Genomic DNA, 57,671 nt, shown 5'->3' with positions numbered 1-57,671 from the left:
AGGAAATAGTTCGCGCGGCCGACGAGCAGCGTCGCGTTCGTGCCGCCTTCGCTGTTTTCCCGGCGTTGCAGGTAGCGGACGCCCTGAAGGTCGAGCGCGAGGTAGGGCGTCGCGTAGTATGTGCCGCCGGCGAACACGATATCGGCCTGCAGGTGCTCGGCCGCCGCGAGGTTGCGGCGGATCCACCCGGCGCCCAGTTTCGCGGGGCCGATCTTCACGTAGCCGGCGACGATGTCGCGTGTGTCGGTGTACGCCGGATTGTTCAGCGGCGCGAGCGCACCACCGCCGCCGCGCATCACGTCGTGCGACGCGGCGAGCCCGAAATTGCTCGCGTCATAGGCGAGCATCGCCGTGTATTGGCGGCAAGCGACGATGTCGCCGGGCACCTGTCCGGCGCAGCCCGTCGCCGACGGCCCGGCCGGTCCGGCCGCGTCGCGGCCGAAGCTGTAGGTGGCGCCGAGCGTCACCCCGTGGAACGTGCCCTTGTAGCCGATCGCATTGTCGCTGCGCGCGTTCGGCAGATAGGAATCGAAATCCGCCATCGAGTGAATCGACGGGCCGATCACGTCCGCATTGGTCAGCACGATCATCGACATGTTCATCTGGCGGCCGAGGGTCAGCGCGCCGAACGGACTGTTCACGCCTACGTTCGCCTGTCGCCCGAACAGGCGCCCGCCGTAGTTCAGTGCGCCCGTGCCGGGCTGGAAGCCGTTCTCGAGCACGAAGAAAGCCTGGTAGCCGCCGCCGAGATCCTCCGTGCCCCTCAACCCCCAGCGTGACGGCACTTCGCCGGTCAGTGTCGGCATACCCGTGAACGATCCGCCATGTGCGGCGTTGTTGTAGTAGGACACGCCGGTATCGACGATCCCGTACAGCGTGATGCTGCTTTGTGCGCAGGCCGGTCCGGCCAGCGCCAGCGTCAGTGCCATCGCCGTCGCGAGTGCGGCGCCCAGTTTCGTTTTCATGGCTGTCTCCAAACAGTATGTAGATATGCTTATCGATATTTTTATGACCCGAGCCGATCCGGGGTGCCGACGGGTATCGGCAAGGCTGCGGGCGTCGTGCGTTACGACGTCGCCGGGTCGCGTTGCCTGCGCGGTGCCGCGGCGCGCGTACCCGCCACGGCGACGGCGATCGCCGCGCCGGCCATCGGCACGAGGAACGCGAGATACAGATGGGACACGGACCAGCCGTCGTCCAGCAGCGCACCGACCGTCATCGGCGACAGGATCGCGCCGAGGCGGCCGATGCCGACCGCGAGGCCGATGCCGGTCGTACGGATTTCGGCGGGATACGGCGTCGGCGACAACGCATACATGCCGGCCACGCACGCATTGATCACGGCGCCGAGGAATACCCCGACCGTCATCCCGATCCCGAGCGAGCCGGTGTTCGCGCCGAACACGGCCATCAATACGCCGCCGAGCAGCAGCGTCGCGCCGAGCAGGTTACGGAGGCCGAACCGTGTCGACAGCAGGCTGAAGAGCGATGCGCCGGCAATGCCGCCGAGATTGAGCAGCACGCCCCCGGTGACCCCCTGCGATGCCGACAACCCGGCCTGAACCAGCAGCTTCGGTGTCCAGCTCACGACGAAGTAGAAGCTGCCCATCACGAGAAAGAATGCGATCCACAGCGCGATCGTGCGGCGCGTCAGCGGCGCGCGCAGCACGGCCGTCCAGCTCGACGCGGCGTTCGCCGAGTCGATGGAGGCAGTCGCCGCCGGCAGCATGTCGATCGGCGCGCGCTTCATTCTCGCGAGGATGCGGTTGATTTTCTGCAGCGCGTTGTCCGGACGCCTTGCCAGCAGGAAGTCGAGCGATTCCGGCAGCAATACGAGCACCATCGGGATCGACAGCAAGGTCAGGATGCCGCCGAACGCGAACACGCTGCGCCATCCCCACGTCGACAGCAGGTAGCCGGCGATGACGCCGCCGCCGGTCGCGCCGATCGCGTAGCCGGTCGACTGCATGCCGATCGCGGCGCTGCGCCATTTGTTCGATGCGTATTCGCCGCTGATGACGGTCAGGCTCGCCAGCATGCCGCCGATGCCGAGCCCCGTGTACGCACGCGTGACGGCGAGTTGAAGCGTGCTGTGCGTGGCCGCGCAGGCCAGCATCCCGGTCGAGATCACCGCGAGGCAGAGCAGGATGATGCGGCGGCGGCCGACGCGGTCGGCGAGCGGCGCGATCAGCACCGAGCCGATGCCCATGCCCGCCAGCCCGGCGCTCAGCAGCAGGCCGATTTCCTTGCCGCTTAGTTTCCACTCGGCCGCCAGATGCGGCGCGGCGAACGCGATGGCCAGCACGTCGAAGCCGTCGAGCATGTTCAGCACGACGCAGGCGGTGACCGCCATCGTCTGGAACGTGCTCATCGGGGATTCATCGATCGTATTGCGGATGTTTGCACTCACGTCAAAGATCCTTATAAATAGTATGACTAATTAAATGGGATGAAATCGAAGCCGGTGATGGCGAATGGGACGAAAGCGATTGAACGGGCCGACGGGGCATCCCGCGGAGCGCCCGTCGCGACCGTCGGGTGTTGTCGGCGGGGCGGCGCGATGCTTAAGCGGGTTCGAGCAGCAGCCGCTCGATCACGCGCCGCGCGCGATTGGGGCCCGCGTCGACGTGAATGTCGATCTGGCGGCCGCCCGGAAACCGCAGCTGGTTCCGGTACTGCGCTTCGATCACGGTCTTGTCCTCGTCGAACGTCGCCGCGGATTGCTCGATGACCGTCTGCGCGACGCGCTCGACGTCGTGTTGCGGATTGGTCGCGACGGTCCAGAAGTAGTGCGTCGTCGTATCCGTCTCGGGCGTGATGCCGTGGAAGCCGCGCATGTGAAAGCCGCCGCGTGCCGGATCGTGCAGATCGCCGGTGCCGGCGTCCATCGCGCCCGTCCAGATCCGGATGTGCGACACGTGGAATTCGATTTCCTGCCAGCGATCGACGCGGCCCGCGAACGGCCACGCGGCGGTATAGGTTGGCGGCGGGTCGGAATCCGGCATTCGGCGAACCAGCGTCACGATATCGCCGTCGCTGCTGACGCGCGTTTCCGCACCCATGTGCAGCGCCGCGTTGCCGCCGATCGTTTTCAGATGGACATAGCCGAGGTGGCTCAGGTCCATCAGGTTGTCGTGAATCAGTTGATACGGTGCGTCGTAGTGGTAGTGGCCGCCGCCGAACCGGTATTGCGGATCGGCATGGAACGCATAGTGTGGCGGCGCGTTTGTCGGTTGAGCGTGCGCGTCGGCGCCGATCCAGATCCACACGATGGCGTCCTGTTCCCGTACCGGATACGACGACACGCGCGCCTTCGCCGGAATCCGGTCCTGGCCGGGAATCTCCACGCACGTGCCGTCTCGGTCGAACAACAGGCCGTGATAGCCGCAGCGCAGGCCGCGCGATTCGAGCGAGCCGCACGACAACGGCAGCGACTTGTGGCAGCAGCGATCCTCCAGCGCGCCGACTTCCCCGGACGGCAACCGGAACAGGACGACCGGGCGGCCGAGGAGCGTGCGGGCGACGGGTTTGTCCGTCAGTTCGGATGACAGCGCGGCGACCCACCATCGGTCGACCGGGAACTGAGTAGTATTGATCGGTGCCCGGGCATGTTGCTCCATTGATCGTCTCCAGTATTGTGGTTGGCCGCCGCGAGTCGGGCGGTCCGTCTACCGATTTGCAGACCTACAGATCGAGGACCAGCAGGTCGCTTCGCGATCGCGAGCAGCACGGCATGAACTGGTCGCCGGCTGCCTGTTCCGCTTCAGTCAGATACGAGTCGCGATGATCGGGCTCGCCTTCGAGCACACGCGTCGCGCAGGTGCCGCATACGCCTTGCTCGCACGACGTCAGCACGTCGACGCCGTTCGCCGCCAGCGCCGCGATGACCGTGCATTCGGCCGGCACGTCGATCACCATGCCGCTGCTCGCGATCCGAACCTGGAACGCACGGTCCGCGCCGGACGACGCAACCGCGCCGCCGAAGAACTCGTAGTGCAGCCGCGCTTCGGCCCAGTTGCGCTCGCGCGCGGCGTTCAGCACTGCGTCCATGAAGCCGCGCGGGCCGCATACGTACAGGTGCGTGCCTGCGGGCGCGGCGGCGAGCACGGCGGCGAGGTCGAAGCGTTGCCCGGGATCGCCGTCGTCGACGTGGAGGCGGGCGCGATCGTGAAATCCGGCCGCGTTGATCCGCTCGACGAAGGCCATGCGATCGGTCGAGCGTGCGCAGTAGTGCATGTCGAACGGCATGCCGGACGAGAACAGCCGTTCCGCCATGCTGAGGATCGGCGTGACGCCGATCCCGCCCGCGAGCAGTAGGTGGTGCGGGGCGTCGGGGGCGAGCTGAAACTGGTTGCGCGGCATGCCGATCCGCAGGGTATCGCCCTGCCGGACTTCGTCGTGGATCGCGCGCGACCCGCCGCGGCCATCGGCATCGCGCAGCACGGCGATCTGATAACGATCGGCGTGTTCCGGGTGATTGCATAGCGAGTACTGGCGCACGAGCCCGCCCGGCAAATGCACGTCGATATGGGCGCCGGCTTCAAAGCCCGGCAACGGCGAACCGTCGTCGCTGACGAATTCGAAACCGCAGATGTCGCGCGCTTCCTGCCACTTGCGGGCCACCCGGACCGTCAATGTCGCGGCGCTCATGACGCCTCCTTGATTTGCGCGACCGGAATCACGGGCCGCTGCGGGCTCGCCGCGTTTTCTTCGGCGAGCAGCCGTTCGATCACCTTGCGCGACAGCACGCCGCCGGCGTCGATGTTGAGTTTGAGCAGCTTGCGGTCCGGCCACTGCTCGAGGTTGAGCTGCTGGCGTTCGAGCATCTCGAGATCCTCGGCGAAGATCTTGCCCTGGCCTTCGCGGATTTCGGCGGTCAGCGCGTGATCGTCGGGCCGGAAGTTGCGCGCCATGCCCCAGAAATACCAGATCGAGGTGTCCGTCTCGGGCGTGATGAAGTCGACCACGATCGACGACGCCTTCAACTCGGCCGGCGCGTCGTAGCCGCCGTGGCCCGCATGGGCGACGCCCACTTCGATCATCACGTGGCTCGGCGGCGTGAAGCGGCAGATCTGCCAGCGGTCGACCGGCACGTCGTCGGCGAGCCCGTTGCCGCGCAGCGCCATTCGCCAGAACGGCGGCGGCATCACGTTCTCCATGAAGCGGCTCGTGACGACTTCGTCGCCGCGGCTGACCGTCTTCGGCGGCGCTTCGTCGATTTCCTTCTGGCCGATGCTCGACGCATGCACGTAGGTTTCGTGCGTGAGGTCCATCAGGTTGTCGATCATCAGCCGGTAATCGCAACGGATGTGATAGAGGCCGCCACCGTGCGCCCAGGCCGGGTCTTCGGCCCAGGCCAGCGCGGGCAGTTTGGCGGGATCGGCTTCCGACGCATTGCCCGGCCAGACCCAGACGAATCCGTACCGCTCGATCACCGGGAAGCTGCGAATCGGCGGGAAGCCGCCGACGCGCTGGCCCGGCATGCCGGACGCCTTGCCGTCGCAGCCCATTTCCAGCCCGTGATAACCGCACACGAGCACGCCGTCGCGCACGAATCCCAACGACAGCGGCGCGCCGCGGTGCGGGCAGAAGTCCTCGAGCGCGGCGACCCGGCCGTCCGCCGCGCGGTAAAACACCATCGACTCGTTGCAGATCTTGCGGCCCAGCGGCTTGCCGTCGATTTCATCGGGCGTGCATGCCACATACCAAGCGTTCTTGAGAAACACGTTCGTCGTCTCCTTCGGGGCGGTGCCGCTGATATGCGGCAGTTCTTCATTCCGTGTACTGAATGAGATTCAGTGTACGCATTGAGATTGGCCGGGGCAAGGCGAGCGGTATACTGGTTTTCCCGGGAAATGGCGCGAGGCAGCGCCATGCCGTCGGCGTGCGCAACCGGCGCGCGCCACCTATGTCATCGACTCATTCATGGAAAAAACGAATCCCGCCGACGCGCCGGCTTTCCCGCTCGACCTGTACGACGAGCCGGGGCACCTGATCCGGCGCGCGCACCAGATTGCCGTCGCGATGTTCTACGAGAAGCTGGGCCGGGACGTGACGCCGGTGCAGTACGCCGTCCTGCGGATGCTCTACGAGTGTCCGGGGCTCGATCAGGTGACGCTGGCGCAGCGGGTGGCGCTCGACACGTCGACCACGGCGGACCTCGCGGTCCGGCTCGAAGCGAAAGGATTGATCGTTCGCGAAGTGCTGCCGCGGCGTCAGCGGCGCCTGCTGCTGACACCGACGGGCGTCGAACTGCTCACGCGCCTGATTCCGTCAGTGCAGGAGCTGCGTGCCGGCCTGTTCGACGGGATGGGCGAGGAAGATTCGCAGGAACTCGTACGCCTGTTGCGCAAGTTCGTTCATTTGAACAACGAGCAGAGCCGCGCGCCGCTGCGCGTCGGCGAGGATTCGTAGCGGTCGGTTACGCGCGGCGCACGATACGACGTACGCCGGGCCGCGCCCTTGCGTCACGGGCGTGACGCTTCCCCTTCCAGCCGGCGCACGGCTTCCGCCACTTCATTCCTGAACCGCACGAGCGCCGCCTGTTCCGGCGCCGGCGGCTGCACGGCGGCCCACAGCATGTCGACGAGCTGCGTGGCCGTCGTTTCCGTGTCGAGCTTGCGGTGCCCGAGGATCGCATCCCACAGCACGTGCTCGATCGGCCCGAACACCATCGAGCGCAGCAGGCTCAGCGGCAGGTCGGTACGTACCTGCCCGGCTGCCTGGCCGCGCGCGAGCACGTCCATCAGCGGCGCGGTGTAGCGGCGCTGCAGCGCGGTGAGTTCGTCGCTCAGCGCATGCTGCTTCGCGCGGCCCTCCGACAGCACCAGTGCGCACAGGCCCGTGCCGTTCACCAGCATCAGCCGCAGGTGGGTGCGAACGATGAACGCGAACTGCTGCCGCACCGACGCATCCCGCGGCATCCCCTGCTCGAACGCGGCGATGTTTTCGTCGTACCAATCCGCGATGACGCGCGCGCACAGCTCGCGCTTGCCGCGGAAGTAGCTGAACACCGTCGCCTCCGATACGCCCACGCGCTGCGCGATCTCGGCGGCCGTCGCATGCTCGTAACCCTTTTCGGCGAACACTTCCCGGCCGGCGCGCAGAATGTCCTGCACGCGTTGCTGGGATTTGCGCCCGGCGGGCGCGCGCGACGTGTCGGCGCGATCGGCTTTGACGGTGGCGGTCATGGTGTCGGCGGTAGCGGCTGTCATCTCGGCATGATATCTGAGTGTCACTCAAAAAACTATTGACGCCGAACCCGACGAGGCGCGAAACTGTGCAAAATTTACGCTGTATTGGTCAATGAATCAGTGCATTCATTCGATTTGAGCGAAACTCAGAAATCAGTGGATGCCACACACTTTCTGGAGACGGAGGAGACATGATCAACCTGCCCGGTGTGCAATTCATGCTCGGTGAAGACATCGAGATGCTGCGCGACGCCGTCGCGACGTTCGCGGCGAAGGAAATCACGCCGCGCGCGGCGGAGGTCGACCGCACCGACCAGTTTCCGATGGATCTGTGGAAGAAGTTCGGCGATCTCGGCGTGCTGGGCATGACGGTGGCCGAGGAATACGGCGGCGCGAACATGGGCTACACCGCGCACATGGTTGCGATGGAGGAGATCTCGCGCGCCTCGGCGTCGATCGGCCTGTCGTACGGCGCGCACTCGAACCTGTGCGTGAACCAGATCCACCGCAACGGCACCGAGGCTCAAAAGCAGAAATACCTGCCGAAGCTCGTGTCGGGCGAACACATCGGCGCGCTCGCGATGAGCGAGCCGAATGCCGGCTCGGACGTCGTCAGCATGAAGCTGCGCGCCGACAAGCGCGGCGATCGCTACGTGCTGAACGGCACGAAGATGTGGATTACCAACGGGCCCGATTGCGACACGCTGGTCGTCTACGCGAAGACCGACCTCGAAGCCGGCCCGCGCGGCATTACCGCGTTCATCGTCGAGAAGGGGATGAAGGGCTTCTCGGTCGCGCAGAAGCTCGACAAGCTCGGCATGCGCGGCTCGCACACGGGCGAGCTGGTGTTCCAGGACGTCGAAGTGCCGGAGGAAAACATCCTCGGCCAGCTCAACGGCGGCGTGAAGGTGCTGATGAGCGGCCTCGACTACGAGCGCGCCGTGCTGTCGGGCGGCCCGACGGGCATCATGGCCGCGTGTCTCGACGCGGTGGTGCCGTACATCCACGACCGCAAGCAGTTCGGCCAGGCGATCGGCGAATTCCAGCTGATCCAGGGCAAGGTCGCCGACATGTACACCACGTTCCAGGCGTGCCGCGCATATCTGTACGCGGTCGGCCGCCACCTCGATTCGGCCGGCAGCGACCACATCCGCCAGGTGCGCAAGGACTGCGCGGGCGTGATCCTCTATACGGCCGAGAAGGCGACGTGGATGGCCGGCGAGGCGATCCAGATCCTCGGCGGCAACGGCTACATCAACGAATACCCGGTCGGGCGCCTGTGGCGCGATGCGAAGCTGTACGAGATCGGCGCCGGCACGAGCGAGATCCGCCGGATGCTGATCGGCCGCGAGCTGTTCGCGGAAACGATGTAACGCCCCACGTCACGCGAACGGAGCCCCGTCGATGCCGATCATCGAATCGAAACTGAACCCGCGCTCGGAAGACTTCCGCGCGAATGCCGCCGCGCTCGAGGCGGTCGTCGCCGATCTGCGCGCGAAGATCGAACAGCTCGCGCAGGGCGGCGGCCAGGCCGCGCGCGACAAGCACCTGGCGCGCGGCAAGCTGCTGCCGCGCGACCGCATCGCGCAACTGCTCGATCCGGGTGCGCCGTTCCTCGAGTTCTCGCAGCTCGCGGCGAACGGCATGTACAACGACGACGCGCCGGGCGCGGGCGTCATCACCGGGATCGGCCGGATCGCCGGCCGCGAGTGCGTGATCGTGTGCAACGACGCGACGGTCAAGGGCGGCACCTATTACCCGGTCACCGTGAAGAAGCACGTGCGCGCGCAGGAGATCGCCGCGGAAAACCGGCTGCCGTGCGTGTACCTCGTCGATTCGGGCGGTGCGAACCTGCCGAACCAGGACGACGTGTTTCCCGACCGCGACCACTTCGGCCGCATCTTCTTCAACCAGGCGACGATGTCGGCCGCGGGAATCGCGCAGATCGCCGTCGTGATGGGCTCGTGCACGGCGGGCGGCGCGTACGTGCCTGCGATGAGCGACGAGTCGATCATCGTGAAGGAGCAGGGCACGATTTTCCTGGGCGGCCCGCCGCTCGTGAAGGCCGCGACCGGCGAGGAAGTGAGCGCCGAGGATCTCGGCGGCGGCGATGTGCATACGCGCCTGTCGGGCGTGGCCGACCATCTCGCGCAGAACGACGCGCATGCGCTGTCGATCGCGCGCAACATCGTCGATCATCTCGCGCCGAAGATCGCGTCGCCGGTCGCGCTGCGCGAGCCGAAGCCGCCGCGCTACGACGCGAAGAGCCTGTACGGCGTGATCCCGGTCGATACGCGCAAGCCGTTCGACGTGCGCGAGGTGATCGCGCGCATCGTCGACGATTCGGAGTTCGACGAATTCAAGGCGCGCTACGGCACGACGCTCGTTACCGGTTTCGCGCACATCTGGGGCCACCCGGTCGGGATCGTCGCGAACAACGGCATCCTGTTCTCCGAATCGGCCGTGAAGGGCGCGCATTTCATCGAGCTGTGCTGCCAGCGCAAGATTCCGCTCGTGTTCCTGCAGAACATCACGGGCTTCATGGTCGGCCGCAAGTACGAGAACGAAGGCATCGCGCGGCACGGCGCGAAGATGGTGACCGCCGTGTCGAACGCGAAGGTGCCGAAGTTCACGGTGATCATCGGCGGCTCGTTCGGCGCCGGCAACTACGGGATGTGCGGCCGCGCGTTCGGCCCGCGCTTCCTGTGGATGTGGCCGAACGCGCGGATCTCGGTGATGGGCGGCGAGCAGGCCGCTTCGGTGCTCGCGACGGTGCGCCGCGACGGCATCGAGGCGAAGGGCGGTTCGTGGTCCGCCGAGGAAGAGGACGCGTTCAAGCAGCCGATCCGTGATCAGTACGAGCGCCAGGGCCATCCGTATTACGCGAGCGCGCGGCTGTGGGACGACGGCGTGATCGACCCGGCGCAGACGCGCGACGTGCTCGGGCTCGGCCTGGCCGCATCGATGAACGCGCCGATCGAAGACACGCGCTTCGGCGTGTTCCGCATGTAACGGCCGGGAGGGCTGACCGATGCGATACGAAACGATCAAGGTAAGCGAAGCCGGCCGCGTGGCGACCGTCACGCTCGCGCGCCCCGACGTGCGCAACGCGTTCAACGAGACGACGATCGCCGAGCTGACCACCGCGTTCGAATGGCTCGACGCGCATGAAGGCGTGCGCGCGATCGTGCTCGCCGCCGAAGGCGCCGCGTTCTGCGCGGGAGCGGACCTGAACTGGATGAAGAAGATGGCCAGTTACTCGGACGACGAGAACCGCGCCGATGCGCGCAAGCTCGCGCGCATGCTCGAGGCGATCCATCGCTGCGGCAAGCCGGTGATCGCCCGCGTGCACGGCGATGCCTACGCGGGCGGGGTGGGTCTGGTGGCCGCGGCCGATATCGCGATTGCCGCCGACGGCGTGAAGTTCTGCCTGTCGGAAGCGCGTCTCGGGCTGATCCCCGCGACGATCGCGCCGTACGTGGTGCGCGCGATGGGCGAGCGCGCGGCGCGCCGTTACTTCACGACGGCCGAGGTGTTCGACAGCGCGCGCGCGGCGTCGCTCGGCTTCATTCACGAAGCCGTGCCGGCCGATGCGCTCGACGAAACCGTTGCGAAGCTGGCCGCGACGCTCGTCGCGAACGGGCCCGACGCGGTGCGCGCGTGCAAGCGGCTCGTCGCCGACGTGGCCGGCCGCGCGCTCGACGCGACGCTGATCGAGCAGACCGCCGACTGGATCGCGCGAACCCGAGCCGGCGCGGAAGCGCGCGAAGGGATTGCGTCCTTTCTCGAGAAACGCACGCCTTCGTGGCGTGAATGACGGCGTGCCCCTAACTTTCCGGACGACACCGAAGCCATGTTCGACAAGATTCTGATCGCCAACCGCGGCGAAATCGCGTGCCGCGTCGCCGCGACGTGCAAACGTCTCGGGATCGCGAGCGTCGCCGTCTATTCCGACGCGGACGCGAACGCGAAACACGTGGCCGCGTGCGACGAAGCCGTGCACATCGGCGGCTCGGCCGCCGCGGACAGCTACTTGCGCATCGAGCGCATCATCGAAGCCGCGCGTGCAACCGGCGCGCAGGCGATCCATCCCGGCTACGGATTCCTGTCGGAGAACGAAGATTTCGCGCATGCGTGCGAAGCGGCCGGCATCGTCTTCATCGGGCCGCCGGTCGACGCGATCGCGGCAATGGGCTCGAAGGCGGCCGCGAAGGCGCTGATGCACGCGGCCGCCGTGCCGCTCGTGCCGGGCTATCACGGCGACGACCAGGACGCGGCCAACCTGCATCGCGAAGCCGACGCGATCGGCTACCCGGTGCTGCTGAAGGCGAGCGCGGGCGGCGGCGGCAAGGGGATGCGCGTGGTCGAGCGCTCCGACGATTTCCCCGCGGCGCTCGCGTCGTGCCAGCGCGAAGCCGCGAGCAGCTTCGGCAACGACCGCGTGCTGATCGAGAAATACCTGACGCGCCCGCGTCACGTCGAGGTGCAGGTGTTCGGCGACACGCACGGCAATACCGTATACCTGTTCGACCGCGACTGCTCGGTGCAGCGCCGTCACCAGAAGGTGCTCGAGGAAGCGCCGGCGCCGGGTCTGCACGACGACGTGCGCCGTGCGATGGGCGAAGCGGCCGTCGCGGCCGCGCGCGCGGTCGGTTATGTCGGCGCGGGTACCGTCGAATTCATCATGACGGGCGACGCGTTCTACTTCATGGAAATGAACACGCGCCTGCAGGTCGAGCATCCGGTCACCGAGATGGTCACCGGGCTCGATCTCGTCGAATGGCAACTGCGTGTCGCATCCGGCGAGCCGCTGCCGCGTCAGCAGGACGAACTGCGCGTGCAGGGTCACGCGCTCGAGGCGCGCCTTTATGCGGAGAACCCGGCGCGCGGCTTCCTGCCGTCCACGGGCACGCTGAAGCACCTGCGGCTGCCGGCAGGCGTCGAGTTCGCGATCGGCGCATCGGTGCGCGTCGACAGCGGCGTGCGCGAAGGCGATGCGATCACGCCGTTCTACGATCCGATGATCGCGAAGCTGATCGTCCACGGCGCGGACCGTGCGGAAGCGCTGGGCCTGATGCTGCGCGCGCTGCGTGCATGCGAAGTGGTCGGCCTGCACACGAATGCCGCGTTCCTGCAGCGGATCGTCGCGTGCGAGCCGTTCGCGACGGCCGATCTCGACACGGGCCTGATCGAGCGCAATCACGATGCGCTGTTCGCGCCGCAAGAGCCGCCGCGCGCGATGCTCGCGCTCGCGTGCGCGGCGCTGCTCGCGCGCGAACGCGGCGCGGCCGCGCAGGGTTCGTCGCCGTGGGGCGCGCTGCCGGACTGGCGACTGAACGGCGGCTATCGCCGCACGCTCGACTGGCATGCGGCCGAGCGCGAAGCGGACGTGACGGTCACGTACGAGGACGACGGCGCTGTCGCGCGCCTCGCGACCGGCGGTGCGGCCGCGCAACCGTTCGCGTGGACGCGTGGCGCCACGCCGCTCGATTTCGACGTGACGCTCGGCGGCGTGCGCAGCAGCGGCCGCGTGTATGCGGACGGCGACACCTTCCACGTGTTCTCGCAAGGCGCGGCCGAGACGTTCGAATGGCGCAACCTGCTCGCGCATGCGGGTGATGCGGAGCAGGGCGGCGGCCGCCTGACCGCGCCGATGCCCGGCAAGGTGATCGCGGTGCTGGTCGAGCCGGGCCAGAAGGTCGAAGCGGGCACGCCGCTGATCGTGATGGAAGCGATGAAGATGGAGCACACGATCGGCGCGCCGAGCGCGGGTGTCGTCGCGGAAGTGCTGTACGGCGTCGGCGACCAGGTTTCGGATGGCGCGCAGTTGCTGATGATGGCGGAAGGCTGAGCGGCGCCAGCTTCGCGTATGCGGGCCGGCTGCCACGGCTGCCGGCCCGTAAGACAGGCGTCGTGATGCGCTCCACGACCGACACCACGACAGATTCGCTTCGATCGCTTCGGAAAAAACGAAGCAATGCGAATCTTTCGATTGCATTACGTCAACCTCTCGTTATCCCCTCCGCCGCGGCATGTGCGCCCCTTGCGTGCACGCGGCGCGCCTCCTTGCACGACACCATCGTGTAACACGTGATAATTAGCATCTCGCCGTCGACACGACCGGTGCGCACCCGCGCCTGTGTCAAGTCGTCACATCCACGGAGAGACGTTATGCGAAAGTCGGCCCTACGGCCTTTCGCGGTCGTTGGCCTGATCGCGCTGACCGCACTCCTCGGTGCCTGCAACGACGACCTGACCGCACCCGCCGCACCTGTGGCGCAGCAGAAGGCCGCATGCGGCGGCGGCGTGGTCGCCACCGCGCAGATGCACTGCCCGCCCGGTTTCACCGCGCCTGCTTCCTCGCCCGCTTCCTGATCCCGGCTGTTTCCACCAGAAATCCAATCAAGAGCAACCAGCATGGCCACCCATTCGCGACGCGATTTTCTGAAGTTCTCCGCCGGCCTCGCCGGCGCGACCGCCGCCACCGCACTGCTTCCCGAATCGATCCGCAAGGCGCTGGCGATCGAGCCGAATACCGTGACGGGCACGATCCAGGATGTGCAGCACATCGTCGTGTTCATGCAGGAAAACCGCTCGTTCGACCACTACCTCGGTCACCTGAGCGGCGTGCGCGGCTACAACGACCGCTTCCCGGTCACGCTGCCGAACGGCAAGCCGGTGTGGTTCCAGCCGCGGCAGGAGGACAAGACGAGCGTGATCGCGCCGTTCCGCTACGACACGACCGACCCGGGCGTCAACGCGCAGTGCATCGGCGGCCTGCCGCATACGTGGGCGACGACGCACGGCGCGATCGACAACGGCCGCGCCGACCAGTGGGCGGTGCAGAAGTCCAACATGACGATGGGCTACCACGTTCGCGACGACATCCCGTTCCACTACGCGCTCGCGGATGCGTTCACCGTGTGCGACAACTACTTCTGCTCGATTCCGGGCAACACGCACCCGAACCGCATGTACCTGATGACGGGCATGGTCGACCCGCTCGGCACGGGCGGCGGCCCGCTGCTCGACAACACCGACTACATCGACAACCAGTTCGACAAGATCAAGTTGCCGCCCTTCAGCTGGACGACTTATCCGGAGCGCCTCGAGAAAGCGGGCATCTCGTGGCAGATCTACCAGCAGGGCACCGGGTTCGACAACTTCACCGGCAACTACGGCACGAACATGCTCGCGTGCTTCAACAACTTCGTGAATGCGCCGGCCGGTTCGTCGCTGCAGACGCGCGGGATGAGCACGCGCCCGATCACGCAGCTGAAGGCCGACGTGCAGGCGAACGCGCTGCCGCAGGTATCGTGGCTGCTGCCGCCCGCCGCGTATTCGGAGCATCCGAAGTTCACGCCGCTCTACGGCGCGTATTACCTGTCGACCATTCTCGATGCGCTGACGTCGAATCCGGACGTGTGGAGCAAGACCGTCCTGCTCGTCATGTACGACGAGAACGACGGCTTCTTCGATCACGTCGTGCCGCCGTCGGCACCGACGCTGCCGGGCTCCGGCATGAGCACCGTGGACGTGTCGCTCGAGCGGCACAACGTCGTGACCTCGACGCAGACAGGTACGTACACGGCCGACAACCTGCCGTACGGCCTCGGCCCGCGCGTGCCGATGTTCGTGGTCTCGCCGTGGTCGAAGGGCGGCTTCGTGTGCTCGCAGGTCTTCGATCACACGTCGGTGCTGCAATTCATCGAGAAGCGCTTCGGCGTGATGGAAACGAACATCTCGCCGTGGCGCCGCGCGATCTGCGGCGACCTGACGTCGGCGCTCGACTTCTCGAAATCGGATGCGACGCTGCCGACCCTGCCGAGCACGCAGGCGTATGTCGCGCAGGCGGACCTGCAGTGTTCGCGCGCGTCGTCGCAGACCGCACCGGCCAGCACCGCGCAGCAGGTCGTGACGGCACAGGAGCCCGGCACGCGGCCGGCGCGAGCGCTGCCGTACGAATTGCACGTGACCGGCCAGCTCCAGACGCAAGGCTACGCGCTGACGTTCGCGAACACCGGCACGCAGGGCGCGCATTTCTGGGTCTATACGGGCGACCCCACCGCGATGCCGCGCCGCTACACGGTCGAAGCGGGCAAGCAGCTGACCGACACGTGGGCGCTCGATGCGAGCGGCAACTACCTGGTGAGCGTGTGGGGGCCGAACGGCTATTTCCGGCGCTTCGCCGGATCGGCCGCCGCGGATGCCGGCGCGAAGCCTGAAATCACGCCGTGTTACGACACGGCCAACGGCGACGTGTACGTGACGATCGCCAACGCGGGCACCGGCACGCTCACGGTCACGGCGACCGATGTCGCGTACGGCGGCGCACCGCGCACGTTGACGGTTCCGGCGGGGCAGCGCGTCGAAGCGAACTGGGATCTGTCGTGCAGCAGCCACTGGTACGACCTGCAGTTCGCGGTGGCCGGGAACGCCGGCTGGACGCGCCGCATCGCGGGGCACGTCGAAACCGGCAAGGCCAGCATCACCGACCCGGCCGCCGTGGCGCCGACGACCGCGGCGATCTGACGGCAATCCATGCGTGCAGGCTCCGCGCCGGCACGCGACGAGCGCATGTCAGAAACGAAAAAGGCGCCGCGCGGCGCCTTTTTCAGTCAGGTGCGCGAAATCAGATGGGGCGAAAAACCGTGTATTGATCGCCATCGAGTTTTTCCAGGTACCGGGAATCATGGAGCGTCAGGTTGACCGGCTGGAGAAATTTCTCGTCGGCGGCCTCGTGTTCGTTGCTGGCGCGCGTATTGAACAGGCTCGAAGCATTTGCGGAGTTCACGAGAGAATCGAGGCGCGGTGCGTTCCAGTCGAGGTGCCCCCTGAGCAAGTAGAAGTGCATGATCCCGCATTGCTGATGGGCCCAGAAGTCATGCCACATGAATGAATCGGGCCGCCACACGGAGTTGTGGCTCTCGAAGTACGATGCGCTGCTCATCGGCATGCACTCGGGGGTCGAGATGATGATGTATCGCGATCGATAGTTGAGAAACTCCAGCAGATCGCGACCGTGGGAGTGGCGCATGTGCTCGATGACATCGCCCAGGATGATCGTGTCGTACGAGTCGCCGGATCGTTCGTACAGCGTGTCGCTGACGCCGGAAATGATGTCGTCGTAGCCGTTCTCGATCAGGAACGGATGGGTCTCTTCATCACATTCAAGCGCCGTGAAACGGCAATCGGGCACGATCTTCCTGAGCAGGCGCCCGTATTTCCCGCCCCCGGCCCCGACATCCAGAATCCTGCCCGGGTTGATCGACTTGACCAGATGCTGCGTGAGTTGATCGAAAGTTGGCCACGAATACCCGATCTGTTCCACTTTGACCTCCCGTCAAGGCTGGTTTGAAAAATTGATCGTAGCGATGTCACAGCGTTGCTGCGAGGTCGTTTTCTGCCCACCCTGGATGCCGACACCGCGCGGCAACCCGGGTGGCGCGGCGGGTCGCACGAGTATCGCACAACCGTCTCGCGGACTTGCGCGTGCCGGCCGGGCGCTGACCATCCCTGACAGTATGCGGCGGGCACTCCGCTAGAATGCCGGGTTGCCGGCGGCGTGCGCCGCTTGACGCGGGCGGCGCTTCGCGCGCTACACTGCATCCATTCCATCCCCATCCAACTTCCCATCCCGCCGACGATGACATCCCCTGTCCTGAACGGCCTGCGCATCGGTATCACGATCGGACTGCGTGCCCCTGACGAAAGCCTGTGGATCAACGGCATCAAGCAGAACGCGCTGTTTCTCGCGAAGCTGCTGATGGCGTCGCCGCACGGCTACCGCGTGACGCTGGTCAACACCACCGACGTACCGCTCACCGATGCATTGCCGTGGGATCGCAGCGTGTACGACACGCGCGCATTCGCCGAGATGAAGGATTCGCTCGACGTGGTGATCGAGCTGGGCGGGCAGATCGACGGCGAGCAGACGGCCTACCTGAAGGCGCGCGGCGCGAAGCTCGTCAGTTACTGCTGCGGCGTCGAGTACATCAACGCGATGGAATCGATGCTGTTCGGCCGCCGGCTGTGGGATTCGCTGTTCATCAACCGCGGCTACGACGAGGTGTGGGCGATTCCGCAGATCGCGCCGTCGTCGCTGCCGTTCCTGCAGTCGCTGCGCCGCTGCCCCGGGCGCGTCGTGCCGTTCGTGTGGGACCCGATGTTCCTGAGCGCGCGCGCGCAGTCGCTGCCGGAGCACGGCGAATACCGGCCGCGCAGCGAACCGGGCAAGCGGCTGACGGTGATGGAGCCGAACCACGACGTCGTGAAGTTCTGCGTGTATCCGATGCTGATCATCGACGAAGCGTATCGCCGCGATCCGGATGCGATCTGCTTCACGCACGTGACGAACGCCGATCGCCTCGCGCACGACAGCCCAGAGTTCGTGATGCTGATGAACTACCTGGACATTGTGCGCGCGGGCAAGGCGAGTTTCGTCGGGCGCTTCGATACGCCGCTGTTCCTGGCCGACCTGACCGATATCGTCGTGTCGCACCAATGGTCGAACCCGCTCAACTATTTCTATTTCGACGTGTGCTGGCAGGGCTATCCGCTCGTGCACAACGCGAGCCTCGCGCCCGATCTCGGCTACTACTATCCGGACAACGACGTGCAGCAGGGCGCCGATGCGCTGCTGCGCGCGCTGCATACGCACGATGACGACTGGGAGGCGTACACGCGGCGCCAGCGCGACATCCTGAGCCGCTACACCTCGGCGAATCCCGCGCTCATTGCCGAATACGACGCCCTGCTCGCGAACCTGGTCGGCGCATCGGCTGCATAAGGCCCGATTTTTCTCGCGGCGCACATGTTGCGCCGCGGCCCGCCATCGGGATTGTCCCGCCCTAATGTCTGACGAAATAATGCCGTTAAAAAAGAAACCGCCGAACCCGATCGGTTCGACGGTTTTCGAAGGCACGAATTTGACGGCTCCGAGGGAAGTCCGTCGGAAATCATTTTATAGGTTAACAAGTATTTAAGATTGTTAAAAATGGTTTGATCGATAATCATCATATGATTTAAATTGATATTATCGATTAACGGTTGTTCTATTCTGTGTAGAAATTTAATAATTCGTTTGAAACGGGAAAATTGAGCGCTGCGATGATCGAATGACGTGCGGCAGCCGATTTGTTGCGATGCGCAAGCCGGGCCACCAGCCTTCACGGCGAGTTCGGCGACGGGCGAGGGCGCTGCCTCGCGGGCTGGCATTTATCTGATTAATTGAAGGCTTTCGAATTTGCGAGGCATGCAAATTACGCGGGAATTGATTCGGGCAAGGATGTTTAGGTGGTTTGAATAAACAATATCCGGATCGGGTTTAAGTAATTTGCGTTAGTGTGACCTGTCGCACAATCGGTATCGCGCATGCGTGGTGTATTCCAGTAACTGAATATCGTTGAAAATATCGAATTTGACGGCGCGCCGAAGCGAAAAGTACGCTCCCCGGAAAAGATCGACATAACAGGATGGGCCGGGTAGGCGGCGGAGCACGTCATGATCGGTTTGCTCCGCATGTTTGTTGAGGTCGAGCCGCGATCGGCGGCTCGCCATTTGCCGGAGCGCCGGATGAATGCGGTCGAAGCTCGCCAGGAGGCGAATCGGGAAGCGAATCGTGACGAAATCGATCTCGTGTTCGGCGCCCCCGACGATCATCCCGACCTCGCGTCGGTACGCAGTTTCGTGGAGAGCCGGCTCGCGTTCGCGCAAGAGCCCGTGTGCCGGGCCGACCTGTCGGGCGGTGTGCTGTACCAGGAATGCCTGGCGCGATTGCGGTGGGGCGAGCGCGATGCGCTGCCGCCGGTCGCGTTCCTGCCGCGCCTCGAGGCGCTCGGGCTGATGCGGTGGTTCGACCGGCTCGTGGTCGGCCGGACGATCGACGCGCTGCGCGCCGATCCGGCTGCCGTCTATGGCTGCAATGTGGCGGCGGCGAGCGCGGTCGTCGACGATGCGTGGCTGGCCATCTTCAGGCGGCTCGAGCGCGAGCCGTCGGTCGCGGCGCGGCTGGTGGTCGAGATCACGGAGACGGGGCCGCTGAATCCCGTCGCGGGTCGTTCGTTCGTGAACCGCTTTCGGCAGACCGGATGCCGCATCGCGATCGACGATTTCGGGGTCGGCTTCAGCGCATTGAACAACCTGGTGGTCGGCAATCCCGACATCGTGAAGCTTGACCGGTCGATCCTGTCGATGATCAAGCGCAACGCGATCGGCCGCTACCAGTTCCGCAGGCTGATCGCGTTCGCGCATGAAGGTGCGCGGCACGTCGTCGTCGAAGGCGTGGAGAGCGAGATCGACCGGCAGATCATCGTGGATGCCGGCGTCGCCTGGGCGCAGGGCATCCGTTTTTCATGGCGGTCGCCGGCCGCCGCGTGACGGCGCGGAAACAGGCGGGGTGGCGTGCACGACGCACGCCGGTGTCGGGCGTGGCCGGCGCGTGGCCGGGACGAATCGCAAAGGGGCATGGGCATGGCGGGGACGAAGGCCGGAAGCGGAACGGGCACGCAGGCAGCCGGTGCGCGCGAACTCGTCGCGATCGCCGAGCTGGCCGACATGCTGTGGCAACTGGGCGCCGAATCGACCGAAGTGCCGATCGACGTCGCGCCGTATCTCGACGGACTGACAACCATTGCGCGCCGCATCCAGCGGATGACGCCGCTCGACGCCGGCGGCCGCGAACTGGCCGCACGGCACTATTACGCGGGTGTCATCGCGGGCGCGTGCGGCGACGATTCGGCGATCGCGCGCGGCGTGTCCGACAGCCTCGTCAAGCAATCCGGCGGCACCAGCCGGCGGGTCGCGCACTGCTTCGCGGTGCTCGCGCGGACGGGCCGGCGGCATGGCCGTGTGTTCGCCGCGCAGAGCGGCGACCGGGTGCTGGTCTAGCGCCTGTTCACGCCGGTCGCGGGCGCGGCGCGATGCGCGTGGCCCGCGTCGATCTCATCGTCGCGTAACGGCCCGGACGCGCGCCAAACCGATCAATCCTTCCCGAATCCGCCGAGCACGAACGCCATCGCGCGGTCGACCGCGTCGTCCCATCGGCCGACGTGCGCGGCGCGCACGATCCGGACGCCCGGATAGAGGGCGGTGCGCGAGCCGGTTTCCCAGCGCGCGTCGGCTTTCGGGCTGAGCAGCAGCACGGCCGGCACGCCGAGCGCGCCGGCGAGATGGACGTGCGCGGTGCACGTGGTCACCACCGCGTCGAGCGCGAGCATCAGCGCCGCCAGGTCGCTGAAATCGCCGATCGCGTGATGCGGGAAGGTCACCGGCAGGTCCGATTGCTCGGACTGCGCGGACAGGTCGCGGTTGATGCAGTACGCGGCGTGACCGTGCAGCCGCGTCAGCGGCGCGAGGTCGCGCAGGCTGGCCGCGCGATGGAAGCGCGCGTCGCTTTCGTCGCGCCCGCGCCAGTTGAGCCCGATGCGACGCGTGCCCGCGGCATGGCCGTCGCGCGACACGCGCTCGCGCCACGCCGCCGCATGCCCCGGTGGGCAGGACAGGTACGCGCCTGCCGATCCTCCCTTGGGTGCCGGCGCATAGCCGAACTGCGCGGCGAGCACCAGGAACGAACACCAGTAGTCGTGTGCGATCTGCGACGTGTCGATCCACGCGCCGTGCGCGCCGATGAATTCGATGTGCGGGAACGTGTGACGCATCAGGCCCGTCAGCGCGTCCGGAACGACGACGGTCACGCTCGTGCAGCCGAGCGTGTCGAGCGCATGCAGGTAGCGTGCGTACTGGAGCTGATCGCCGACACCGCCGTAGCTGAGCACCAGCAGCCGCTTGCCCTGCAGCGGCTGGCCCTGGTAGAGCCGCTCCGTCGGCAGCCCGAACTGCGCGGCCGTCAGGACGTTTTCGCTCGCGATGGTGGCGCGGGCCGCTTCGTCGCGCCGGCCGGCGCGCAGCAGCAGCATCGAACGCATCAGCTCGATGCGGCCGCGCGTCGCGTCGGGCAGCGCATCCGGATCGCCGAAGCGTTCGAGCGCCGCGAGCCCGGCGTCGGGTGCCCCGGCAAAGCCGAAGCACGACGCGAGTTGCAGCGCGATCGCGTCGTCGTCGAGCCCGCGGCCGCGCGCGCGTTGCCAGCGGTCGATCGCGTGCCCCCACTCGCAGCGCGACTCATGGTCGAGTGCGCGGTTCCAGTGCGTTTCAGGCGCGTCGGTGTCGGCGGCTGCGTCGGGGGGCGCATCGACGTCGGCCGGCGACGCGACGGCGATCGGTTCGATCGAGATGACCAGCCGCTGCCTGTCCCAGCGCGCGTTCGGCACGCAAAGCAGGTTCAGCGGGTCCATCCGGTAGAACGTGTAGTCGAGGCCGGCAAAGGTGGCGATGATCGGCGCCTCGCCGACTTTCCAGTATTCGACCCAGCACCAGGGCAGGTGCGTCTCGATCAGACGACGCGCGCCGCGCAGCGCGTCGATCTCCATGCCTTCGATGTCGAGCTTCAGGAAATCCAGCCGCGGCAGGCCGAGCGCGTCGAGCCTGACAACCGGCGTCGGCGTGCCGCCTTCCGCGTGCGCGCCGACGAGCGACACCTGGCCGAAGTCGGCATCCTGCCCATAGTCGACGTCGGGCACCTTCATCGTGCCGTTGGCGCCGGCGAGCCCCATGTTCAGCAGATGGACGTTGTCGAGCTGGTTGAGCGCGACCGTGCCGCCGAGCGCGTGGAACAGCGTGCGCTGCGGCTCGAACGCGTACACGCGGCCGCCGCGCGCATGCAACCGGTGGGCGATCGGCACGCACACGAGCCCCGCATTCGCGCCGCCGTCCACGGCGATCGCATCGTCCGGCAACTGGTCGATCACCTTCAGGATCGTGTCGAGCTCATCCTGGATGTGCGGCCGCCCGGTCTTGATCAATGCTTCGGCCTGGTACGCGCAGTGCCGGTTGATGACGAACGGACCGTGAATCGAATCGATCACGACGAAATTGCGGACGGTCTGATTCATGGGCGGTAGCAGGGGCGAATGAGGTCAGCCGAGTGCGCGGCCGGCGAACAGGTGCTGGATCTGCGCGGAATACGCGTGGACGTTGTGCGCGGCGAGCGTGTCGACCTGGTGCAGGCAGCGGCGTGCCGCGGCGGCGTATTCGTCGAGCCGTGCGTCGTGCGTCTGCGCGGCGGTCGCGATCGCACGCGCGGCGTCGAAGATCTCGAAGTCCGGATAGTAATAGCCGACGTCGCGCAGGAACGGCGAGTTGTGCACGAGCGGGTAGTTGCCGTACAGCGCGTCGTACAGCAGGTAGTTGAGGCCGTTTTCCCAGTGGTGGGACACGACGATGTCGGTGTGATGCGCGGCCCACGCGACGAACGGCGCGCGCACGTCGGCGGTCGCCTTGCCGTCGCGCACCATCTCGAGCCCGAGCGCGAGATGCTTGAAGGCGACGTTTTCCTTCTTGTCGAACGTGTTGGTCATGTACACGTGCTCGACGAGTTCCGGATGCTCGACGTAGCACGCGTTGGCGGCGAGCATCGGCACGATCGAGCTTTTCACGACGTTCAGGTTCGGCTCGAAGAACGCGATGCGTTTCGCGGGGCCGTGGTTTCGATAACCGAAGCGCGCCTTCAGTTCGGGATCGGCGTCGAGGCTGCGCTCGATGAAATACGGCGACCAGATGTGCGGCAGCTCGATCACCGGCGCGCGGTACACGGCCTGGAAATACGCGGCGCACGTGTGCATGTGCTGCGGGTTGGTCCAGATCTCGTCGAACTGCACGCGGTGCGGGTTCGGCCGCCACGAGTTCTTCTCGAAGTTGATCGTCTCGACGGCGATCACGTAGTCGTTGCCGAAGCGGTACGACACGCACTTGCCGCCGCGTCGGCGCACGGCGTCGGTGTGCGTCGAGTCGACGAACGCGTTCATCTCGATCAGCAGGTCGGTCTGGTGGACGACGGCGGACAGCGGCCGCAGCGCGTCGCCGAACGCGTCCATCATCAGCGCCTGCGGATACTCGGTCACGCCTTCGTCGTGCGCGAGCCAGACCTCGCCGATCAGCGGCGACTGCTTCAGCAGCATGTACAGGTACACGCAGTGCTGATTCGCGCCGTTGTACCAGATCGACTGCGTCGAGTCGCGCTGCACGTTCATCGTTATCGCGACATTGAGTTTCATGACGGCTCCGTGGTGCGGGCGTTGCTCGGGTTACGGCGTGTAGTTTTGCGACGAGCGCGGCACATAGCCGGTCAGGCGCCAGTGGCCGTCATCCTCGCGGCGAAAGCTCAGCTTCTCGAACATGGTCGCGCCGCTCGTCAGCGTCGTCGCGTAATCGACGTTCGCGTAGAGCCCGTCGGGTGTCGTCGACGCGTTGGTGTAGCGGATGCGCGTGATCTGCGCCCAGCCGCGATGACGCACCGCGCCGACCGACTGGCGCGCGCGCTGCATGTCCGACGCGAACTGGTCCTGCTTGATGCGCGCCTTCACGAACGCGGCGGCATCGGTCCACACGGCGTTGTACTGGCCGGCGTCGAGCTGCTTGAACACGGCGTCCGAGTCGCGGAGCAGCGCGTCGGCCGATTCGCCGTCGGCTTGCGCATGCGCGCCGATCGCGATCGATGCGACGGCGCAGCCGATCAGCCATTTGGCGCGGGTGAGGGGCGTGCGTGCGGTCATGTCCGAGTCAGGAAAAGGGCGGTGCGTCACGCGTCGCGATAGAGGGTGGCGATCGCGTCCGTATAGGCGGCGACGTTCTCGGGGTTGTAGATGCTCACGGAGCTGAGCACGTGCTTCGACTGCTCGCGGTACGCTTCCAGGTTCGCGTCGTGCTCGGCGAACGCCTTCAGCAACGCGCGGCCGCCGGCCTGGCAGTCGAAGTCCGGATAGAAATACCCGGCCTTGCCGAGGAACGGCGAGTTGTGGATCAGCGGGTAGTCGCCGTACAGCAGCTCGTAGTACAGGTAGTTCTGCGCGTTTTCCCACGTGTGCGACACCACCGCGTCGCCGAATGCGGCCATGAACTCGTACACCGCGTAGCGGCTCTCGAACGTCGTGACTCCGTGGTTCACGATGTCGAGGCTCTTCGCGAAATGGACGAACGTCGCATGTTCCTTCAGGTGCAGCGTGTTGCATACGCGCACGAACTCGAGGAAATCGGGCTTCGCGCGATACGCCTCCTCGGTCACCAGCATCGGGATGACGCTCGTCTTCACCATGCAGATGTTCGGCTCGAACATCGTCACGCGCCAGCGCGGCTTGCCGGGCTCATAGCCGAACGACAGCCCGGCACCGAGCGTCGCGCGCGCCTTGTCGAACAGCATCGGGTGCCAGATGTGCGGAACGATCGTGACGGGCGCGCGCAGGCCCGTCTGGTAATAGTGCAGGCACGAGCGCTCGAATTCGGGAATCGTCCACACGGCATCGTACGGCGCGCCCGAGAACAGGAAACCCGACGGCTTGTTGAACATCGCGCGCTCGATGTCGATCACGTAGTCGTTGCCGACCCGCATCGTGACGACCTTGCCGCCGCGCTCGCGGAACGCGCGCAGGTAATCCGCGCCGAACTGCGCGCTCATTTCGATCAGCACGTCGCAGCGCTGCAGTGCTTCGTCCATCGACAGGAGCGGCACGTCCCATTCGCCGAGCATCATCTGCGGATCGGCGACCTGTTCGCCGCCGTTCACCATCACGGCTTCCGCGACGAGCGGCGACTGGCGCAGCAGCAGGATCAGCAGCAGGCAGTTCTGGAAAATGCCGTTTTCCCACAGCGACTGGCCGGCGCCGCGCACGAACAGCGACACGCCGACGACGAGACGCTTGCCCTCGCCGGGCGCTTGACGGGCATTGGAGTCCGACATGCGTATTCTCCGGTTCAGGCGACCAGACGCGAGACGAACGCGTCGAGGTTCGCGGGGTTGTCGATCGAGACCGACTGTAGCAGCCGGCCGGCCTTCGCGCGGTAGTCGTCGAGGCGTTCGTCGTGATGCAGCCACGCGTCGAGCAGCGCACGGCCGCCCGCGGCGGAATCGAAGTCCGGGTAGTAATAACCGGCGTCGCCGATCAGCGTCGAGTTATGGATCAGCGGATAACCGCCGTACAGCACGTCGTAATACAGATAGTTCTGCCCGTTTTCCCAGTGGTGCGACACGACCGCATCCGCGTGGCGCGCCATGAAGCCCGGCAGGTCGAGGCGCGGCTCGAAGGTCGCCTTGTGCTGGCGCACGAGATCGAGGCTGTTCGCGAAGTGCACGAAGGTCGGATGCTCCTTCATGTGCAACGAGTTCACGACGAACATGTGCTGAACCGCGTCCGGACGCGCACGGTAGAACGCGTCGCACGCGAGCATCGGATAGTGGCAGGACTTGGCGACCGAGATGTTCGGCTCGAGCATCGCGAGGTACCACGGGCGGCGGCCGGGCCGATAGCCGAACGTCGCGCCTTCCGCGGCGAGCGCGGCGATGCGCCGATCGAGGAAGTACGGCGACCAGATGTGCGGCATCAGATGGACGGGCGCGCGCAGGATGGTCCGCAGCATAGGCGCCGCGGTCTTGTCGTATTGCGGCAGCAGCCAGACTTCGTCGAACGGCGCGCTGTTGAAGACGTGTCCCGACGGTTTCCCGAAGATCGGGGTTTCGCACAGGCCGGCGTACACGTGCCCGCAGAAGAACGCGGCGATTTTCTTGCCGAGCGCCTTCATGTGTCGGAGCCACTCCACCGGCAGCTGCGCGCCCATTTCGATCACGACGTCGAGTTCGTGCGTGACGTCGGAGGGTTTCACGAGCGGGATGTCGAGGCCGTCGAGTTCGAGGCCGGCCGGCAGCGCGTTGGCGTCGCCGCCGTTCAGGAAGTAGACCGGGCCGACGCGATCCGAGCGCTTGAGCATCATCGCGAGGAACGCGATGTTCTGGTGGATGCCGTTTTCCCAGATCGCCTGGCCGTCGCGCGCAAACAGCGAGATGCCGACCGCCGGCCGTTGCTTGCGGGTGCCGCCCGAGGCGGCTTCATTGATGTCCGTCACCGGTTGGTTTCCTCTGCGGCGTCGTGCGTCCGGGCATCGCGTCGAGCGTCTGGCCCGGAAGCGGCGCGCCGTGGATTGTCATGGTTGCATTTGCGCCGGTGCGCCGCGGCGGGCGAATCGGGCGACCTGGTTCGCGAGGGCGGCAGCCGGTTTCCGGCGTGTCATCGGGCACGCCTGGCACGGCGCGTGATTCGGACAGGTTGCCCCGGCGACTGTCTGCGGCGATTGTGGCACGGAAACCGCCGGTTTTGGCGGGACGTGACGAACTTTGACATAGCCGCCGGTCAATGCGAGCAGGGCGCCGGCGAAGCGGCGCCCGGGGGCGTCCGGCGGGGGGCGGGTGCGGGTCCGGCGCGGCGCTGACGGCCGGCCGGATCGGGGCGCCGCGCGCGGCGGCGGCCCGCTCAGTGCTGCAGGCGGATTTCGACGCGGCGGTTGCTGGCGCGGCCTTCGGGCGTCGCGTTCGACGCGACCGGGTCGGCCTTGCCGCGACCCGAGACCGTCAGCGAATCGGTCTTCACGCCGTGTGCCTTCAGATAGGCCGCGACGGATTCGGCGCGGCGCTTCGACAGCGCGAGATTGTAGTCGTCGCTGCCCACCGAATCCGTAAAGCCGGTGACGCTCACCTGCGAGTACGTGTGGTCGGCGCGCTCGCTCAGCAACCGGTCGAGCGATTCGCGCGCGGTCGGGGCGAGCGTCGCGTGGTCGGTGGCGAACAGCGCGTCGCCCGACAGGTTGACCTGTTCGACGACGGCTGTCGCCGGCGCGGCGGCCTGCGCCGCTTGGGCCGGCGCCGCGCCGCACTGGAACACGAGCGTTGCGGGATCGGACTTGTCGCGCAGCGCGCGGGCCGAATCGACGGCGCGCACGGGCTCTTCGCCGCAGATCTTGCGGGCGGCCTTCATGCAGGTCTCCGGGCCCGACAGCAGGCCGTGGCAGTCCACCTGGAAGGTGCGCACGCCGTCGCGCGGCTGCAGTTCGGAGGCGCTGAAGGTCGGGCCGGATGCGGTCGAGCACGCGGCGAGGGCCGTAGCAGAAAGTGCGAGCGCAAGAGCGAGTTTGTTCACGGTTACATCCTCAAAACTTGGGTTGACTGAAGCCCGCCACGGGTTGCGCGGCGGGCTCGTCCGGCCGTCGGGGCCGCCGCAAGCCGTCCGGCTGGCGAGCCGGGCGGCCTGGCGGCGCGACGCGTTACTTCCACTGGTACAGCATGCCGGCGCCGATCACCTTCTGACCGCCGCTGAAACCGCCGTTGATCGACGCCTTCAGGTTCTCGGTAATGCGCGCCTGCATGTTGACCGCCATCGCCTTCTGGCCGAGGAAGGTCGACGTGCCCACACCCATCCCGAAGTTGGCGTCGCGATCGAGCTGCGGGATCGACGCCATCGCGCCGACGGCCGCGATACCCTGCTTCGCCATCTGGTCGGTCTGCTGCAGTTGCGAACCCAGCGAGTTGATCTGCGCCTGCTGGCCCGACAGTGCCGTCGACAGCGTCGTCTGCACCTGCGTCAACTGGTTCACGTTCACCGCGTCGGTGCCTTGCGTACCCGGCGCGACGTTCGTGATCTGGCGCTGCTGCTGGTCGTTGCCGACCGACACCACGTTCGAGCGACCGCCGTCGTTCGAATTCGCGCCGATCGCCACCGAGTTCGAACCCGCGGTGACGGTCGGGACGTCGGTGCCCTTGCCGTTCATGTCGGCCGCGATGCCGTTGTTGTTGGCGGCGCGCGTCGTGTTGTTGTTGATCGACGTCGACAGCTGGTTCAACTGATTGTTGATGTTGGTCACGCCGGTCGACAGCGAGGCCACGTTGCTGTTCGTCGTGCTCAGGCCGGTGGACAGCGAACCGATGCCCGTCGAGGTCGACGTCGACAGCGAGTTGACGTTGCTGTTCGTCGTGCTCAGGCCGGTCGACAGCGAGTTGATCGCGGTCGAGGTCGACGTGGACAGCGAGGCCACGTTGCTGTTCGTCGTGCTCAGGCCCGTCGACAGCGAGTTGATGCCGGTCGACAGCGATGCGACGTTCGATGCGGTGGACGTCGACAGCGCGTTGACCGCGTTGTTCGTCGCGTTGAGCTGGCTGCCGTTGATCGCGTCCGTGCTGCTGGCCGAGATCCGGCCGGCGGCGACGTTCGTGATCTGGCGTTCCTGGCCCGGTGCGCCGACGCTCACCACGCCGACCGGCGAGCTGCCCGCGAAGAAGTACGTGACGCCGCCGATCGTGGCGCTCGACGTGCCGACTGCGGCACCCGTGACCGAGTTCGCGCCGAGTGCGATCGAGTTTGCGACGTTCGCGGTGGCGTTCGAACCCAGGGCGAGCGCGTTGGCGGCGCTGGCCGTGGCGCTCGAGCCGTAGGCCTGCGCACCGACGGCGCTGGCCGTGGACTGGTTGCCCAGCGCGATCGTGTTGTCCGCGGTGGCCTGGTTCGAGCTGCCGAGGGCGAGTGCGCTGGCACCGGTTGCGGTGTTCGCGTTGCCGAGCGCCACTGCGCCGTTGCCGGTCGCCGTGTCGTTCGCGCCCAGTGCGACCGCGCCGGTGCCCGTCGCGATGCTCGGGTCGCCGATCGCGACTGCGCCGTCGCCGGTTGCCGTGTTGCCGGAGCCGATCGACACGGCCTTGCCGCCCGTGGCCGATGCGTTCTGGCCGATCGCGACCGCGCCCGCCGACTGCGCGTTCGAACCGTCGCCGACTGCCACGCTGCTCGCGCCTGCCGCGCTGGCGTTCACGCCGGCGGCGAGTGCGTTGGTGCCGGTGGCGCCCGTGTTGTCATAGTTGGCCTGCTGCGTGCCGTTGTCGTTGACGCTGTAGTAGTGCGTCTTCGCGGCGTTGATCGCGGTCGAGGTCGAAGTCGACAGCGAGCTGATCGAGCTGTTCGCCGAGGACAGGCCCGTCGAAGTCGAGGTCGACAGCGACGACACCGAGCTGTTCGTGCTGCTCAGGCCAGTGGACAGCGAACTGATGCCGGTCGAGGTCGACGTGGACAGGGAGGTGATCGAGCTGTTCGCCGAGGACAGGCCCGTCGAGGTCGAGGTCGACAGCGACGACACCGAGCTGTTCGTGCTGCTCAGGCCGGTGGACAACGAGGTGATGCCGGTCGAGGTCGACGTGGACAGCGAGGTGATCGAGCTGTTGGCCGACGAGAGGCCCGTCGACGTGGAAGTCGACAGCGAGGTGATCGAGCTGTTGGCCGAGGACAGGCCGGTCGAGGTCGAGGTCGACAGCGAATCGATCGAGCTGTTCGCCGAGGACAGGCCCGTCGAGGTCGAAGTCGACAGCGAATCGATCGAGCTAGTCGCGGACGACAAGCCCGTCGAGGTCGAGGTCGACAACGAGGTGATCGAGCTGTTAGCCGACGACAGACCCGTCGAGGTCGACGTGGACAATGACGTGATCGAGCTATTCGCCGAGGAGAGGCCGGTCGAGGTCGAAGTCGACAGCGACGTGATCGAGCTGTTGGCCGACGAGAGGCCCGTCGACGTGGAGGTCGACAGCGAGGTGACCGAGCTATTGGTCGACGAGAGGCCGGTCGACAGCGAGCCGATCGAGCTGGTGGCCGACGACAAGCCAGTCGAGGTCGACGTCGACAGCGAAGTGATCGAGCTGTTGGCCGACGAGAGGCCGGTCGACGTGGAGGACGACAGCGAGGTGACCGAGCTATTGGTCGACGAGAGGCCGGTCGACAGCGAGCCGATCGAACTGGTGGCCGACGACAAGCCGGTCGAGGTCGACGTCGACAGCGAAGTGATCGAGCTGTTGGCCGACGACAGGCCGGTCGACGTCGAGGTCGACAGCGAAGTGATCGAGCTGTTGGCCGACGAGAGGCCGGTCGAGGTCGAAGTGGACAGCGACGTGATCGAGCTGTTGGCCGACGAGAGGCCGGTCGAGGTCGAAGTGGACAGCGAGGTGATCGAGCTATTAGCCGACGACAAACCGGTCGACGTCGAGGTCGACAGCGAGGTGATCGAGCTGTTGGCCGACGACAGACCCGTCGAGGTCGAAGTCGACAGCGAAGTGATCGAGCTGTTAGCCGACGAGAGGCCCGTCGAGGTCGAAGTCGACAACGACGTGATCGAGCTGTTAGCCGACGAGAGGCCCGTCGAGGTCGAGGTCGACAGCGAATCGATCGAGCTATTCGCGGACGACAGACCGGTCGAGGTCGAGGTCGAGAGCGAAGTGATCGAGCTGTTAGCCGACGACAGACCCGTCGAGGTCGAGGTCGACAGCGACGTGATCGAGCTATTCGCCGACGAGAGGCCGGTCGAGGTCGAGGTCGAGAGCGAAGTGATCGAGCTGTTGGCCGACGACAGGCCGGTCGAGGTCGACGTCGACAGCGAGGTGATCGAGCTATTAGCCGACGACAAACCGGTCGACGTCGAGGTCGAGAGCGAGGTGATCGAGCTGTTGGCCGATGAGAGGCCGGTCGAGGTCGAGGTCGACAGCGAATCGATCGAGCTATTCGCGGACGACAGACCGGTCGAGGTCGAGGTCGACAACGAAGTGATCGAGCTGTTAGCCGACGACAGACCCGTCGAGGTCGAGGTCGACAGCGACGTGATCGAGCTGTTGGCCGACGACAGGCCCGTCGAGGTCGAAGTCGACAACGAAGTGATCGAGCTGTTGGCCGACGAGAGGCCGGTCGAGGTCGACGTCGACAGCGAGGTGATCGAGCTGTTAGCCGAGGACAGACCCGTCGAGGTCGAAGTCGACAGCGAAGTGATCGAGCTGTTAGCCGACGACAAACCGGTCGAGGTCGAAGTCGACAGCGACGTGATCGAGCTATTCGCGGACGACAGACCGGTCGAGGTCGAGGTCGACAGCGAAGTGATCGAGCTGTTAGCCGACGACAGGCCGGTCGAGGTCGAAGTCGACAGCGAGGTGATCGAGCTATTAGCCGACGACAAACCGGTCGACGTCGAGGTCGAGAGCGAGGTGATCGAGCTGTTGGCCGATGAGAGGCCGGTCGAGGTCGAGGTCGACAGCGAATCGATCGAGCTATTCGCGGACGACAGACCGGTCGAGGTCGAGGTCGACAACGAAGTGATCGAGCTGTTAGCCGACGACAGACCCGTCGAGGTCGAGGTCGACAGCGACGTGATCGAGCTGTTGGCCGACGACAGGCCCGTCGAGGTCGAAGTCGACAACGAAGTGATCGAGCTGTTGGCCGACGAGAGGCCGGTCGAGGTCGACGTCGACAGCGAGGTGATCGAGCTGTTAGCCGAGGACAGACCCGTCGAGGTCGAAGTCGACAGCGAAGTGATCGAGCTGTTAGCCGACGACAAACCGGTCGAGGTCGAAGTCGACAGCGACGTGATCGAGCTATTCGCGGACGACAGACCGGTCGAGGTCGAGGTCGACAGCGAAGTGATCGAGCTGTTAGCCGACGACAGACCGGTCGAGGTCGAGGTCGACAGCGAAGTGATCGAGCTGTTAGCCGACGACAGACCCGTCGAGGTCGAGGTCGACAGCGACGTGATCGAGCTGTTGGCCGACGACAGGCCCGTCGAGGTCGAAGTCGACAACGAAGTGATCGAGCTGTTGGCCGACGAGAGGCCGGTCGAGGTCGACGTCGACAGCGAGGTGATCGAGCTGTTAGCCGAGGACAGACCCGTCGAGGTCGAAGTCGACAGCGAAGTGATCGAGCTGTTAGCCGACGACAAACCGGTCGAGGTCGAAGTCGACAGGGACGTGATCGAGCTGTTAGCCGACGACAGACCCGTCGAGGTCGAAGTCGACAACGACGTGATCGAGCTGTTGGCCGACGACAAGCCCGTCGAGGTCGAGGTCGACAGCGACGTGATCGAGCTGTTAGCCGACGACAGACCCGTCGAGGTCGAGGTCGACAGCGACGTGATCGAGCTGTTAGCCGACGACAGACCCGTCGAGGTCGAGGTCGACAGCGACGTGATCGAGCTGTTAGCCGACGACAGACCCGTCGACGTGGAAGTCGACAGCGAGGTGATCGAGCTGTTGGCCGACGACAGACCGGTCGACGTCGAAGTCGACAGCGACGAAATGGCACTGGTCGCGGTACCGACCTGTTGGGCGACGGAATAAAGCTGGCTACCGTTGATCGCGTCGGTACTGGTCGACGTTACCTGGCCGGCGGCGACATTGGTGATTTGCCGCTCGTTGTTGGCGCTGCCGACGCTAACGGTGCCAACCGGCTTGGTGCCTGCGAATCCGCCGAACGTGACGCCGCCGACGGTTGCGCTGCTCGTGTCGACGGGCGCGGTGTCGGCCTTCGAGCCGGCGCCCAGCGCGACGGAATTGTTCGTGCTGGCGATGGCGCCGCTGCCGATGGCGACGGCGTCGGTGCCCGTCGCGGTGCTGTCGGCGCCGGTCGAGTTCGCGTGGAAGTACTTGATGCCCTGGCTGTTGATGCTGTCGATTGCCGAGCCGACGCTGTTGGCGGTCGACGTCGTGCCGTTCGCGTTGTACGTGGTGTACGACGGGGCCGAGACCTTGCCGGTTGTCGGGTCATACGTCGAGCCACCGCCAAGTGCCGAGGCCGTGCTGCTACCGAGGTTGTCTGTCTTCGTCGAGACCGTGCTCAAGCCGGTGGACAGCGAGCCGATCGAGCTGTTGGCCGACGAGAGGCCGGTCGAGGTCGACGTCGACAGCGAAGTGATCGAGCTGTTGGTCGACGAGAGACCGGTCGAGAGCGAGCCGATCGAACTGGTGGCCGACGACAAGCCAGTCGAGGTCGAAGTCGACAGGGACGTGATCGAGCTATTAGCCGACGACAGGCCGGTCGACGTGGAGGACGACAGCGAGGTGACCGAGCTATTGGTCGACGAGAGGCCGGTCGAGAGCGAGCCGATCGAGCTGGTGGCCGACGACAGACCGGTCGAGGTCGACGTCGACAGGGACGTGATCGAGCTATTAGCCGACGAGAGGCCAGTCGACGTGGAGGACGACAGCGAAGTGACCGAGCTGTTCGTCGACGAGAGGCCGGTGGACAGCGAGCCGATCGAGCTGTTGGCCGACGACAAGCCAGTCGAGGTCGAAGTCGACAGGGACGTGATCGAGCTATTAGCCGACGACAGACCCGTCGACGTGGAGGACGACAGCGAGGTGACCGAGCTGTTCGTCGACGAGAGGCCGGTGGACAGCGAGCCGATCGAACTGGTGGCCGACGACAAGCCAGTCGAGGTCGAAGTCGACAGGGACGTGATCGAGCTATTAGCCGACGACAGACCGGTCGACGTGGAGGACGACAGCGAAGTGACCGAGCTATTGGTCGACGAGAGGCCGGTCGAAAGCGAGCCGATCGAGCTGTTGGCCGACGACAGGCCGGTCGACGTGGAGGACGACAGCGAAGTGACCGAGCTATTGGTCGACGAGAGGCCGGTCGAAAGCGAGCCGATCGAGCTGTTGGCCGACGACAGGCCGGTCGACGTGGAGGACGACAGCGAAGTGACCGAGCTCTTGGTCGACGAGAGACCGGTCGACAGCGAACCGATCGAGCTGTTGGCCGACGAGAGACCCGTCGACGTGGAGGACGACAGCGACGTGACCGAGCTATTGGTCGACGAGAGACCGGTCGACAGCGAGCCGATCGAGCTGTTGGCCGACGACAGACCCGTCGACGTGGAGGTCGAGAGCGACGTGATCGAGCTATTCGCCGACGACAGGCCGGTCGAAGCCGACGTCGACAGGCTCGTGATGCTCGACGTCGTCGTGCTCGCGACCGAGTAGAGCTGGCTACCGTTGATCGCATCGGTGCTGGTCGACGTGACGAGACCCGCTGCGACGTTCTGGATGCGACGCTCGTTGCCCGCCGTACCCACGCTGACGACGCCGTTGGCGGCGCTTGCGCCTGCAAAGTTACCGAACGTCTGGCCACCGATCGTGGCGGAGTTGACCGAACCGGTGCCGCCCGTCGCCGTGTCCGCCGCACCAATCGTCGCCGAGTTGTTGCCAAGGGCGACGGAGTTTGCAACGTTGGCCGTCGACAGGTAGCCGAGCGCCATCGCGTTGCCGGCGGAAGCGGTCGATTGATAGCCCATGGCGACCGCATTGCCGTTGCCGCTGGCCGTCGCAAACGAGCCGATCGAAATGTTGCCGGCTTGAGAAGCATTGGATTGCTGGCCGATTGCAACGCTCTGGAGCGCACTCGCAGTGGCCACGCCCAGCGCAACGCTGCCGCCGCCGGCAGCGCTGGCGTTGACGCCGATCGCGGTTGCATAGTTCGCCGTCGCGGAACTCCCGTTCCCGAAAGCGGAGGCAGGCGCCGAAGTCCCGCCCGCATACGACGAGGCACCGATTGCGCTCGAACCCGCATAGGTCGCCTTGGCGCCGCTGCCGATACCGACCGAACCCGTCCCCGTCACGCTGTTGCCACTGCCCAGCGCAACCGCACCGGTGCCGTTCGCCGAGTTGCCGTTGCCGAGCGCGACCGCGCCCGTGCCGTTCGCCGAGTTGCTGGTGCCGAGCGCGACCGCGCCGTCGCCGCTGGCCGTTTGCGCGCGGCCGATTGCCACCGCGCCGCCGTTCGCGCTACCACTGTTGGCCGTCGTACCCGACGAACCGATCGCGACGTTCTGGCCGGTTGCGCCGGAGACGATGCCGTCGCCCTGAGCGATGCCGTACGCGCCGTTGACGGTCGCGCCGCGGCCGAGTGCGATCCCCGACGTGGCGGCCGATGCGACGGATGACTGGCCGCCGACCGCGATGCTGTCCGAAGCGGCCGACTGCGCGCCCTTCGTTGCGTTGCTGCCGATTGCGATCGAGCCCGCACCCGATGCGATGGTCGAGTTTGCCTGCGACAGCGGCGTCGTACCGTTGCCGCCCGCGCCGCCGATTGCGACGGAGTTCAGCGCGGCTGCCGTCGAGCCGAAGCCGAGGGCGGTCGCGCCGATGCCGCTGGCGGTCGTTTCAAGGCCGGTTGCCACACCCCACAAGGCGGCAGATGACTGGATGCCCATGGCGACGGCGCCGTTGCCGTTTGCTTGTGCGAACGCGCCATAGACCGTGACACCCGTGAAACCGTTGCCGTTGGAGTTACACCCGGCCACGACCGAGTACGTACCGGAGCCGTCGCCGGCCTGGTTTTGCGTGCCCCCCGGGTTCACGCGGCCGACCGCGCCGTTGCTTCCCGTAAGGCAGGTCTGCTGTGTGTTGATCGTATTGGCCTCGGCGAGTCCGGGCAGGCTGATCACCAGGGCCGCGACGGCTGCGACCATGACAGCCGACTTGTTCGGCTTGCCCCGTGCCGAATCGTGTTCGGATGCAGCGACCCAGGCGCCGAGGGCTTCGTTCCAGATCGAGCGGTATGTGCGGTTCATGTCCTGCTACCTCCAAATGTGCACGCCACACACCGGTCTCTTTTGTTAGAGGAATGCTCCGTGCGCTCGCGCGAATCTCAAAATTGATGGGCGGAGTTTATTGGAGGAGGATTTTTCAGATTGCTAAAAAGTGATAAATATCGAGTTTGAAAAGTTAAAGGATGGTTAATAAGCCGTGTTTTGATGCGTCAATGAGGAATGAATTTGTAAGATGTAAGAATGAAAAATGTAGGATCGCGATCCCTCGGTGCGTATCTCATTTTATCTATAAAAATCAATGAGTTATGTTTGTTTTGTGCGGTAGGTTACAGATGCTTTGGGAGCAAAAGTAAGGAAAGTGAAATAGCAAACGTTTGCGAGCGAGGCATTCCTTTCTAATCTGTAATGTTTGGCGGCGTGTTTTGCGATAATGGGATATCCACCTCGTTAATTTGTTAATTCGAGATTTGGTTTTCGATTTCTTATTGATTTACTGGATTATCTTTAAATCAATTTAATTAAAAATTAAGAATGTCGGGCTGTGCTGATATGCGCATTTCGTTCGCTGCGATGGCCCGTGTGACGGGCGTTCCGGGCGGGATGGCGCGTCGAATTTGTAAAAAAGTGCTACAGGGCGATGGTCAGGGCCGTCGTCATTCGTATTTCGAATTTGTCCTATTGACTATTTCGTTGATGTTGACATTCGTGTGGGGTTTGACGACGAGGCGAGCCCGTCCGGGAGGCATTACCCGCTACCGGTTTGCGCGCGCTGGCGCCAGGTTGTTAAAGCCGCTGGCCGACGCCCCTGAATTGTCAAATCCTGGGTGTGACAATTTGTCCGCGCGCCTCGAAGCGCCGAAGAAAAAACGGCGTGAGCGAATGTGTCGAGGGCGCCACATCTGGCAGGTGGATGCAGGCCGGTGAGGTTTCACACCGCATGCGATGTGGCGATGTGGCGGCGTCGAGCGGGCGGCGGGCCGGGCAGCCCGAGCGATGCGGCTCGCCATGCAAAGTGTGACGAACGCGCATCGAGGTGTGAACGGGACGCGGGGCATGGAGCAGAACGGATACGTCGATCACAGCGTATTGCGCTGCTGCGCGCCCGGATGCGGACGATGCGATTGCCACCGGCCGGCTCCGGCCGGCATGCAGCCGGCCCGGACGTGATGATGGCCGAGGCCCGGTTGCCAGGATGCTCGACCGGGCAACCGGGCCCTTGCCCGGAGCGGTTGCCTTACTTCTTGAGAAACCGCAGCGCGAGCCGTGCCATACGCGGCACGAACAACGGGCGCAGCAGGCGCTTGTCGTAACCGGCCATCCGCCGATCGTTCTCGGCGAGACACAGTTCGATCAGCTCGCGCGGCTTGAGCGCTTCGCCGATGTCGGCGGTGTTCGTCGCCGGGAAGTTCGCGTCGCGCGCGACGCCGTCGGCGTCGATCCCGCGCGCGATGCCGATGCGCTCGCGGATCAAATGCACCCACACGGCCGCGACCCGCGCGAAGAACCAGGGCCGGCGCCACCACGGCAGGCTGCGCCAGTACCACGCGTACCAGTTCACGAAGAACAGGATGTGGCGGCCTTCTTCCTGGATCACGGGCTCGAAGGTGTCGACGAGTTCGGGCGGGAAATAACCGGAGCGCTGCGCGGAACGGAACAGGCCGAACGCGAAGAAGCTGTCGATGCATTCGCTGAAGCCCGTGACCATCCACGACCACTCGGGATCCTTCGGCGCCGGATAGGGTGGCTCGGGGGCGAGCCGGATGCCGTATGCCTCGACGAGCTTCGACAGCACGACCTTGTGGCGCGCTTCCTCGCCGCCGTCCATCTCGAGCGCGCGGTGCAGCAGCGGATCGCCGACCGTCGCCGCATAGGTCGCGACGCGGATCGATGCACGACCTTCGGTTTGCACCGCGATGTCCCAGATCGGCAGCGACGTGAGCCGCTTGAGCTCGGCGGGCTTGAGCGCCGGCCAGTCGATGACCGCCGGCTTGTACGGGTTGTGTGTGTCGAGCAGCATGCGGCAGAACATCTGCATGTGCGCATCGGAACCGATCCGGACCGGACCTTGCCTCTCGAAGGTCCAGTTGCGCATTGCGTGATCTGCGGCTGCGTGCTGTTCCTGCAGCGTGTCACTCATGGCTATTGTTGTGCGATTACGGATCGAAAGATTCTTGCATAGCTTCCGTAATTGCGTATTTTCGAGCGGCCATGCGCACGCCGGCCAGGCGTGCGTCACGCGTGCGTGTCGACCCAGAGGCGGCCCCAGCGGGACGCGTAGGCAAGCGCGTGTTCTTCCTCGAAGAAGAAATCGATCGCGTCGAACGAGACGGAGCGCGGCGACGGGCCGCTGCTTGCCTTCGCGATCGTCAGGTTGGCGGCGAACAGCCCGTTCGGCAACCGGGCGGCAGCGGGGGCGACTTCGTAGCCCTTGTAGCGGATCGTACGGTTCATGGCGTGCGCGGAGAGAGTTCGGATGTTCAGCGTACGAAAACCCGCCGGCCGCGTGAACCAATCTTTCGGCCAATGCAAATCACGCGACGGGCCGAATCGTTATCGGCGCGGGGTACGGGGAAAGGGCAACCGGGGGCAGCGTCGGCGTGCACGGCGCGCGGCCGTTCGTCCGAATGTGCACCGCCCGCGCCGGCGAACGGGATCGTCCGGGCGCGGGCGGTGAAAGGCGGGGAAATTACTGGTTGGCGATCTTCAGCACAGGCGCGAGCGCATCGACCGACGCCGCATGCGAGGCCGCGCGATGCGACGCGAACGCGAGCGCGAACTCGGCCGCTTGCGTGCCGACCGTCTCGAGCTGGGCGACGACCTTCGGATCCGAGCAGCTGTCGGCGCTGTCGAAGCGCGTTTCGAGCGTGTTCACGGTCGCGCCGAACGGCGTCGGCCAGCCGCGCAGCGCATGCACGATCGAACGCAGCGACGTCAGCACGGTGCCCGCCGCCTGCCAGCCGTACGCGGTGACGATCAGGCCGACCGCGCGTCCGTCGAGATAGGGCCGATCGTCCGCACGCAGTTCCTCGAGCGTATCGAGCGCGTTCTTCACGAGGCCGGAGACGCCGCCGTGATAGCCGGGCGTCGCGATGATGATCGCGTCGGCCTGGCGCACGGCGTCGATCAGTTCGCGCTGCGCGTCGGTCAGCGTTTTGTGTTCGGGGGCGTAGTGCGGCAGCGTATGCAGGAACGGGCCGTCGAACAGGCGCGTGCGTGCGCCGGCTGCCTGCGCGCCGCGCAACGCGAACGACAGCGCGCGTTCGGTCGACGACGCTGCCCGGGTGGTACCGCCAATGCCGACGACGAACGGGCGGCGGTGTTGATCGAATGCAGTCAAGGGGCGCTCCTTGGGGATGGCTTGCCCGGCTAAGCACAGGCTTAAAAACCAGATGGTAACGACCCCGCCGCCACTCTGAAAACGACTTTTCGTTCTATCGATATGCCGGGAGGCACGGGCAATCGTGCGCGCGGCCGCACGGATCGATAGCAGAAATGCTTGGTTGGGCTGGCCGGCCGCGGTCGATAAGATGGGCCCGTCTCCTCCATGATGTCTCTACTGACATGGGTTGGCCCCGCCGCGCGGATGCAGGCGGGGCTTTTTTTTGGTCCCGGTCAGGAAAAGGGGTGCGATGCACCGGGCCGTGGCCCGTCAGTCGAACACCGGCCGGAAGAAGCTGCGCTCGTAGCTGACGATGCAGCGCGTTTCCTCGGCGTAGTGGAACGCGGCCTGGCAGGCCGGATCGTCCATCGAGCGTTCGCGGTAGCGCTCGTATTCGGCGAGGCTCGGGAACGAGAACATCGCGAGCGCAATGTTGTTTGCCCCTTCGGACGGCAGGAAGTAGCCGTGATGCGTGCCGCCGAACTGCTCGACGAGCGGAATCCACATCTTGCCGTAGGTTTCGAACTGGTCGAGCTTGTACGGATCGATGACGTAGCGAAGGAAGCAGGTGATCATGGGCGCGCCTGGAGCGGAAAGGATCCGGCGAGTGTGGATGGCGCTGCAGCATGTGTCAACGGCGCGCGCCGGCGATCGACGCCGTCGCGCTCGATGCATTGCTTGCGTGCGCAACGATCGGTGTGCCGTCATGCGTTCGCAATGACGCACGCGACGCCGCGGCGTGCACCGTCGCGACCGTTTCTCCCGCACGCACGTCCCCAAACTTTTACGACATTTTTTCTTGCGGGGGCCATCGGCGCGCTCATAGACTTCGGGCATCCCAACCACGGAGCATGGCAATGTCGATACCCTGGAACGCGATCGCCGGACACACGCCTGCCGCGCCGCCTTCCGCGTGCGCCGACCGGGTGATCGTGCGGCGTTTCGATCCGGCCTTCGACAGCTATGCCCAACTCACGCCGATGCTGCATCGCGCGTTCGCGCGGCTCGGCGCGATGGGGCTCAACTGTACGTGTGTCGACCAGGATGAGGCCGTCACGCGCCGTCGCGCGGAAGCGGGCGAGTGCTACGTCGCCGTGTGCGGCGGGCGCGTGATCGGCACGGCCACGCTGTATGCGACCGATCCGTCGTCGGCCTGCCCGCTGTACCGGCGCGAAGGCGTCGCGAGCGTGCGGCAGGTGGCGGTGGACCCGGATTGCCAGAGCCGCGGGATCGGCGCGTTGCTGCTGTCGTTCGCCGAGCGGTGGGCCGCGTTGCGCGGCTACACGCTGCTCGCGCTTGACACGCCGCATCCCGCTTCGCACCTGCTCGCGTTCTACGGCTCGCAGGGTTTCGACGTCGTCGACGTGATGCGCTTCGACGGCAAGCGCTACGACAGCGCGATCCTCTGCAAGCGGCCCGTCGCGCATGTCGTGCGCCGGGTGTCGTCGGCATCGCCGGCGTCGCGAATGGCCGCGCGCATGGCGGCCGTGCGGCGTGTTGCTCATGCGTTGCCGTCGCGCGTGGCCGCGGTGGTCCGGCGCGATCGGTACGTGCGGCGTGGCCCAGGCTGGGCGGCGCGACGCGCGGCCGGTGCCGCGAGTTGCCGCTCGTCGCCGTGGCGCCCGCGCCAGCACGGGCGCTACACCTTCGGCTGAACGCCGTGCTCCGGTTCCTGCTCCTGTTTTGCCGCGTAAACGCCGGATGAGCGGAGTGTGGCGCTCCCGCTCGTGTACGGCCCTCGAGACACCCCCGCCGCGCCGCGGCGAAACGGACGTTTACGCGCTTTTTATGTCCTGACGCGCACCTTCATGAGATGGCCGCACCGATCCGCACGTTGGTGGCCGGATCGGACAGGTTCTTCACTTGCGCGACGAGATTGCGTTCGGCGGCGGGCCGCACCTGCATCAACCCGCGTGCGCCGGCGCACACTGGCTGCGCGGCGATCGAAGCCCGGCTCGGCCGCACCATATCACTCGTCGCGGCCGCTCGACTCGCCGCCGCCTTTCGCGAGGCGCCACGCGATCGTGCCGAGCACGCCGACCGCGACGACCAGCGCGCCCCACAGCACGTAGCGGCGCGGTGCGTCCGTGTCGGCGGCCGGCGCCGGCGTGACCGCCGATACCGGCAACGCCGCGCCGACGCGCGCGGGCCGCACTTCGGGGGCCATGCCGACCAGCAGCGCGTCACGGCCGACGGCCGACGATACGAGCGACGCATCGCCGACGCCGAGCGTAAACGGCGGTGCGCCGCGCGCCACGAAAGTCAGCGCGGCCGGATGCCAGCCGATCACGACGGCCGGCTGGCCGCTGCCGAATCCGCCGTTGCGCATGTCGACGACGATTCGCCACGCGCGATCCGTATTCGCCGCGAACTCGAGCGGCGGATTGCGCTGCTCGCCGGCCTTGCCCTGCAGCCGGAACAGCACGGCGCCCGCGACGTCGCGCCACGGCGCCTGCGCGTCCGCGCGGCTCTGCAGCGTCGCGCGCGCGACGGTATTCGGTTGCGGCAGGTCGATGCGCACGCGGTCGACCGGATACGCGCCGTCGGTGTCGAACAGGTACTCGCCGGGCGTGCCGCCGGCCCGCACGCGCACGGCGTCGCGCCATTGGCGCGGCACGGATGCCGTGTCGGTTCCGCGCGCATCGCGCGGGTGCGTCTCGACGTCGATCGACGCGATCGCGGGCGCGCCGTCGAGCCAGTCGAGCCGCAGGTAGCGCGGCGCCGCGCCTTCGAGTGCGATGCGTTCCTGCACGAGCATGTCGACGCCGTGGCCGACTTTCAGCAACTGCGTGCTGCCGAGCGAGCGCCAGCTGCGCAGGTCGTCGCTGGCTTCGACGGCGACACGCCCCTGGTAGCTGTCGTCGCCCACGTGTACGAGCAGCGCGTCGATGTCGCCGTCCGCATGCGACAGGTCGACGAGATCCGCGCCGTGCTTTGCGCGTGCCGGTGCGGCGACGCCCGCGCGCAGCGCGCCGTCCGGGCCGACCGTCACGCCGAGCGGCGCGCTGCCGTTGTCGGCGCGGGCGGGCGGCAGCGGGAACCAGTGCACCGGCGTGCGCGCCGGCGGTACGGCGGGCGCGGCAGCCGCGGGCGCGTCGAGCGAATACGGCACCGGCTCGCCCGCGCCGTTGAAGATGCGCACGTCGCCGAGATCGTCGCGCCGGCTCGCCGCATAAACAGGCTGCGGCACGGTGAGCTGGTAATACGCGGCGGTGCCGTCGAGGTCGAGCGAGAAGCGCTGCGCGGGCGGGCCGTCGGCCGCCGCGAACGACGCGAGCAGGCTCAGCCCGAGCAGCGCGGCGAGTCGTTTCATTGCAGGCCGTCCTGTTGCGCGGCGGCCTTCGGCGGCAGCGGCGAGAAATAGCCGATCAACAGCAGCAGCACGCCGATGCCGATGAACGACACGATCCGCTCGATGCCGGTCACGTGCGACAGGTCGAACAGGAACAGCTTGACGACCGTGAGCGCGAGCAATGCGGCGCCGACGAACCACAGCGGTCGCAGCCCGCGGCGCGTGGCCCAGATCGTGATCGCGAGCGCACAGAGCGTCCAGTACACGGACACCGACGCCTGCACGAGCGTCGATTCCGCCATCGCGCCGAGTTTGTACGGCACGCCGGCCCAGTGATGCAGCGTGCGCAGCAGGATCGCGTTCAGCCACAGGAACGCGGTCGCCCCCGCCGCGCTCAGCAGCTCGACGCGATGGTTGCCGAACGACCAGCCGAGCTTGCGTGCGCGCACGAACCACGACGCGGCGAGCGCGTAGACGACCACGAGCACGAGATCGAGCGGGTTGAAGAGCGGCACGCGCGCCCAGCTTCCGCCGTCCTGCGTGAAGTTCGCGTAGAAGGTCCACGCCCACATCACGACGATGAGCGGCAGCGACGCGAGCGCGCACACGCGGGCGATGCCGTCGCGGCGCGTCAGCCACATCCCGGCGAACGCGAACAGGCTCCAGCCGACCATGAACACCTGCTGGATGCCGAACGACGACAGCACCGTGTCGATGTCGTAGGCCATGTGGAAGCGGTGATGCAGCGTGCGCAGCATCAGCGCGTTGAACCACAGGAACACGGTGGCGATCGCGGCGTAGTCGACGATGTGCGGATGCCATGCGATGCCGAGCGCGCGCAGGCGGCGCAGCCATACGGTGAACGCGACGAACACCAGGCACTGCGCGATGTCGAGCGGGTTGAGCAGCGGGAGCCAGAAGAGTGGCGCCGCGTTGCCGTCGCTGATCGCGCTGGCGATGCTCCACAGCCACAGCAGCGCGGCGAGCGGTGCCGCGCCCCACACCTGGTAAGCACGCGGGAACGCCGCGACGGGCCAGCGCAGACGCGAGTCGGGGCCCGACACCAGCAGGAGCAGCACACCGAAGCCGTAGGCCCACGCGCTCCAGCTCCATGCGCCTTCGGGCACGAACGCGCGCAGACGCCAGAAGCCTTCGAGTGACAGCAGCCCGCACAGGGTCCAGAACGTCAGCGTGTGCAGCGGCGCGATGATGCCTGCGGCGACGGCTTGCGCGAGGCCGGGTGCGGTGCCGGGCGTCGCGTCTTTTGCGGGATCGGCGCTCGCCGTGCCGCGCGACTGGCGCCACAGCAGTGCAAGGCCGGCGCCGACGGCGACAGGCCACGCGAACGCGCCCATCCCCGACAGCGGCGCTTCATGCGCATCGAACGCACGCAGCGCGAGCAGTGCCAGCACGGGCGTCAGCGCGAGCGCGGGCCATTCGGCGAGCGGCCACGCCAGCCGGCGGCGCGCGACATGCGCGAGCCACGCGGTGCCGGCCGCGAACAGCGCGGTCGAATCGACGACGAAGCGGTCGGCATGCAGGTCGACGTGACGGCTCGCGTAGACGAGGATCTCGTGCAGCCCGCCGCTTATCCACCACAGCAGTCCCCACGCGGCTGCCGCGGCGCCGATCTCGGGCATCCACGCACGCCACGCGCGCGCTTCCGCGCGTCCGTGCAGCCACCAGCCGGTGAACAGGCCGGCGAGCGCGATCAGCAGCATCGCGATGTAGGGGCTGTTGAGCACGGGCAGCGCGGTGGCGTCGGCCGGCCCGAGCAGGCTCGTGAAGAACGCGCCGGCCGCGGCGAGCTGCATCAGCAGCCCGAAGCCGAACCGCAGCATGCGCTTCTCGCGCACGCCGAGCCAGACGACGGCCGCGCCTTCGATCGCCCACGCGGCGCTGGTCGTCGGGCCGGAGAACGCGAGCGGCACGGCCAGCGTCGCGAAGATCACCGCGAGCGCGAGCGTGGATTCGAACAGCAGCGCGAGGCGGTCGCGGCGCCGCGCGAGCCATGCGGTGACGACGACGTAGAACGCCGACAGCGCGACGGCGCTCCACGCGAGCCCGAACGGCATGTCCTTCACGAGCGACGCCTGCAGCGCGGTCGCGACGATCGGCGTGCCGAACACGAGCGTGCCGTCGACGTAGTGCCGCAGCGCGAGCTCGCGCTTCACCGCATACAGCAATGCGATGCCGACGTACATCAGGAAGAACAGGATCAGGAACGGCTCGGTGCTCGCGAACAGCCCGGGGCGATAGGCCGTCACGCCCCACGCGGAGCCGATCGTGAACGTGAACGCGAAGCCGAGCAGGTTCAGCGGACGCCAGGCCTTGAACCACGCGATCGCGAAGATGCCTGCGTTCAGCAGCGCGTAGTAGCTGAACAGTGCGACGTGGTTGCCGTGCCCGGTCGACAGCAGCACCGGTGCGAGAAAGCCGCCCGCGGTGCCCATGAACGCGAGCGGCAGCGCGTTCTGCCGCACCGCGAGGAACGCGCTCAGCGCGCATACCGCGACCATCAGCGGAAACGCGGCGCCGACGGGCAGCAGCGCGTAAAGCTTGGTCGCGGCGAAGATCGTCAGGTACAGGATGCCGACGCCGCCGCCCTGCAGCACGAGCCCGTACGCCGCGCGGCGCGCACGCACGCGCCAGCCGATCGCGAGCAGCGCGGCCGCGGCGAGCGCGGTGCCCGCGAGGCGGAATTCGATCGGCAGCATGTTGTTGTCGGCCGCGTACTTGAGCAGGAACGCGACCCCGAAGAACAGCACGACGATCCCGACGCGCACGACCGTATTGCCGCCGAGCAGCCAGTCGCGCGCGGCGCGGAATGCACGCTCGACGATGTCGGGCTCGCGCGGTTTGGGCGGAGTGGGGGGAACCGACGGTGCGGGGGCCGGAGCGGCAGGCGTTTCACTCGCGTGGAGCGCGGCCGGTACCGGTACCGGCGCGGCGGCGCGAACCGGCGCCGGGGCCGGAGCAGGAGCAGGAGCAGGAGCAGGAGCAGGAGCAGGAGCAGGAGCAGGAGCAGGAGCAGGAGCAGGTGCCGATGTCGACGCCGGTGCGTCCGCGCGCGCGGCGGCCGGCTGGGCAGGCGGACGCGGCGGCAGCGTGGCCGAAGGCGGGACGGGGGCGGATGAGATCGCGGGCGGCGCCGCGGACACCGATGCGGTGCCGGCGGGCGTGTGCGCCGTCGCCGCGGTCGAGGTCGAGCCGGCCTTCGCGCCGGCCAGCTGACCGCGCAGCGACGCGACTTCGCGCGTCAGCGTCTCGACGGTGGCTTCGAGCCGCGCGACGCGATCGGCGAGCGGAACCGGCGGCTGGGCGGGCGGCGCCTGCATCGCGAACGTGTCGGGTGCCGCGCCTTTGCCCTTGCGCTTGCGCTGTTGCAGCGTGTGATCGAGACAGAACCCGATCGCGGCGCCGAGCACGGCGCCGTTGACGGCGGAGAAATCCCCGATCAATGCGGCAATCCCGCCCACGACGAAGCCGATTGCGGTAAAAGCCCAGTTCATCTCGCCTTGCTCCCTCTCTCGTATCGTTATCGGCCTGCGATCGGACCTATGCCGGTCGAGGCGGTGTCGGCATGGCCGGCAGGCGAACCGGCATGCACGGCTGAAGGCGGCCGCCGCATGGCGGCCTGCGTCGCAATCAGCCTGTTGGCGGGGAATGTATCACAGCGGCTGTCGGGGATTTTCCGGGTCGGCGCGGTATCGCGGCGTGCACCTTCCGGTGTCGTCGTGCGGCTTTTTGCACGGTCATGCTTTTTATCGGTGAATGCCGCGCGTGCATTTGTCAGGCTAGTTGGCCGCGGGATCGGACGCGGAATTGTCGTAAAGCGACGCGCGCCCGATGCGAATTCGCGCATAAAACGACGCGATATGCGCCACGCTGCCGCGCACAAGTCCGGCGCGTGATGCCCGCCGTTGCTGGCCGTGCGCGTATTGCGCCGCCGCAATCGCGTGCCGCCGCGCGCCGTGGCCCGCCGGGCGGGGCTGGAGGCCGTGTCGTATTTGCGCAAGCGTTTGTCGTAATTCGTCGGCAGGTCGGGGTTTTTTCTGGCAACTATGTAGGCACGCTATGACACACGTGAGTCCCCGCTACACGAGGAGAAGGTTTCGATGGATGCCCCCAAGGTCGTGGTCGAAGGTCTGTGCAAGGTGTTTGGTAGTAACCCGCAGCAGGCGCTCGACATGCTCGCCGCCGGCGCGACGAAGGATGACGTGCTGAAGCGCACCGGCCAGGTCGTCGGCGTGCACAACGTATCCTTCGATGTGCAGGAAGGCGAAATTTTCGTGCTGATGGGCCTGTCCGGCTCCGGCAAATCCACGCTGATCCGCCTCGTGAACCGGCTGGTCGATCCGAGCGCCGGCAAGGTGATGATCGACGGGCTCGACGTCGCGTCGGCGCGCCGCTCGGCGCTAACCGCGCTGCGCCGCAAGGACATGAGCATGGTGTTCCAGTCGTTCGCGCTGATGCCGCATCGCTCCGTGGTGTCGAACGCCGCGTTCGGCCTGGAAGTCGCGGGCGTCGGCAAGAAGGAACGCGAGCGCCGCGCGATGGAAGTGCTCGAGCAGGTCGGCCTTGCGCCGTTCTCGCACAAGCTGCCGTCCGAGCTGTCGGGCGGCATGCAGCAGCGCGTGGGCCTCGCCCGTGCGCTGGCCGTGAACCCGTCGCTGATGATCATGGACGAGGCGTTCTCTGCGCTCGATCCGCTCAAGCGCCGCGAAATGCAGGATGTGCTGCTGCAACTGCAGAAGGAACAGCGCCGCACGATCATGTTCGTGTCGCACGATCTGGAAGAGGCGTTGCGCATCGGCAACCGCATCGCGATCATGGAAGGCGGCCGGCTCGTGCAGGTCGGTACGCCGCAGGACATCATCGCGAACCCGGCCGACGACTACGTGCGCGCGTTCTTCGACGGCATCGACACCAGCCGCTACCTCACGGCCGGCGACCTGATGCAGACGGGCGCCGTGCCGATCGTGTCGAAGTGCGATGCCGCAAACGTCGCGGCCACGCTGAACGGCAGTGCCGACTATGCGTTCGTGCTCGACGCGCAACGCAAGATCCGCGGCTTCGTCACGCGCGATGCGATCGGTCAGGACACCCCGTCCGTGAGCCCGATCGAAAGCATCCGGCGCGATGCGTCGCTCGAACATGTCGTCGCGCGCGTGGTCGCGAGCCCGAATGCGCTGCCTGTCGTCGACGACGACGGCTGCTACTGCGGCTCGGTCGATCGTGCGCTCATCCTGAAGGCCATCACGCGTTCGCGAGGCTCCCATGTCTGAAATGATTCCGCTCGGTACCTGGGTCGACCAGTCCGTTCACTACCTGCTCGACCATGACGCCAAGACGTTCGACGCGATCGGTCAAGCGATCGAGGGGCTCGCGGCCTTCGTCGAGCATGGCCTGCAGGCGATCCCGATGTGGCTGATGATGGCGATCTTCATCGGCGTCGGGCTGTGGCGGGTGGGCTGGCGCTTCGCGCTGTTCACCACCGCGTCGCTGCTGCTGATTTTCGCGACCGGCTTCTGGGACCAGACCGTCATCACGCTCGGCCTCACGCTGTCGTCGACGATCATCAGCCTCGTGCTCGGCATCCCGCTCGGCATCTGGGCCGCGAAGAGCAAGTGGGTCGCCGCGATCGTGCGCCCGATCCTCGACCTGATGCAGACGATGCCCGCGTTCGTCTACCTGATTCCGGCCGCGATGCTGTTCGGTCTCGGCCGCGTGCCGGGGATCCTGTCGACGGTGATCTTCGCGATGCCGCCGGCGGTGCGCCTGACGAGCCTCGGTATCCGGCACGTGAACCGCGAGATCGTCGAAGCCGGCCAGGCCTTCGGCTGCACGCCGTGGCAGCTGCTGTACAAGGTGCAGTTCCCGAATGCGCTGCCGTCGATCATGCAGGGCGTGAACCAGACGATCATGATGGCGCTGTCGATGGTGATCATCGCGTCGATGGTCGGCGCGGGCGGCCTCGGCAACGACGTGCTCGCCAGTATCCAGCGCCTCGACATCGGCCTCGGTTTCGAAAGCGGCCTGTCGGTCGTGCTGCTCGCGATCATTCTCGACCGCATCACCGAAAGCTTCGGCCGCGCGCCGGGCACCGTGAAGGCGCCGCTGTTCTCGGGCCTCAAGCAGCTGTTTCGCGTGAAGGCCTCACCCGCACAGGCCTGACCTCCGGCGGCCGGAAGCCCCGGCCGCTTACCTTGACGATAGAAAACGACTTCCGCGGCTTCGGCCGCGGGGGTGGCCCCCTGCAACCTCCTCGCCAGGAGACCGATGTGACGTCCGCCGTCGCTGTCGCGCCCGCCGCCTGCGTTTCACCGGTTTCGTCCCTCGCCCATTTCGGCTTCCTGACGCTGCCGAACTTCTCGATGATCGCGTTCTCGAGCGCCGTCGAAGTGCTTCGGATGGCGAATTACGTCGGGCGGGCCGATCACTACCAGTGGTCAATCTACTCGCTCGACGGCAGCCCGGTGCATGCCAGCAACGGCATCGCGGTACGGCCGACGCAGGCGCTCGACTACACGAAGCTGCCCGACGTGATGATCGTATGCGGCGGCATCCGCATCCGCGACGTGGTCGACGAAGAGGCGCGCGATACGCTCGCGGCGCTTGCCGAACGCGGGCTGCCGCTCGGCGGCATCTGCACGGGCGCGTATGCGCTGATGTCGAGCGGGCTGCTCGACGGCTATCGCTGCACCGTGCACTGGGAGAACCTGTCGTCGCTGCATGCCGAGTTCCCGCAGGTCGGGTTCGCCGACGAACTGTTCGTCGTCGACCGCGACCGGCTGACCTGCACCGGCGGCACCGCGCCGCTCGACCTGATGCTGAACCTCGTCGGCATGCGGTTCGGCCAGCAACTGGCCGCGCAGGTATCCGAGCAGTTCATCCTGGAGCGCATCCGCAGCTCGACCGATACGCAGCCGATTCCGGTCGATGCGCGCGTCGGCTTCTCGCGCGCGGAGCTGATCGAGGTCGTGCGGCTGATGGAGGCGAACATCGAGGAGCCGCTGTCGCTCGAGGAACTCGCTCGGCTCGTGCGGCTGTCGCAGCGGCACCTGCAGCGGATGTTCAAGGTGTATTTGAACGTGTCGCCGACCCACTATTACCTGACGCTGCGCCTGAAACGCGCGCGCGACCTGCTGCGCACGACCGATGCGTCGATCGCACGCGTGACGACGGTCTGCGGTTTCCATTCGCCGTGCCATTTCAGCAAGGCCTACCGCGCGCAGTTCGGCCATGCGCCGAGCTACGAGCGCAGGCTGCCGGGGCGCTGACTGTCGAGAATCATCCAGTCCGCGACGTCGCCGGGATCGCGGCGCGCGGCTTCAATAAACGATCCCGCATTCAAGCAAACGACATCACTTTGAGGAGAAGCAAGATGAAGCGCCTATTGATCGCAGCGGTGTGCGGGATCGGGGTAACCGCGCCGATGTCGGCCGTTTATGCAGCCGATCCGCCCGTGTGCAAGAACGTGCGCTTCGCGGATGTCGGCTGGTCCGACATCGCGGCGACCACGGGCCTCGCCACGACGATGCTGCAGGGGCTCGGCTACAACCCGACGAAGACGATCGCGTCGGTGCCGATCACGTTCGCGGGGATCAAGAGCAAGCAGATCGACGTGTTCCTCGGCTACTGGTCGCCGACGATGGACCCGATCATCCAGCCGTTCACGAAGGCCGGCACGATCAAGGTGCTCTCCACGCCCAACCTGACCGGCGCGAAATACACGCTCGCGGTGCCCGACTACGTCTATCAGGGCGGCCTGAAGTCGTTCGCGGACATCCAGAAATACGCGGACAAGCTGAACGGCAAGATCTACGGGATCGAGCCGGGCAACGACGGCAACCTGCTGATCAAGAAGATGATCGACGGCAACCAGTTCGGCCTCGGCAAGTTCAAGATGGTCGAGTCGAGCGAGGCCGGGATGCTGGTCGAGGTGAATCGCGCGATCCGCGACAAGCAGTGGATCGTGTTCCTCGGCTGGGAGCCGCATCCGATGAACGTGCAGATGAAGATCGACTACCTGAGCGGCGGCGACGACGTGTTCGGCCCGAACTACGGCGAAGCGAAGGTGCTGACGGCGACGCCGCCCGACTACGCGCAGCGCTGCCCGAACGTCGCGAAGTTCGTGTCGAACCTGCAGTTCACGACGACGATCGAGAACCACGTGATGGTGCCGATCATGAACAAGGTAGAGCCGAACAAGGCGGCCGCCGAGTGGCTGAAGGCGAACCCGCAGGCGCTCGACAAGTGGCTCGCGGGCGTGACGACGCTCGACGGCAAGCCGGGCCTGCCGGCGGTGAAGGCGTATCTCGGCGTGCATTGAGCGACGCGGCCGGGCGTTCGCCCGGCCCGCAAGCGGCTTGACGGATTCGCGCCCCCGTTCCGGGAAGATTCCGGTAGCCGGGGGCGTCGGCATGCCTGTCCGGCGTGAGCAGGCATCAGGCCAAGACTTGCATGAGCCACGCGTTGATGCGTCGAATCACGTCGCTCCAGTCGCCTTCGCGGGTTTGCCGCACGGCGTTCGCATGCGCGATCCAGGGGCTCGCGGTACCCTCGACGCCCCAGCGCCAGTCGCCACAGACGTGGGTCGGTACGCAAGTCCGCATCCCCATCATGGCCGCGAGGTTGGCGACGCCCGAATCGACCGCGACCACGGCATCCAGTTGGGCCATGCATGCAGCCGTGTCGCCGAAATCCCGAATCCCGGGCCGGTACTGACTAACATTGCCGGCCGGCGTGCCCGCCAGCGCCGCGGCAGCGGGGTGATGCAGATTCACGAAATGCATGCTTTCCGCAATGGCGGGGTGTGCCACGATCGCGTCGATCGCATCGAGCGGCAGGCTGCGGCGGCTGGCCCAGCACCTGACGATGGCGCCTTTTTCGGGCCAATGCCGTTGGACGCAATCCCAGAACAGTCCGATCAGCTTCTTGCCCGGATGTTGCTCGCGCACTTGCGCGGCCCATTCGGCAGCGATCCGCTGCTTGTGCGGCGGCGTCTTGATGTAGGGCGCGAACCATCGTTCCGGCAGGCGTGTCCGCCGGGCTTTCAGCATCGGCAAATGAAGCAGCGAGGCATGCAGGTCCGGCGCGAAACTGTCGACGCGTGCCTGCAGTTCATCGGGCAACGGCGCATGAAACTGCACCGGATTGGGCGCGGCGACGACCTCGCACCGCGGCAGTGACGCCTGCATGAGCGCGTGGCTCTGCGGATGGCAGGTGAGCATGACGTGCGCGCCTTCGTCCAGCCAGTCGGCCACGCAGGCCGAGAGGAGAAAGTTGTCGCCGAAGCCGTGTTCATGCGTGATCAGGACACGCCTGCCGCGCACATCCGATTCGCCGTCCCATGTCGGGAGGTCGACCGGGCGGTAATTGGCGGACAGTCGCGGAACGTCGTCACGCATTCGCCAATAGGCGAAGCCGCGCGGATCGCCCGCCTTGAGCATCGCTTCTCCCATCGCGAATCCGATCGATGCGCTCATCTCGGCAGGACCGGTTGCCGCCATCCGGAAGGCTTCGTCGAGCAACGCGATGGCCTGCGCGAGATCGCCGGCCATCATCAGGCTCATGCCCAGTCGCAAGCGGTGGAGTTCGGGCCGGCTGTGCCGCGACGGATCGCGTTTCCAGGCTTCGGCGGCTTCGACGTAGCGGCCCAGCAGGTAGAGCGCATCGGCACGCCGTGTCATGGAGACGGCGTCGTGCGGGTCGAGCGCCAGCGCCAGATCGGCCCAGGGGAGCATTTCCTCCTCTCGCCGGAGGGCCGTCAACAGTTCGCAGATCCGATGCAGGATCGCGGGATCACGTGAATCGCCGGCGTATTGCGTCTGCGCGGCATGCAGTTGCTGTTCGAGGTCGACCATGAGTGCGGTTCCGGCCGGCGCGGTCACCGTGCGGGGCGGGCGCAACGGGAACCGGCGCGAGCAGGGTGCCGGAGGTGGGCGTCACGATGCCGGCACCTCGCCGGGGCGTCGATGCCGGCCGTGTCGTCGCAGGGGCTACACACGGAATGCGCCGTCGAAGATGACGGTGTCGTCGAACAGGATCTTTCCGGACGAAAACACCAGATCCAGATGATGGCTGCCGCGTTCACCGCCGCCGAGGCCAAGGTGCAACCCGGGATGGCGTTCTTCGAAACTTGCATTTCGTCCATGCAGCCTGACGTTCAGGTTCGTCCCGATCCCGAACTCCTCGACGATCCTGTTTCCCGCGCATTTGTCGAGATACAACCTGAAATCGTCCTCGAGCTGTCGATTGGCCGATTCGACGCTGACCACATGGCTCCGCTCGATCCCGATCTTCAATATCGGGTCGATGACACCGTACTTGATGGCAAAGGGCACCGTGCTCAGGAAGGTGCCGCCGAACAAGACGCTTCCGGTCAGGTCGAGTACGCGGGTCGCCACTTCGCCGGGCATCAGGTCGTAGTGGTTGCGGCCATCGAGGCTTTTCCATGTCTGATCCAGCGTTCCATGCAGCGAACCACCGAAGCCGTCGTGAAATTGCACGCGTCGAGCGCGTTGTGCCGCCGCAATGATGCGTTCGTTGCGGGCGGCAATGTCGTCGATGCTCTCGGAAAAAGCCTCCTTGAAGAATTCGCCGTATTCCCGCAGCAATACCGACTTCTTCCAGTGCTCGGCCATTTTCGGCTTGAGGGGCGGGATGAACGACGGCCCATGCGGGTTGATGTCGGAACGTATGGACGAGTCGTACATGAAGATGAACATGTCACACCGGTCGATTTCCTTTATGACCTGTTCGTGATTTTCCGTGTCAAGCTCGACGTAGGTGAACGAATATTCGAGTTTTTTCGGGCAGTGCCGGATAATCGATTGCGCGGTATTTCTCTGGCTTTGATCCGAGCCGACCAGGATGTTGGCGCCGGCTGAATGTTTCTGCACCATGGCTGGATGACCGCGGACACACGAAAAGAAATTTTCGACACTTTTTTCCATGATTATCTCCGGGGTATCCAGTTTCTGGATCAAAAAAATGGCGGGTCATTGCGATCCGCCATCGTTCGGGCTGCCTGCTTAGGCCCACAGAGCCGTTGCGAATGGAATGACTGCGCTGTCCTTCATCATCTCGACCCAGTCTTCATGCTGATCTTCCTGCATCCATTCGATCAGCGGGAGATCCTGCTTTTCCTGATTTTCGTTCATGATGATTTCCTTGTTTAGGAATTGAACTGCGAACATCGCAAATCGCCCCCGAAAATTCGAGGGCGGATTTAGCGATTGAGTGGGCGCATGGGGTTGCGCCGATTATATGGGGTGGGTGTGAATGATTGCTTTCTGTTAATCGTCAGACAACATTAGCATTCGAATTTGCGGAGGGACAATGTAACGTAAACCCTAGGGTTGTTTTGGTTTTGTGAATGCTGGTGGCGGTATTGTTTGAATGTCGAAAAAATGAAACGGGGTGCGTTTTGAAATGGGAATAAACGCACCGATTGATGTCGATTTCGACTACTTGATTACCGGGCACTCGTTTCATTCCCCCTTGGTCGCCGCGGGCACGTCGAACACGCGATCGAACGCCCACTGGAAGGCGAACGCGTAACAGAAGAAGAACGCAAACAGCCCGATGTCGACGACGAACGCGTCGAACCACGAGATGTCGAGCCACCACGACACGACGGGCACCAGGATGAAGATGAGCCCGCCTTCGAATCCGGTGGCGTGCAGGATCCGCCGCCCGAGCGTGCGTGCCGGCTGCCGGCGCGACGCTTCCCAGCGCTCGAACAGCGCGTTGAAGATCATGTTCCACAGCATCGCGATCGCCGACATCGTCGCCGACAGCGCGCCCGAATAGACGAGGCCCTGCTTGAAGAGCGCCGCGATCACGGGCGAGATGCAGGAAATCGCGATCGCTTCGTAGAGCACCGCCTGCGTGATCCTGCGCGATAGGCCTTGCACGTTGTTTCTCCGGTTCGACGTCATTCGCCGCGGCACCCTGCCGTGACGTCCCGCAAGGCTATGCGCGTTGCACGCCTGCTTCAATTCACCTAATCTCACCCCGATTCAATCGAATTCAACCCGGCCCGATCCGGCCCGCGAGGCCCCGTGTTCTCGAAACTTCCCCTGACCGCATTGCGTGTATTCGAAGCGTCGGCGCGGCTTGGCGCGTTCAAGGCTGCCGCGGACGAGCTGTCCGTGACGCCGGCCGCCGTGTCGCATCAGATCAAGTCGCTCGAAAGCCGGCTCGGCGTGCTGCTGTTCGAGCGCGGCGCGAGCGGCGTGCGGCTCACGGAGGAGGGCGAGCAACTGTTTCGCGCGAGTCACGATGCATTGCTGGCGCTGAGCCGCGGGCTCGATGCGGTGCGGCCGGAAGCGACCGGCGAGCGCACGCTCGTGCTGACCACCACGCCCGCATTCGCCGCGATGTGGCTGATTCCGCGTCTCGGGCGGTTTCGTCGCATCGATCCGCAACTGCACATCAAGGTCGAAACCGGCAACACGCTCGCCGATCTCGAACGCGACGCGCGGATCGATCTTGCGATTCGCGCAACGTCGCGCACGTTTCCGGCGCTGCACGAGATTGCGCTGATCGACGAGTATTTCGGCGCCTATGCGGCCGCCGGGTTCGACGCGCACCGCACGGACGAGCCGCTCGACCTGATCGAGACCGTGTGGGATACGCCGTTGCCGGTGTCGGTCGACTGGGCGTCGTGGTGCCGTGCGGCAGGCCGCGACACGTGGCTCGAACGCGCGGTGTTTCGCCATTACGACGACGAGCATTACGCGTTGCAGGCCGTGCTGCACGGGCAGGGCATCGCGTTGCTCAGCTCGGTGCTGGCTGCCGAGCATGTCGCACACGGGGCACTGACGCCGATCGAGCCGTCGGTGCGGCTCGACGGCGCGCGTTTCGTCGCGCTGTGCCGGCCCGGGCGTGAGCGCGAGCCGCAGGTCAGGTCGTTTCTCGACTGGCTCGAAGCGGAGATCGCGCAGACGCGGGTGGCGGTGGCGCGGATGGCTGGACTATGAAAGCCGGGCTCTATGTGTGGGTGGAACGAAGCGCCACGTTACATCCTGCGCATTGATCTTTGGAAACGGCATGTTATGAGCAAACGTCTGCTTGCCTACAGGAAACTCCAGGCATTCCCATGCGCCGGGCCACGGGCAGAGTGCGCCGGAACGCTGTTTCCAGCCGGGCTCGTCCAGCCTGGACTGGAGATCCGCTTTGGATTGCAACGACTGGAACCGACGCTCTTCTTCGTCGTAGGGGATATGGCTGCTGCGTACGCGGGATGTACGAAAAATCTCTCCAGTCTCACCATTTCGCCTGATGTAAACGAAAAAGCGCTTACCCTCCAGCAAGGTGTAGAAGATGTAGTTATCGATCGGAAATTTAGACTCGGCGCCCACATAGTCGTTGAATCTACTACTGATATATACGATTTGCGGCCTGGGATCGAAACCGGAACCCAAACCGATGTCCTCAACCGAGGGAGGGACTTTCGGAGGAAAGTCAGCGGGGAAAATTTCACCTTTGAGGGCCATGACGATGTTGATTTGGAGACTCTCAACCTGCTCATCGGTGAATGGGGGTGGGGATATTCGACGCATTAATATTTCGTTATAGTGTGTCTCCGCCGGATAGTAGATCTTGTCCTCTTTCTTGAGAGGAATGCGTTGATACATGCCGTTGGAAAACCAATGGGTGGCGTCAAATGGCGGATCGTCCTCAGATGTTCGCATCATGATTTTTTCGTTCATTTCGCTTCCTCTGCTTGCCGTCCAGTTCAAGGAAAAAGCAGCCAGTAATATCACCGGAATCAACACTGCTGTTCTTTTGTTCATGTGCGATCCTTTGGTCTGAAAATGCAAAGCCCCATGGGTAACCCTTCTGGCGTACTACCCGACCTGACCGGATTCACGGCACCCAACGGGTCTAGAGGCAAGTCAATATCCGAATCTTCTTCGTATATTCGGCGCGCCTCCATATGCTTTGCCAACTGAAATTCCCGTTCGGTGTATGGTCTAACGGGTGCCTTGGGCGGCGGTTCCCCCGGAATTTCATTCATCGGTCCTTTTCCCAGTGCCAATGTCCGTTTCCGGTAGGCGACCATCTGACGGTGGTAGGCTTCAACCTCGCGCCTGTATTCGTCAATCTTCGGCTGCGTCTTTTGTGCCGCGATGAGTTCCTCCCGGGTCCCATAGGTTTCGTCATAGTTGGACCTTCGAGGGAAAGCTCGCACTTCGACATCGCCCGCATCAGCCATGACCTGCGCGAGGCTCTCTTGATATTTGGGATCTTCCCCCGGATCGAGCTTTGTACCGATGTCGTGTCCAAGCCCCGTACGGCACGCGTACGAGAATATGGTTGCGTCATCATCGAACGCCAATGGCGCCAGCATGCGCGCCTGATTCAACCCGTAGCGGATCTGCCAAGACTCGCCGACGTCGTACCCGAATTCGATGTTGTGCACGAGGCCGTGCGAGAAGATATCAAGTTGCTTGATCAGCCGCTTCTTGCTCCGACGTGCAGCAATGAATGTGACGAGATCGGCAACATCGGTCAGTTCTCGATAGCTGGCGCAATAGTCAACCTCTACAATTTTCTTAAGCTTGTCCAGAAGCTTGCGAGGATAGTTCTTTGCGAAAATCAGAAAAACACGTTGTATCGCGTAGTCCGGCATCGCCTCCGGGTATTGGCGCAACTGCCGTATCCCTTGATTGATGAACATCATCCTGTTGCCCTTCCTGGCACGCACATAGAAAGCAGGGTTAGAACAACCAACCACCGTTACATAATCAAGATCGGCAATCGCCGCCACTTCTGTCGTCGGATTATTCGGGCCGGTCCGACTTTGCTTTTGTTGTTCCATGACGGACCTCAGTAGCTGATGTTCTGTTTGCGCAAGTGCACAGCCGCCTCTCTTCCCCAACGCAACGTCGCGACGTCAGGCTGGCCCGTATAGATGCGCGCCGTCAGCCCTCGCGAATCGGTACGCCCGACGAAGCGCTGACCTTCTGCTGTTTCCACGCAATACAGGACATTGGCCAACACCTCCCCGGTGCGCGCGTGCTTGACGAGAAACTGCTCGCTGAACCTGGTTTCGGGGTTGTTGATAGTCCGTGACAACAGGTCGAGCAGGTTGCCCTTGCCGCCGGTCTGCTGCTGTATCGGCCCCTTGAAGCGAATGGCAACGGCATCGAGCGTGATACCCGAACTGTCGATGACAATGCCGCCTCCCGGGCCTTGCAGAACCACACGCTCCGCCGCCTGCAACTGGTAGTGAAGGGTTCTCCGTTCGATGCGCTGTCCGGCTTCCAGGCGGTGGCTGCCGTGAACGAGATGCTCCGCATGGCCGCCGACATCGACGCGATGGTTGACCACAATGGTGTCGTGACGATTGTTGCCTGCGGTCTCCGTGTGATTCATGCCGGTATGAATCGTACGGTGCCGTACGATGGTGAGTTCTTCGTCCTGTCCCACTCGTTCACGACGGTCCCGACCTATCGCAAGTCTCTGGTCGTTCCCGATAGCTACGGTTTCGTCGTGTTCGACCTGCTCGCTGCGGTCATGTCCGACGAACGTGGTTTCGTCGTGATTGACATGAATGTTCTGATCGCGCTGC

General features: G+C 65.6%; 44 protein-coding genes and 1 pseudogene (2 of these 45 cut by a window edge). 16 read left to right on the top strand and 29 right to left on the bottom strand.

Annotated features, from left to right (window positions below; all coding sequences use genetic code 11):
• From APZ15_RS22705 to APZ15_RS22685, 5 genes are all read right to left on the bottom strand, one after another.
• Window positions 1–965 carry the 5' portion of a porin gene (locus APZ15_RS22705; RefSeq protein WP_027790571.1) on the bottom strand. Its footprint begins 142 nt before the window's first position, so 965 of the gene's 1,107 nt are visible here — the first part of the coding sequence; its start codon is at window positions 963–965; its stop codon lies off the left edge, out of view.
• Between the two features lie 101 nt (window positions 966–1,066).
• Window positions 1,067–2,410, bottom strand: coding sequence for an MFS transporter (locus APZ15_RS22700; protein ID WP_027790572.1), 1,344 nt, complete (start codon window positions 2,408–2,410; stop codon window positions 1,067–1,069).
• Window positions 2,411–2,564: 154 nt separating this feature from the next.
• The gene (locus APZ15_RS22695; protein ID WP_027790573.1) at window positions 2,565–3,620 is read right to left on the bottom strand and encodes an aromatic ring-hydroxylating oxygenase subunit alpha; all 1,056 of its coding nucleotides are present in this window, start codon (window positions 3,618–3,620) and stop codon (window positions 2,565–2,567) included.
• 64 nt (window positions 3,621–3,684) lie between these two features.
• On the bottom strand, window positions 3,685–4,650 hold the full coding sequence (locus APZ15_RS22690) for a PDR/VanB family oxidoreductase (RefSeq protein ID WP_027790574.1): 966 nt from the start codon (window positions 4,648–4,650) through the stop codon (window positions 3,685–3,687).
• Entirely contained in the window at window positions 4,647–5,726 is a 1,080-nt protein-coding gene (locus tag APZ15_RS22685; protein WP_027790575.1) for an aromatic ring-hydroxylating dioxygenase subunit alpha, read from the bottom strand. The genes APZ15_RS22690 and APZ15_RS22685 overlap by 4 nt, the downstream gene beginning before the upstream one ends.
• 199 nt (window positions 5,727–5,925) lie before the next feature.
• Here APZ15_RS22685 and APZ15_RS22680 point away from each other — a divergent pair, with 199 nt between their 5' ends.
• On the top strand, window positions 5,926–6,414 hold the full coding sequence (locus tag APZ15_RS22680; protein ID WP_021163015.1) for a MarR family winged helix-turn-helix transcriptional regulator: 489 nt from the start codon (window positions 5,926–5,928) through the stop codon (window positions 6,412–6,414).
• A 53-nt stretch (window positions 6,415–6,467) separates the two neighbouring features.
• Here the strand turns inward: APZ15_RS22680 and APZ15_RS22675 are convergent, their stop codons facing one another.
• Window positions 6,468–7,214, bottom strand: a complete 747-nt coding sequence (locus APZ15_RS22675) for a TetR/AcrR family transcriptional regulator (RefSeq protein WP_027790576.1) — start codon at window positions 7,212–7,214, stop codon at window positions 6,468–6,470.
• Window positions 7,215–7,384: 170 nt separating this feature from the next.
• Between APZ15_RS22675 and APZ15_RS22670 the strand changes: the two genes are divergently transcribed.
• The 6 genes from APZ15_RS22670 (at window position 7,385) to APZ15_RS22645 (ending at window position 15,725) form a co-directional block, all read left to right on the top strand.
• The gene (locus APZ15_RS22670; RefSeq protein ID WP_021163017.1) at window positions 7,385–8,566 is read left to right on the top strand and encodes an isovaleryl-CoA dehydrogenase; all 1,182 of its coding nucleotides are present in this window, start codon (window positions 7,385–7,387) and stop codon (window positions 8,564–8,566) included.
• 31 nt (window positions 8,567–8,597) lie between these two features.
• Complete coding sequence (locus APZ15_RS22665) at window positions 8,598–10,205, top strand: carboxyl transferase domain-containing protein (RefSeq protein WP_027790577.1); 1,608 nt, start codon at window positions 8,598–8,600, stop codon at window positions 10,203–10,205.
• Window positions 10,206–10,224: 19 nt separating this feature from the next.
• On the top strand, window positions 10,225–11,010 hold the full coding sequence (locus APZ15_RS22660) for an enoyl-CoA hydratase/isomerase family protein (protein ID WP_027790578.1): 786 nt from the start codon (window positions 10,225–10,227) through the stop codon (window positions 11,008–11,010).
• Window positions 11,011–11,046: 36 nt separating this feature from the next.
• Complete coding sequence (locus tag APZ15_RS22655) at window positions 11,047–13,044, top strand: acetyl-CoA carboxylase biotin carboxylase subunit (RefSeq protein WP_027790579.1); 1,998 nt, start codon at window positions 11,047–11,049, stop codon at window positions 13,042–13,044.
• 320 nt (window positions 13,045–13,364) lie between these two features.
• Window positions 13,365–13,568 (top strand): hypothetical protein, encoded by a 204-nt coding sequence (locus tag APZ15_RS22650; RefSeq protein ID WP_021163021.1) that lies wholly within the window; start codon window positions 13,365–13,367, stop codon window positions 13,566–13,568.
• A gap of 42 nt (window positions 13,569–13,610) precedes the next feature.
• Window positions 13,611–15,725: a phosphocholine-specific phospholipase C gene (locus APZ15_RS22645; protein WP_027790580.1), complete on the top strand. Its 2,115-nt coding sequence runs from the start codon at window positions 13,611–13,613 to the stop codon at window positions 15,723–15,725.
• A gap of 100 nt (window positions 15,726–15,825) precedes the next feature.
• Here the strand turns inward: APZ15_RS22645 and APZ15_RS22640 are convergent, their stop codons facing one another.
• The gene (locus APZ15_RS22640) at window positions 15,826–16,524 is read right to left on the bottom strand and encodes a class I SAM-dependent methyltransferase (RefSeq protein WP_027790581.1); all 699 of its coding nucleotides are present in this window, start codon (window positions 16,522–16,524) and stop codon (window positions 15,826–15,828) included.
• A 315-nt stretch (window positions 16,525–16,839) separates the two neighbouring features.
• Here APZ15_RS22640 and APZ15_RS22635 point away from each other — a divergent pair, with 315 nt between their 5' ends.
• From APZ15_RS22635 to APZ15_RS22625, 3 genes are all read left to right on the top strand, one after another.
• On the top strand, window positions 16,840–17,982 hold the full coding sequence (locus tag APZ15_RS22635) for a DUF2827 domain-containing protein (RefSeq protein ID WP_027790582.1): 1,143 nt from the start codon (window positions 16,840–16,842) through the stop codon (window positions 17,980–17,982).
• A gap of 785 nt (window positions 17,983–18,767) precedes the next feature.
• A complete protein-coding gene (locus APZ15_RS22630) occupies window positions 18,768–19,571 on the top strand; it encodes an EAL domain-containing protein (protein ID WP_027790583.1) in 804 nt (267 codons plus the stop codon).
• 87 nt (window positions 19,572–19,658) lie between these two features.
• Window positions 19,659–20,081, top strand: a complete 423-nt coding sequence (locus tag APZ15_RS22625; protein WP_080982041.1) for a hypothetical protein — start codon at window positions 19,659–19,661, stop codon at window positions 20,079–20,081.
• A gap of 92 nt (window positions 20,082–20,173) precedes the next feature.
• Here APZ15_RS22625 and APZ15_RS22620 read toward each other — a convergent pair whose 3' ends face one another.
• The 11 genes from APZ15_RS22620 to APZ15_RS22545 form a co-directional block, all read right to left on the bottom strand.
• Complete coding sequence (locus APZ15_RS22620) at window positions 20,174–22,144, bottom strand: FkbM family methyltransferase (RefSeq protein ID WP_027790585.1); 1,971 nt, start codon at window positions 22,142–22,144, stop codon at window positions 20,174–20,176.
• Between the two features lie 24 nt (window positions 22,145–22,168).
• On the bottom strand, window positions 22,169–23,305 hold the full coding sequence (locus APZ15_RS22615; RefSeq protein ID WP_027790586.1) for a DUF2827 family protein: 1,137 nt from the start codon (window positions 23,303–23,305) through the stop codon (window positions 22,169–22,171).
• Between the two features lie 30 nt (window positions 23,306–23,335).
• Window positions 23,336–23,803, bottom strand: coding sequence for a DUF4019 domain-containing protein (locus APZ15_RS22610; RefSeq protein ID WP_027790587.1), 468 nt, complete (start codon window positions 23,801–23,803; stop codon window positions 23,336–23,338).
• A gap of 26 nt (window positions 23,804–23,829) precedes the next feature.
• Window positions 23,830–24,984: a DUF2827 domain-containing protein gene (locus tag APZ15_RS22605; RefSeq protein ID WP_027790588.1), complete on the bottom strand. Its 1,155-nt coding sequence runs from the start codon at window positions 24,982–24,984 to the stop codon at window positions 23,830–23,832.
• Between the two features lie 14 nt (window positions 24,985–24,998).
• On the bottom strand, window positions 24,999–26,144 hold the full coding sequence (locus APZ15_RS22600) for a DUF2827 domain-containing protein (RefSeq protein WP_027790589.1): 1,146 nt from the start codon (window positions 26,142–26,144) through the stop codon (window positions 24,999–25,001).
• A gap of 404 nt (window positions 26,145–26,548) precedes the next feature.
• A complete protein-coding gene (locus APZ15_RS22595; protein ID WP_027790590.1) occupies window positions 26,549–27,211 on the bottom strand; it encodes an OmpA family protein in 663 nt (220 codons plus the stop codon).
• A gap of 124 nt (window positions 27,212–27,335) precedes the next feature.
• A complete protein-coding gene (locus APZ15_RS41105; protein ID WP_099318710.1) occupies window positions 27,336–35,432 on the bottom strand; it encodes an ESPR-type extended signal peptide-containing protein in 8,097 nt (2,698 codons plus the stop codon).
• Between the two features lie 1,213 nt (window positions 35,433–36,645).
• Window positions 36,646–37,548, bottom strand: coding sequence for a hypothetical protein (locus tag APZ15_RS22560; protein WP_027790595.1), 903 nt, complete (start codon window positions 37,546–37,548; stop codon window positions 36,646–36,648).
• Between the two features lie 95 nt (window positions 37,549–37,643).
• Window positions 37,644–37,862 (bottom strand): hypothetical protein, encoded by a 219-nt coding sequence (locus tag APZ15_RS22555; RefSeq protein WP_021157097.1) that lies wholly within the window; start codon window positions 37,860–37,862, stop codon window positions 37,644–37,646.
• Window positions 37,863–38,097: 235 nt separating this feature from the next.
• Window positions 38,098–38,748 (bottom strand): NADPH-dependent FMN reductase, encoded by a 651-nt coding sequence (locus APZ15_RS22550; RefSeq protein ID WP_027790596.1) that lies wholly within the window; start codon window positions 38,746–38,748, stop codon window positions 38,098–38,100.
• 312 nt (window positions 38,749–39,060) lie between these two features.
• Window positions 39,061–39,366, bottom strand: coding sequence for an NIPSNAP family protein (locus tag APZ15_RS22545; protein WP_027790597.1), 306 nt, complete (start codon window positions 39,364–39,366; stop codon window positions 39,061–39,063).
• Window positions 39,367–39,647: 281 nt separating this feature from the next.
• On the opposite strand from APZ15_RS22545, the gene APZ15_RS22540 reads away from it, so the two are divergent.
• Window positions 39,648–40,445 (top strand): GNAT family N-acetyltransferase, encoded by a 798-nt coding sequence (locus tag APZ15_RS22540; RefSeq protein ID WP_027790598.1) that lies wholly within the window; start codon window positions 39,648–39,650, stop codon window positions 40,443–40,445.
• Window positions 40,446–40,596: 151 nt separating this feature from the next.
• On the opposite strand, the gene APZ15_RS41100 is transcribed toward APZ15_RS22540, so the two are convergent.
• Genes APZ15_RS41100 through APZ15_RS41095 form a run of 4 tightly spaced genes read right to left on the bottom strand, consistent with a single transcriptional unit; the run spans window position 40,597 to window position 46,100 of the window.
• Window positions 40,597–40,758 carry a transglycosylase SLT domain-containing protein gene (locus tag APZ15_RS41100; RefSeq protein ID WP_138143396.1) on the bottom strand — a complete coding sequence of 54 codons (162 nt, stop codon included), beginning with the start codon at window positions 40,756–40,758 and terminating at the stop codon, window positions 40,597–40,599.
• A 1-nt stretch (window position 40,759) separates the two neighbouring features.
• Window positions 40,760–42,103 (bottom strand): DUF3999 domain-containing protein, encoded by a 1,344-nt coding sequence (locus APZ15_RS22535; RefSeq protein ID WP_027790599.1) that lies wholly within the window; start codon window positions 42,101–42,103, stop codon window positions 40,760–40,762.
• Window positions 42,100–45,594, bottom strand: a complete 3,495-nt coding sequence (locus APZ15_RS22530; RefSeq protein WP_027790600.1) for a DUF2339 domain-containing protein — start codon at window positions 45,592–45,594, stop codon at window positions 42,100–42,102. Before APZ15_RS22530 ends, APZ15_RS22535 begins: the two co-directional genes overlap by 4 nt.
• A gap of 26 nt (window positions 45,595–45,620) precedes the next feature.
• Entirely contained in the window at window positions 45,621–46,100 is a 480-nt protein-coding gene (locus APZ15_RS41095) for a hypothetical protein (RefSeq protein WP_138143395.1), read from the bottom strand.
• Here APZ15_RS41095 and APZ15_RS22525 point away from each other — a divergent pair.
• From APZ15_RS22525 to APZ15_RS22510, 4 genes and pseudogenes are all read left to right on the top strand, one after another.
• Window positions 46,079–47,370: pseudogene (locus APZ15_RS22525) on the top strand (quaternary amine ABC transporter ATP-binding protein); the annotation flags it as partial. The gene APZ15_RS41095 and the pseudogene APZ15_RS22525 sit on opposite strands and share 22 nt — an antisense overlap.
• Window positions 47,363–48,259 (top strand): choline ABC transporter permease subunit, encoded by an 897-nt coding sequence (gene choW / locus APZ15_RS22520; protein WP_021163994.1) that lies wholly within the window; start codon window positions 47,363–47,365, stop codon window positions 48,257–48,259. The pseudogene APZ15_RS22525 and the gene choW, both read left to right, overlap by 8 nt.
• Before the next feature lie 107 nt (window positions 48,260–48,366).
• Window positions 48,367–49,365 carry a GlxA family transcriptional regulator gene (locus APZ15_RS22515; protein ID WP_027790601.1) on the top strand — a complete coding sequence of 333 codons (999 nt, stop codon included), beginning with the start codon at window positions 48,367–48,369 and terminating at the stop codon, window positions 49,363–49,365.
• A 104-nt stretch (window positions 49,366–49,469) separates the two neighbouring features.
• Window positions 49,470–50,417, top strand: coding sequence for a choline ABC transporter substrate-binding protein (locus tag APZ15_RS22510; RefSeq protein ID WP_027790602.1), 948 nt, complete (start codon window positions 49,470–49,472; stop codon window positions 50,415–50,417).
• A gap of 115 nt (window positions 50,418–50,532) precedes the next feature.
• On the opposite strand, the gene APZ15_RS22505 is transcribed toward APZ15_RS22510, so the two are convergent.
• The 4 genes from APZ15_RS22505 to APZ15_RS22490 form a co-directional block, all read right to left on the bottom strand.
• Complete coding sequence (locus APZ15_RS22505) at window positions 50,533–51,951, bottom strand: tetratricopeptide repeat protein (RefSeq protein ID WP_027790603.1); 1,419 nt, start codon at window positions 51,949–51,951, stop codon at window positions 50,533–50,535.
• 135 nt (window positions 51,952–52,086) lie between these two features.
• Window positions 52,087–53,043, bottom strand: coding sequence for a hypothetical protein (locus tag APZ15_RS22500; RefSeq protein WP_027790604.1), 957 nt, complete (start codon window positions 53,041–53,043; stop codon window positions 52,087–52,089).
• A gap of 78 nt (window positions 53,044–53,121) precedes the next feature.
• Window positions 53,122–53,250, bottom strand: coding sequence for a hypothetical protein (locus APZ15_RS42535; protein ID WP_021163990.1), 129 nt, complete (start codon window positions 53,248–53,250; stop codon window positions 53,122–53,124).
• A gap of 330 nt (window positions 53,251–53,580) precedes the next feature.
• A complete protein-coding gene (locus tag APZ15_RS22490; RefSeq protein WP_027790606.1) occupies window positions 53,581–54,006 on the bottom strand; it encodes a PACE efflux transporter in 426 nt (141 codons plus the stop codon).
• Window positions 54,007–54,153: 147 nt separating this feature from the next.
• Between APZ15_RS22490 and APZ15_RS22485 the strand changes: the two genes are divergently transcribed.
• The gene (locus APZ15_RS22485) at window positions 54,154–55,074 is read left to right on the top strand and encodes a LysR substrate-binding domain-containing protein (RefSeq protein WP_027790607.1); all 921 of its coding nucleotides are present in this window, start codon (window positions 54,154–54,156) and stop codon (window positions 55,072–55,074) included.
• On the opposite strand, the gene APZ15_RS22480 is transcribed toward APZ15_RS22485, so the two are convergent.
• The 3 genes in view from APZ15_RS22480 to APZ15_RS22470 are tightly spaced (at most 8 nt apart) and all read right to left on the bottom strand, a layout consistent with a single transcriptional unit that may run on beyond the window.
• Window positions 55,069–55,890, bottom strand: a complete 822-nt coding sequence (locus tag APZ15_RS22480; protein ID WP_138143394.1) for a hypothetical protein — start codon at window positions 55,888–55,890, stop codon at window positions 55,069–55,071. The two genes, APZ15_RS22485 and APZ15_RS22480, sit on opposite strands and share 6 nt — an antisense overlap.
• A complete protein-coding gene (locus tag APZ15_RS22475) occupies window positions 55,887–56,918 on the bottom strand; it encodes a hypothetical protein (protein WP_138143393.1) in 1,032 nt (343 codons plus the stop codon). The genes APZ15_RS22480 and APZ15_RS22475 overlap by 4 nt, the downstream gene beginning before the upstream one ends.
• Before the next feature lie 8 nt (window positions 56,919–56,926).
• Window positions 56,927–57,671: the 3' end of a type VI secretion system Vgr family protein gene (locus tag APZ15_RS22470; protein ID WP_226153303.1), read on the bottom strand. Its footprint extends 1,454 nt past the window's final position; the window shows 745 of its 2,199 coding nt (coding positions 1,455–2,199); the start codon falls outside the window, past its right edge — the gene reads right to left on this strand; it ends in the stop codon at window positions 56,927–56,929.

The organism is Burkholderia cepacia ATCC 25416, from assembly GCF_001411495.1.
Classification (GTDB): Bacteria; Pseudomonadota; Gammaproteobacteria; order Burkholderiales; family Burkholderiaceae; genus Burkholderia; species Burkholderia cepacia.
Note: the sequence above shows the minus strand (reverse complement) of the source record. Positions and strands in the feature narration are given on the sequence as shown.

Coding starts and splice junctions, on each gene's coding strand:
- APZ15_RS22695 (WP_027790573.1), bottom strand. CDS start 3,620: ATGGAGCAACATGCCCGGGCACCGATCAATACTACTCAGTTCCCGGTC.
- APZ15_RS22690 (WP_027790574.1), bottom strand. CDS start 4,650: ATGAGCGCCGCGACATTGACGGTCCGGGTGGCCCGCAAGTGGCAGGAA.
- APZ15_RS22680 (WP_021163015.1), top strand. CDS start 5,926: ATGGAAAAAACGAATCCCGCCGACGCGCCGGCTTTCCCGCTCGACCTG.
- APZ15_RS22675 (WP_027790576.1), bottom strand. CDS start 7,214: ATGACAGCCGCTACCGCCGACACCATGACCGCCACCGTCAAAGCCGAT.
- APZ15_RS22670 (WP_021163017.1), top strand. CDS start 7,385: ATGATCAACCTGCCCGGTGTGCAATTCATGCTCGGTGAAGACATCGAG.
- APZ15_RS22665 (WP_027790577.1), top strand. CDS start 8,598: ATGCCGATCATCGAATCGAAACTGAACCCGCGCTCGGAAGACTTCCGC.
- APZ15_RS22660 (WP_027790578.1), top strand. CDS start 10,225: ATGCGATACGAAACGATCAAGGTAAGCGAAGCCGGCCGCGTGGCGACC.
- APZ15_RS22655 (WP_027790579.1), top strand. CDS start 11,047: ATGTTCGACAAGATTCTGATCGCCAACCGCGGCGAAATCGCGTGCCGC.
- APZ15_RS22650 (WP_021163021.1), top strand. CDS start 13,365: ATGCGAAAGTCGGCCCTACGGCCTTTCGCGGTCGTTGGCCTGATCGCG.
- APZ15_RS22645 (WP_027790580.1), top strand. CDS start 13,611: ATGGCCACCCATTCGCGACGCGATTTTCTGAAGTTCTCCGCCGGCCTC.
- APZ15_RS22635 (WP_027790582.1), top strand. CDS start 16,840: ATGACATCCCCTGTCCTGAACGGCCTGCGCATCGGTATCACGATCGGA.
- APZ15_RS22630 (WP_027790583.1), top strand. CDS start 18,768: ATGAATGCGGTCGAAGCTCGCCAGGAGGCGAATCGGGAAGCGAATCGT.
- APZ15_RS22625 (WP_080982041.1), top strand. CDS start 19,659: ATGGGCATGGCGGGGACGAAGGCCGGAAGCGGAACGGGCACGCAGGCA.
- APZ15_RS22620 (WP_027790585.1), bottom strand. CDS start 22,144: ATGAATCAGACCGTCCGCAATTTCGTCGTGATCGATTCGATTCACGGT.
- APZ15_RS22615 (WP_027790586.1), bottom strand. CDS start 23,305: ATGAAACTCAATGTCGCGATAACGATGAACGTGCAGCGCGACTCGACG.
- APZ15_RS22610 (WP_027790587.1), bottom strand. CDS start 23,803: ATGACCGCACGCACGCCCCTCACCCGCGCCAAATGGCTGATCGGCTGC.
- APZ15_RS22605 (WP_027790588.1), bottom strand. CDS start 24,984: ATGTCGGACTCCAATGCCCGTCAAGCGCCCGGCGAGGGCAAGCGTCTC.
- APZ15_RS41105 (WP_099318710.1), bottom strand. CDS start 35,432: ATGAACCGCACATACCGCTCGATCTGGAACGAAGCCCTCGGCGCCTGG.
- APZ15_RS22560 (WP_027790595.1), bottom strand. CDS start 37,548: ATGAGTGACACGCTGCAGGAACAGCACGCAGCCGCAGATCACGCAATG.
- APZ15_RS22555 (WP_021157097.1), bottom strand. CDS start 37,862: ATGAACCGTACGATCCGCTACAAGGGCTACGAAGTCGCCCCCGCTGCC.
- APZ15_RS22545 (WP_027790597.1), bottom strand. CDS start 39,366: ATGATCACCTGCTTCCTTCGCTACGTCATCGATCCGTACAAGCTCGAC.
- APZ15_RS22540 (WP_027790598.1), top strand. CDS start 39,648: ATGTCGATACCCTGGAACGCGATCGCCGGACACACGCCTGCCGCGCCG.
- APZ15_RS41100 (WP_138143396.1), bottom strand. CDS start 40,758: ATGGTGCGGCCGAGCCGGGCTTCGATCGCCGCGCAGCCAGTGTGCGCC.
- APZ15_RS22535 (WP_027790599.1), bottom strand. CDS start 42,103: ATGAAACGACTCGCCGCGCTGCTCGGGCTGAGCCTGCTCGCGTCGTTC.
- APZ15_RS22530 (WP_027790600.1), bottom strand. CDS start 45,594: ATGAACTGGGCTTTTACCGCAATCGGCTTCGTCGTGGGCGGGATTGCC.
- choW (WP_021163994.1), top strand. CDS start 47,363: ATGTCTGAAATGATTCCGCTCGGTACCTGGGTCGACCAGTCCGTTCAC.
- APZ15_RS22510 (WP_027790602.1), top strand. CDS start 49,470: ATGAAGCGCCTATTGATCGCAGCGGTGTGCGGGATCGGGGTAACCGCG.
- APZ15_RS22505 (WP_027790603.1), bottom strand. CDS start 51,951: ATGGTCGACCTCGAACAGCAACTGCATGCCGCGCAGACGCAATACGCC.
- APZ15_RS22500 (WP_027790604.1), bottom strand. CDS start 53,043: ATGGAAAAAAGTGTCGAAAATTTCTTTTCGTGTGTCCGCGGTCATCCA.
- APZ15_RS42535 (WP_021163990.1), bottom strand. CDS start 53,250: ATGAACGAAAATCAGGAAAAGCAGGATCTCCCGCTGATCGAATGGATG.
- APZ15_RS22480 (WP_138143394.1), bottom strand. CDS start 55,890: ATGAACAAAAGAACAGCAGTGTTGATTCCGGTGATATTACTGGCTGCT.
- APZ15_RS22475 (WP_138143393.1), bottom strand. CDS start 56,918: ATGGAACAACAAAAGCAAAGTCGGACCGGCCCGAATAATCCGACGACA.